51 protein-coding genes, 2 tRNA genes, 5 pseudogenes and 1 other annotated feature are annotated in these 54961 nt (G+C 44.0%); of the genes and pseudogenes, 29 read left to right on the plus strand and 29 right to left on the minus strand.

The window, feature by feature from the left end:
• Positions 1–81: 81 nt before the first annotated feature.
• The 13 genes and pseudogenes from DWX57_RS14825 to DWX57_RS10245 all read right to left on the minus strand — a co-directional run.
• Positions 82–231: pseudogene (locus DWX57_RS14825) on the minus strand (RNA polymerase sigma factor); the annotation flags it as partial.
• Positions 232–560: 329 nt separating this feature from the next.
• On the minus strand, positions 561–845 hold the full coding sequence (locus DWX57_RS10180; RefSeq protein WP_118018414.1) for a topoisomerase C-terminal repeat-containing protein: 285 nt from the start codon (positions 843–845) through the stop codon (positions 561–563).
• 145 nt (positions 846–990) lie between these two features.
• Entirely contained in the window at positions 991–1728 is a 738-nt protein-coding gene (gene erm(B) / locus DWX57_RS10190; protein ID WP_117479738.1) for a 23S rRNA (adenine(2058)-N(6))-methyltransferase Erm(B), read from the minus strand.
• Positions 1729–1852: 124 nt separating this feature from the next.
• Positions 1853–1936 (minus strand): 23S rRNA methyltransferase attenuation leader peptide, encoded by an 84-nt coding sequence (locus DWX57_RS10195; RefSeq protein ID WP_001814874.1) that lies wholly within the window; start codon positions 1934–1936, stop codon positions 1853–1855.
• A 20-nt stretch (positions 1937–1956) separates the two neighbouring features.
• Positions 1957–2799, minus strand: a complete 843-nt coding sequence (locus DWX57_RS10200) for an FtsX-like permease family protein (RefSeq protein WP_003060411.1) — start codon at positions 2797–2799, stop codon at positions 1957–1959.
• Positions 2789–3100 (minus strand): annotated as a pseudogene (locus tag DWX57_RS10205) (ABC transporter ATP-binding protein); the annotation flags it as partial. The pseudogene DWX57_RS10205 and the gene DWX57_RS10200, both read right to left, overlap by 11 nt.
• A gap of 1 nt (position 3101) precedes the next feature.
• Positions 3102–3464 (minus strand): annotated as a pseudogene (locus tag DWX57_RS10210) (CD3337/EF1877 family mobilome membrane protein); the annotation flags it as partial.
• A gap of 48 nt (positions 3465–3512) precedes the next feature.
• Positions 3513–3689, minus strand: a pseudogene (locus DWX57_RS10215) (MobT family relaxase); the annotation flags it as partial.
• Positions 3685–4479 (minus strand): annotated as a pseudogene (locus tag DWX57_RS10220) (ATP-binding protein); the annotation flags it as partial. The pseudogenes DWX57_RS10215 and DWX57_RS10220, both read right to left, overlap by 5 nt.
• A gap of 208 nt (positions 4480–4687) precedes the next feature.
• The gene (locus DWX57_RS10225; RefSeq protein ID WP_003061262.1) at positions 4688–5275 is read right to left on the minus strand and encodes a helix-turn-helix domain-containing protein; all 588 of its coding nucleotides are present in this window, start codon (positions 5273–5275) and stop codon (positions 4688–4690) included.
• A 168-nt stretch (positions 5276–5443) separates the two neighbouring features.
• Complete coding sequence (locus DWX57_RS10230; RefSeq protein WP_003062614.1) at positions 5444–5827, minus strand: YdcP family protein; 384 nt, start codon at positions 5825–5827, stop codon at positions 5444–5446.
• Between the two features lie 15 nt (positions 5828–5842).
• On the minus strand, positions 5843–6169 hold the full coding sequence (locus DWX57_RS10235; RefSeq protein WP_003059926.1) for a YdcP family protein: 327 nt from the start codon (positions 6167–6169) through the stop codon (positions 5843–5845).
• A gap of 235 nt (positions 6170–6404) precedes the next feature.
• On the minus strand, positions 6405–9455 hold the full coding sequence (locus DWX57_RS10245) for an SrtB-anchored collagen-binding adhesin (RefSeq protein WP_003060618.1): 3051 nt from the start codon (positions 9453–9455) through the stop codon (positions 6405–6407).
• A gap of 681 nt (positions 9456–10136) precedes the next feature.
• On the opposite strand from DWX57_RS10245, the gene DWX57_RS10250 reads away from it, so the two are divergent.
• The 4 genes from DWX57_RS10250 (at position 10137) to sstT (ending at position 16921) form a co-directional block, all read left to right on the plus strand.
• Positions 10137–12329: an ABC transporter ATP-binding protein gene (locus tag DWX57_RS10250; protein ID WP_118018412.1), complete on the plus strand. Its 2193-nt coding sequence runs from the start codon at positions 10137–10139 to the stop codon at positions 12327–12329.
• A 3-nt stretch (positions 12330–12332) separates the two neighbouring features.
• A complete protein-coding gene (locus DWX57_RS10255; protein WP_118018410.1) occupies positions 12333–14177 on the plus strand; it encodes an ABC transporter ATP-binding protein in 1845 nt (614 codons plus the stop codon).
• 131 nt (positions 14178–14308) lie between these two features.
• Positions 14309–15424 (plus strand): 5-methyltetrahydropteroyltriglutamate--homocysteine S-methyltransferase, encoded by a 1116-nt coding sequence (locus DWX57_RS10260; protein WP_118649850.1) that lies wholly within the window; start codon positions 14309–14311, stop codon positions 15422–15424.
• Between the two features lie 246 nt (positions 15425–15670).
• Positions 15671–16921 (plus strand): serine/threonine transporter SstT, encoded by a 1251-nt coding sequence (sstT, locus tag DWX57_RS10265; protein WP_118649849.1) that lies wholly within the window; start codon positions 15671–15673, stop codon positions 16919–16921.
• Between the two features lie 64 nt (positions 16922–16985).
• Here the strand turns inward: sstT and DWX57_RS10270 are convergent, their stop codons facing one another.
• Complete coding sequence (locus tag DWX57_RS10270) at positions 16986–17216, minus strand: hypothetical protein (protein WP_118649848.1); 231 nt, start codon at positions 17214–17216, stop codon at positions 16986–16988.
• Between the two features lie 230 nt (positions 17217–17446).
• Here DWX57_RS10270 and DWX57_RS10275 point away from each other — a divergent pair, with 230 nt between their 5' ends.
• From DWX57_RS10275 to DWX57_RS10285, 3 genes are all read left to right on the plus strand, one after another.
• A complete protein-coding gene (locus tag DWX57_RS10275) occupies positions 17447–18394 on the plus strand; it encodes a hypothetical protein (protein ID WP_243017714.1) in 948 nt (315 codons plus the stop codon).
• A 139-nt stretch (positions 18395–18533) separates the two neighbouring features.
• Positions 18534–19301 carry a hypothetical protein gene (locus DWX57_RS10280; protein WP_118649847.1) on the plus strand — a complete coding sequence of 256 codons (768 nt, stop codon included), beginning with the start codon at positions 18534–18536 and terminating at the stop codon, positions 19299–19301.
• A 71-nt stretch (positions 19302–19372) separates the two neighbouring features.
• Positions 19373–19801 (plus strand): hypothetical protein, encoded by a 429-nt coding sequence (locus tag DWX57_RS10285; RefSeq protein WP_055224266.1) that lies wholly within the window; start codon positions 19373–19375, stop codon positions 19799–19801.
• A 125-nt stretch (positions 19802–19926) separates the two neighbouring features.
• Here the strand turns inward: DWX57_RS10285 and DWX57_RS10290 are convergent.
• A tRNA-Arg gene (locus tag DWX57_RS10290) sits at positions 19927–20000 on the minus strand.
• A 124-nt stretch (positions 20001–20124) separates the two neighbouring features.
• Positions 20125–20844, minus strand: a complete 720-nt coding sequence (locus DWX57_RS10295; protein WP_120124021.1) for a GTP pyrophosphokinase — start codon at positions 20842–20844, stop codon at positions 20125–20127.
• Positions 20845–21025: 181 nt separating this feature from the next.
• Here DWX57_RS10295 and DWX57_RS10300 point away from each other — a divergent pair, with 181 nt between their 5' ends.
• The 7 genes from DWX57_RS10300 to DWX57_RS10330 all read left to right on the plus strand — a co-directional run bounded on the left by DWX57_RS10300 (position 21026) and on the right by DWX57_RS10330 (position 28960).
• Complete coding sequence (locus DWX57_RS10300) at positions 21026–21967, plus strand: hypothetical protein (RefSeq protein ID WP_120124023.1); 942 nt, start codon at positions 21026–21028, stop codon at positions 21965–21967.
• 89 nt (positions 21968–22056) lie between these two features.
• Complete coding sequence (locus DWX57_RS10305; RefSeq protein WP_015533439.1) at positions 22057–22575, plus strand: RNA polymerase sigma factor; 519 nt, start codon at positions 22057–22059, stop codon at positions 22573–22575.
• A complete protein-coding gene (locus DWX57_RS10310) occupies positions 22572–23282 on the plus strand; it encodes a hypothetical protein (RefSeq protein WP_120124025.1) in 711 nt (236 codons plus the stop codon). Before DWX57_RS10305 ends, DWX57_RS10310 begins: the two co-directional genes overlap by 4 nt.
• 119 nt (positions 23283–23401) lie before the next feature.
• Positions 23402–25240, plus strand: a complete 1839-nt coding sequence (locus tag DWX57_RS10315; protein ID WP_120124027.1) for a vWA domain-containing protein — start codon at positions 23402–23404, stop codon at positions 25238–25240.
• Between the two features lie 175 nt (positions 25241–25415).
• Entirely contained in the window at positions 25416–27158 is a 1743-nt protein-coding gene (iorA, locus tag DWX57_RS10320) for an indolepyruvate ferredoxin oxidoreductase subunit alpha (protein WP_055147951.1), read from the plus strand.
• A 2-nt stretch (positions 27159–27160) separates the two neighbouring features.
• Positions 27161–27733: an indolepyruvate oxidoreductase subunit beta gene (locus tag DWX57_RS10325; protein WP_015533435.1), complete on the plus strand. Its 573-nt coding sequence runs from the start codon at positions 27161–27163 to the stop codon at positions 27731–27733.
• A gap of 129 nt (positions 27734–27862) precedes the next feature.
• The gene (locus DWX57_RS10330) at positions 27863–28960 is read left to right on the plus strand and encodes a GGDEF domain-containing protein (protein WP_119998627.1); all 1098 of its coding nucleotides are present in this window, start codon (positions 27863–27865) and stop codon (positions 28958–28960) included.
• 74 nt (positions 28961–29034) lie between these two features.
• Here the strand turns inward: DWX57_RS10330 and DWX57_RS10335 are convergent, their stop codons facing one another.
• Positions 29035–29775: an N-acetylmuramoyl-L-alanine amidase family protein gene (locus DWX57_RS10335; protein ID WP_117875353.1), complete on the minus strand. Its 741-nt coding sequence runs from the start codon at positions 29773–29775 to the stop codon at positions 29035–29037.
• A 143-nt stretch (positions 29776–29918) separates the two neighbouring features.
• Between DWX57_RS10335 and DWX57_RS10340 the strand changes: the two genes are divergently transcribed.
• On the plus strand, positions 29919–30770 hold the full coding sequence (locus tag DWX57_RS10340; RefSeq protein WP_055280078.1) for an amidohydrolase family protein: 852 nt from the start codon (positions 29919–29921) through the stop codon (positions 30768–30770).
• A 219-nt stretch (positions 30771–30989) separates the two neighbouring features.
• Here the strand turns inward: DWX57_RS10340 and DWX57_RS10345 are convergent.
• Positions 30990–31062, minus strand: a tRNA-Gln gene (locus DWX57_RS10345).
• Between the two features lie 145 nt (positions 31063–31207).
• Here DWX57_RS10345 and DWX57_RS10350 point away from each other — a divergent pair.
• The 4 genes from DWX57_RS10350 to DWX57_RS10365 are packed head-to-tail and all read left to right on the plus strand — an operon-like array spanning position 31208 to position 34390.
• Positions 31208–31927 carry an acyl-[acyl-carrier-protein] thioesterase gene (locus DWX57_RS10350; RefSeq protein WP_120124029.1) on the plus strand — a complete coding sequence of 240 codons (720 nt, stop codon included), beginning with the start codon at positions 31208–31210 and terminating at the stop codon, positions 31925–31927.
• A 35-nt stretch (positions 31928–31962) separates the two neighbouring features.
• Entirely contained in the window at positions 31963–33012 is a 1050-nt protein-coding gene (locus tag DWX57_RS10355) for a CvfB family protein (protein WP_330514672.1), read from the plus strand.
• A gap of 42 nt (positions 33013–33054) precedes the next feature.
• A complete protein-coding gene (locus tag DWX57_RS10360) occupies positions 33055–33435 on the plus strand; it encodes a RidA family protein (RefSeq protein ID WP_117551308.1) in 381 nt (126 codons plus the stop codon).
• A 4-nt stretch (positions 33436–33439) separates the two neighbouring features.
• Entirely contained in the window at positions 33440–34390 is a 951-nt protein-coding gene (locus tag DWX57_RS10365) for a CPBP family intramembrane glutamic endopeptidase (RefSeq protein ID WP_120124031.1), read from the plus strand.
• Between the two features lie 55 nt (positions 34391–34445).
• On the opposite strand, the gene DWX57_RS10370 is transcribed toward DWX57_RS10365, so the two are convergent.
• Complete coding sequence (locus DWX57_RS10370; RefSeq protein WP_117551312.1) at positions 34446–34643, minus strand: DUF378 domain-containing protein; 198 nt, start codon at positions 34641–34643, stop codon at positions 34446–34448.
• Between the two features lie 191 nt (positions 34644–34834).
• On the opposite strand from DWX57_RS10370, the gene DWX57_RS10375 reads away from it, so the two are divergent.
• On the plus strand, positions 34835–35155 hold the full coding sequence (locus DWX57_RS10375; protein ID WP_117551314.1) for an ArsR/SmtB family transcription factor: 321 nt from the start codon (positions 34835–34837) through the stop codon (positions 35153–35155).
• Between the two features lie 19 nt (positions 35156–35174).
• On the plus strand, positions 35175–35801 hold the full coding sequence (locus DWX57_RS10380) for an HAD family hydrolase (RefSeq protein ID WP_055224256.1): 627 nt from the start codon (positions 35175–35177) through the stop codon (positions 35799–35801).
• A gap of 92 nt (positions 35802–35893) precedes the next feature.
• Here the strand turns inward: DWX57_RS10380 and DWX57_RS10385 are convergent, their stop codons facing one another.
• Positions 35894–37510, minus strand: coding sequence for a CTP synthase (locus DWX57_RS10385; RefSeq protein WP_055224254.1), 1617 nt, complete (start codon positions 37508–37510; stop codon positions 35894–35896).
• 353 nt (positions 37511–37863) lie between these two features.
• Between DWX57_RS10385 and DWX57_RS10390 the strand changes: the two genes are divergently transcribed.
• Positions 37864–39702 (plus strand): metallophosphoesterase family protein, encoded by a 1839-nt coding sequence (locus DWX57_RS10390; RefSeq protein ID WP_120124034.1) that lies wholly within the window; start codon positions 37864–37866, stop codon positions 39700–39702.
• Here the strand turns inward: DWX57_RS10390 and DWX57_RS10395 are convergent.
• From DWX57_RS10395 to DWX57_RS10415, 5 genes are all read right to left on the minus strand, one after another.
• Positions 39697–40644, minus strand: a complete 948-nt coding sequence (locus DWX57_RS10395) for a DMT family transporter (RefSeq protein WP_055224250.1) — start codon at positions 40642–40644, stop codon at positions 39697–39699. The two genes, DWX57_RS10390 and DWX57_RS10395, sit on opposite strands and share 6 nt — an antisense overlap.
• Before the next feature lie 58 nt (positions 40645–40702).
• The gene (locus DWX57_RS10400; RefSeq protein WP_015533421.1) at positions 40703–41326 is read right to left on the minus strand and encodes a manganese catalase family protein; all 624 of its coding nucleotides are present in this window, start codon (positions 41324–41326) and stop codon (positions 40703–40705) included.
• Positions 41326–41589: a spore coat protein CotJB gene (locus DWX57_RS10405; RefSeq protein WP_022216733.1), complete on the minus strand. Its 264-nt coding sequence runs from the start codon at positions 41587–41589 to the stop codon at positions 41326–41328. Before DWX57_RS10405 ends, DWX57_RS10400 begins: the two co-directional genes overlap by 1 nt.
• Before the next feature lie 2 nt (positions 41590–41591).
• A complete protein-coding gene (locus tag DWX57_RS13985) occupies positions 41592–41861 on the minus strand; it encodes a spore coat associated protein CotJA (protein ID WP_133300884.1) in 270 nt (89 codons plus the stop codon).
• A 79-nt stretch (positions 41862–41940) separates the two neighbouring features.
• The gene (locus DWX57_RS10415) at positions 41941–44085 is read right to left on the minus strand and encodes a Tex family protein (RefSeq protein ID WP_118649842.1); all 2145 of its coding nucleotides are present in this window, start codon (positions 44083–44085) and stop codon (positions 41941–41943) included.
• Positions 44086–44252: 167 nt separating this feature from the next.
• Between DWX57_RS10415 and DWX57_RS10420 the strand changes: the two genes are divergently transcribed.
• A complete protein-coding gene (locus tag DWX57_RS10420) occupies positions 44253–44876 on the plus strand; it encodes an HD domain-containing protein (protein ID WP_242992738.1) in 624 nt (207 codons plus the stop codon).
• A 60-nt stretch (positions 44877–44936) separates the two neighbouring features.
• On the opposite strand, the gene DWX57_RS10425 is transcribed toward DWX57_RS10420, so the two are convergent.
• Complete coding sequence (locus tag DWX57_RS10425; protein WP_118649841.1) at positions 44937–45545, minus strand: histidine phosphatase family protein; 609 nt, start codon at positions 45543–45545, stop codon at positions 44937–44939.
• Between the two features lie 18 nt (positions 45546–45563).
• Positions 45564–46238 (minus strand): uracil-DNA glycosylase, encoded by a 675-nt coding sequence (locus tag DWX57_RS10430; RefSeq protein WP_118649840.1) that lies wholly within the window; start codon positions 46236–46238, stop codon positions 45564–45566.
• Between the two features lie 175 nt (positions 46239–46413).
• On the opposite strand from DWX57_RS10430, the gene DWX57_RS14160 reads away from it, so the two are divergent.
• The gene (locus tag DWX57_RS14160; protein ID WP_015533415.1) at positions 46414–46563 is read left to right on the plus strand and encodes a hypothetical protein; all 150 of its coding nucleotides are present in this window, start codon (positions 46414–46416) and stop codon (positions 46561–46563) included.
• A 75-nt stretch (positions 46564–46638) separates the two neighbouring features.
• Positions 46639–46909: a binding site (T-box leader), on the plus strand.
• A gap of 49 nt (positions 46910–46958) precedes the next feature.
• Positions 46959–48623 carry a 2-isopropylmalate synthase gene (locus DWX57_RS10435; RefSeq protein WP_120124036.1) on the plus strand — a complete coding sequence of 555 codons (1665 nt, stop codon included), beginning with the start codon at positions 46959–46961 and terminating at the stop codon, positions 48621–48623.
• 84 nt (positions 48624–48707) lie between these two features.
• Here DWX57_RS10435 and DWX57_RS10440 read toward each other — a convergent pair whose 3' ends face one another.
• On the minus strand, positions 48708–49121 hold the full coding sequence (locus tag DWX57_RS10440; protein WP_118649838.1) for a CBS domain-containing protein: 414 nt from the start codon (positions 49119–49121) through the stop codon (positions 48708–48710).
• Between the two features lie 295 nt (positions 49122–49416).
• On the opposite strand from DWX57_RS10440, the gene DWX57_RS10445 reads away from it, so the two are divergent.
• A complete protein-coding gene (locus tag DWX57_RS10445; RefSeq protein WP_118649837.1) occupies positions 49417–50529 on the plus strand; it encodes a hypothetical protein in 1113 nt (370 codons plus the stop codon).
• Here the strand turns inward: DWX57_RS10445 and yyaC are convergent, their stop codons facing one another.
• Positions 50530–51081, minus strand: a complete 552-nt coding sequence (yyaC, locus tag DWX57_RS10450; RefSeq protein WP_015533411.1) for a spore protease YyaC — start codon at positions 51079–51081, stop codon at positions 50530–50532. It abuts the gene before it with no gap.
• A gap of 249 nt (positions 51082–51330) precedes the next feature.
• Between yyaC and DWX57_RS10455 the strand changes: the two genes are divergently transcribed.
• From DWX57_RS10455 to DWX57_RS10465, 3 genes are read left to right on the plus strand one after another with little or no spacing between them, the layout of a single operon-like run.
• Complete coding sequence (locus DWX57_RS10455) at positions 51331–52629, plus strand: LysM peptidoglycan-binding domain-containing protein (RefSeq protein ID WP_117551330.1); 1299 nt, start codon at positions 51331–51333, stop codon at positions 52627–52629.
• Between the two features lie 57 nt (positions 52630–52686).
• Positions 52687–53976: a DUF5711 family protein gene (locus tag DWX57_RS10460; RefSeq protein WP_120124039.1), complete on the plus strand. Its 1290-nt coding sequence runs from the start codon at positions 52687–52689 to the stop codon at positions 53974–53976.
• Between the two features lie 18 nt (positions 53977–53994).
• The gene (locus DWX57_RS10465; RefSeq protein WP_015533408.1) at positions 53995–54690 is read left to right on the plus strand and encodes a CvpA family protein; all 696 of its coding nucleotides are present in this window, start codon (positions 53995–53997) and stop codon (positions 54688–54690) included.
• Positions 54691–54961: the final 271 nt, after the last annotated feature.

A 54961-nucleotide genomic window follows, 5' to 3' on the forward strand; every position in this document is an offset into this window, starting at 1 on the left:
ATTCTGTTAAAGGTAATGGATTTGTTGATTTTTTCATTCTCGGTTCCTTTGTTGGTCGTCCTTTTTTACTTTCTACCAATCCATTATATCTGGCAATTCGCTGAAAGATATTTCTTTATTCTTACGACGGTTTAATTCCTTGTAATAATCTTTCACGACACTACGGACAACTTTCTTTAAACAACTTTCAAAACGACATTGAACTGTTTTCTGGAAGTCAGACGGTTTCATCAATCTCACCTCCTTTCCTTTATGATTTGAAAAGTGTTTATCCCTCTTTCCGCACCATATAAGGACAGCTAGGTGTGATTTAATGACCTCTTTTGAAAAATTTTTTAAATTTTTTCGGGTATGAAAAAAGCCCGCACAAAACATATAGTCTGTACGAGCCTTTAAAGCTAAAACATAGTAATATTGTATCATTAAGAATCACAAATCACAAGTGATTTGTGATTAATCACTTGTGATTTGTGATAAGTGATTTGTGATTAATCACTTGTGATTTGTGATAAGTGATTTGTGATTAATATATAAAAGCCCTCTTTAAAGGGCTTTTATGTTTATTTTGAAAAAGAGATAAAATCAATATATCCCTTTTCCCCAATTTTTACAACGGCATTGTAGGGCTTTTTCTCTTTGTTTTTGATTCCTTTTACCAGGGTTTCTTTTCCCTCCAGTAATTCTTTTACATTCGTTTTGGTTAGTTTTTTCTTTCTAAAATGTTCAGCTAAAGTAAACTTACATTCAGGATAATTTGAACAACCATAAAACGATTTTTTTAATACAATATTGTTGCCACACTTAGGACATTTTCCTGCAAGGGGTCCCGAGCGCTTAGTGGGAATTTGTACCCCTTATCGATACAAATTCCCCGTAGGCGCTAGGGACCTCTTTAGCTTCTTGGAAGCTGTCAGTAGTATATCTAATAATTTATCTCCATTCCCTTTAGTAACGTGTAACTTTCCAAATTTAAAAAAGCGACTCATAGAATTATTTCCTCCCGTTAAATAATAGATAACTATTAAAAATAGACAATACTTGCTCATAAGTAATGGTACTTAAATTGTTTACTTTGGCGTGTTTCATTGCTTGATGAAACTGATTTTCAGTAAACAGTTGACGATATTCTCGATTGACCCATTTTGAAACAAAGTACGTATATAGCTTCCAATATTTATCTGGAACATCTGTGGTATGGCGGGTAAGTTTTATTAAGACACTGTTTACTTTTGGTTTAGGATGAAAGCATTCCGCTGGCAGCTTAAGCAATTGCTGAATCGAGACTTGAGTGTGCAAGAGCAACCCTAGTGTTCGGTGAATATCCAAGGTACGCTTGTAGAATCCTTCTTCAACAATCAGATAGATGTCAGACGCACGGCTTTCAAAAACCACTTTTTTAATAATTTGTGTGCTTAAATGGTAAGGAATATTCCCAACAATTTTATACCTCTGTTTGTTAGGGAATTGAAACTGTAGAATATCTTGGTGAATTAAAGTGACACGAGTATTCAGTTTTAATTTTTCTGACGATAAGTTGAATAGATGACTGTCTAATTCAATAGACGTTACCTGTTTACTTATTTTAGCCAGTTTCGTCGTTAAATGCCCTTTACCTGTTCCAATTTCGTAAACGGTATCGGTTTCTTTTAAATTCAATTGTTTTATTATTTGGTTGAGTACTTTTTCACTCGTTAAAAAGTTTTGAGAATATTTTATATTTTTGTTCATGTAATCACTCCTGAAGTGATTACATCTGTAAATAAATACAGAAGTTAAACGATTTGTTTGTAATTTTAGTTATCTGTTTAAAAAGTCATAAGATTAGTCACTGGTAGGAATTAATCTAACGTATTTATTTATCTGCGTAATCACTGTTTTTAGTCTGTTTCAAAACAGTAGATGTTTTATCTACATTACGCATTTGGAATACCAACATGACGAATCCCTCCTTCTTAATTACAAATTTTTAGCATCTAATTTAACTTCAATTCCTATTATACAAAATTTTAAGATAACAGTCAAGAACATATCTGCACAAGTTGTAGATATACCATAAATGCTGATAATCAACATGATTACGCTTACCATCAAATAAGTAAGTGTTTCTTGCTTATTAAAATTATCCATAGTACAACGTGAATTCCAGAGAAAAAGAGAAATCGCACCAAGAATAATACTTAAAACAAAAATGACATTTCTTTTTTTACTGTCACGGAACATTTTCTTTTCATTTTGTTTGTCAAAATAAAGAAAATCACGTATCGTCATTTTACTTATTCTTCTTAATAGATTAAGCAAAACCAAAACATAAATAGTTAAAAAATAAATTATCAATAGTCCAATAGAAACGAAATTCAAAGAAATAAAGAGAGTTTTTGGAATACCCAGTAAGTTTACAATTACTAACGACACAAACTGGCTGAATAAAAAGCCAATAGGAATAGCTAATACAAATGCTAAAATTCCCAACAGTATATTTTCAATTACAACTAAGTGGGCAATTTCTTTTTTCTTAATGCCAAGAAGCATATATGTTCCTAATTCTTTACTTCTTTTTTCAAACATAAATTTCGTTGTATAGTTGATCAAAAAGCATATCACAAAAATAATAAGAATATTTACAGCGAACAATGAATTCTTAAATGCATCCATACTGGAACATAACTTTACAATTTCATCAGAATTTGCCACCAAATTAAAAGCAAATATAAGAGAAAAGGATGCAGTAACGGTTATCAGATAAATCAAATAATCTTTAATATTTCTTTTTGTATTTCTATACGCTAACTTACCTAACATTTCCCACTTCACCTCCGAGCAAGGTTAATATATCCAGTATTTCATTGAAGAAATCTTTTCTGCTTTTTTCCCCTCTGAAAATTTCATTGAATATTTTACCGTCTTTCAAGAACAAAATACGTTCACAGAAAGACGCACTAAACGGGTCATGTGTTACCATTAAAATAGTAGCCTGCATTTTCTTGTTGATTTCAGACATTGTTTCCAGTAATAATCTGGAAGCTTTTGAGTCCAAAGCTCCCGTCGGTTCATCAGCTAAAATCAGTTTCGGTTCATTGATTAAGGCTCTAGCACAAGCACAAGTCCAGCTTATAGGCTTCCTGCACCACATAGCCCGTTGCATTACTCAAATACAAACTGATAGTCCAGACAAAGTTGGTAATGCAGTACAGCCCGTATTGTACCGATTTTCCGATACCGTCGAGCCAGTTCCACGGAAGCCACGACCAGCTATTATCGACGAAAAAATCAAGCTGGTAGTTGGAAAGGGGATATTTTGAATAAAGATTTTCTGCGTTTATGGTATCGTCTACAAGCCCCGTCGCATGAGCCACCGTCCCCAAAAGTGAAAGCAGGATAAGGGAGAGTGCCACCACGAACAGAGCCATTTTGAGAAAGTGGAAAATCTTCTTTTTTGTGAACACACCTTTTATCCTTTCTTTCATCACTCCACCTCATTTCTCTGTACGGGCGGTCTGGTATCAAAGGCGTGTAAGGTCGATACGCTTCATCACGCCACCGTCTATGAGTGCGTCCATGAGAAAGTCATACCAACTTCTTTGTTGTGCCAGCAGGTAACTTTCAAACTGTCGGCAACCACGCCCCTTTAACTCTAAAAGGACACCTTTTTCTTCGTCAGCCGACGTATAGATAAAGATGTCCCCTAAGGTCGCTGTTCTTTGGGTCTAAGATATAAAGGACAGCGTTGGTATGCAGTAAGGCTTCAATGAGCGTCAGCAGAAAATAAGTTTTACCGCCACCAGTCCCACCAGCAATCAAAGCGTGAGGGAGTGCGTCATATTCCCACACAAGATTTTTCATCAGCCTAAGACAGCCGTTTTCTGCCCATACTTCATCAATGGTAATGCGGTTTGCTATCATGTCATAAAGCAGGGTGTATTCAATATAGCCGTCATGTAAGGTCTTGTCGGTCAGCTCGCAATACAAGCCACTTTCCAATTTATCCTCTAACCGTAAAAGCTGGTCTTGATATTTTCCTAACGTGATTTCACAGCGGATATGGAGCAATCCCTTTTCCATTTGATAATAAATCTTTGGAAACCAGACGATTTTTTCCCTTGATCTGCTTTGCAGGTCAGTAAAAAAACCGCTGTCTTGTACGGTATCGGCTTCATACCACTTATTTTCCAGTATCATTCGTGCCAGCTTTTGACGGTGCAATAGCTTCTTGAAACTGTCGTAACAGAAGCGGTAATACAGAAAAGCGACCAATGCACAAACACCAGTCGCTATCAGCACAGTTATGAAGTTGTAAGGGGAAAGCGTCAAGCCGTTTTCTAACAAGCTGAAATGTTCCCAGTCGGTACGCATGAGCTGTTTGATGTTCAGTAGCAGAAGAACCGCCATGAATACAAACAGAAGCGTCCCTATGGAAAAGTGGTAGACAAGGTGCTTGTCGCTGGCTCTGATACGGTGTCCTTTGTTCCAAATCATACGCATAAATCAATCCTTTCTAGGTATGAAAAAAGCAGTCAATCCTAAGACTAACTGCTTAATCAACAATAAAGTGTAAATTTTATTGTTTCTTTTCTTCTTTTTTATCTTTTTTATTTTTTCTATCCCACCAAGTACCTGCTAATGAACAACTTCCGCCCATAACTATAAAGCCAATCATAATAAGCCAAAATTCCATGATTTCTCCTCCCTTTTAATTTGTTAAATGCTGGCAAATAAAAATTACAACAAAACATATAATAAGTGCGATTACACCTGCAATGAATGCAAATATGATTTTTTGATAATTTCTTTTTCCTATTTCTTGTTGTGTTTCATCATGCGTTAATTGCTTTCCGTCAATAAATGCCAAAATTTCTTTATAGGTTTGAATGTCATGGCTCTTTTTGAATTTTTCAATCTTACTTGCCGTATAGAGCGTTATTGCAAACAAGCATAACCAAATAATAATTCCTATATTTCCCTTAATACTAAATAAAGGATAGGCACTTATGGCTACGACTATCAATTCAATTAGGAAAACTACACTTATCACATTAAACTTTTTAATAGTTGCTTTTTCTACAATCTCCCTCATCTCCTTTATATCTTCTTTTATAAAATTATCTAAAGACACATTGAAGATATTAGATAAAGTAATTAAACTTTTAACATCTGGACAACTTTTATTTGTTTCCCAGTTAGAAATTGTTTGTCTTGAAACAAATATTTTAAGAGCCAGTTCTTCTTGAGAAATTTTTTGTTGTTCCCTAAATTTTTTGATTTGTAATCCAATATCCATCTTGAATCTTCTCCTTTATTGTATATGAATATAGCTATTTTGTCTGTCAAAAGCCTTTGACATTGCCATTTTCCCTTGTCAAAATAGTTTTACATGGCTTAAAACAGAACTTTTCAACTAATTATATCGGTTCTATATATAAGTTACAAGAAAAATATGGGCTCACATTTATTTTTTCATCTGTCCTTGCGGTACATGGTTCTGTGGATTGCCTGCGTTCTGATTGCCTTTATTCTTCAACACAATATCCTCTGCCTTTACATACCAGTCCACATCTGCACCCGTATAGGTTTTTCGTGATACCGTATCGGCTACTGGATTGACAAGCTCCACAACTGCATTGTACGGAAATTCCCTTACTGGTACTTCTGGCGGTACAGACACGGGGATAATTCCACCATGCAGACTGCACTTCAAATCATAGATACGCTTTTTAAGCTGGGTACTCGGTGTCCCGTCCTCATTCTGCAAGAATACATCACGCACTGCTGTAAATTTTAATTCTCCAAATGTTTTCTCTTTGTCAATAACAAAACCGTTTGATAATCTCATAATATTTTCACTCCTTTACTTTTCTTCAACTGCTACAATATCATCAGCAAGTAACACATAATCGGTATGTCCCATATCCCCAATTGCGTAACCTCTGCCGTATAATTTCGGATTGACAAGTTTTACTTTCTGTTCATACTTGAAATGCTTTTCGCCAGCCTGCACGGGAATTTCCACGACAACATTTTCGCCTTTCTGCACATCAGAATAAAGGTTGTAGCTTCGTCTGGCTAAGACCCTGCGGTTATTTTTATCTCTTTCAAAGATAGGCTCGCTTTCGCCTGCAAATTCAAGTGTTCCAAAAGACTGTGCCATATCTGGCACGACATATTTCATTTCCATATTGTTTTACCTCGTTTCTTTCTATATTTGATAAGTTTTTGATAGTGATTTCTTATTCTGGCGGTTAGGGAAGTACCAGCAAGTCCCCAGATAGTAAAGGGTAAAATAAATGCTTACGCACCCTTGACTATCCGTGTTCTTGCAGGTAAGTAGCAGACAAGCCAGAATAAGCGGAAGTCTGCCGACACGGTATCGGCGGAGAACGTGATTTTTCTTTTCTCATATCGTTACCGCCTTATGATTTCTTCATTTTACGGCGTTTGCAGAAGAAGATACCTGCCAGTCCAGCACCAGAAGTTAGTAATAATGCAAGCAGTCCGTAAAGGTTCGTGTTATCGCCCGTTTTTGGACTGTCTGTTTTATGCGGTGTATCTGGTGTCTGTGGTGTTTTGGGTTTCTCTGGTTCTTCTGGGACTTCGGGTTTTTCCTTAAAGGTAATCGTCTGTCCCTCGTTGTCAATGTCTTTATGCTCGGTAACTTTCTTCGGCTCGTCTGGATTGCTTAAATCGTACAATTCTTCAAAAGTTACAAGCTGTTTGCCGTCAAGAGAAGTAGCGTCAAAGGTAAAGGCAACTTCCGCTTTCATAGTTTCGCTGTCTGCGGTAAAGGTGTAATCACTTTCCACACGTTTTCCATTGATAAGAAGCTCTGCATTTTCTTCTTTCAACATCTGCCAGCCTACAAGTTTGTACTGTGTGCCGACTTCTAAGCCCTCTAAGGTTATGGTATCAATGATTGTTACCTCTTTTCCAGCTTCAAGCTCTTTGTTGCCGTCCTTATCGGTAGCAGTCGTATGAATTTTGATGATACGCTCTGTGATAAGTACCGTCTGTCCGTCGTCCTCAATGTCTTTATGTTCCGCAACTTTTACGGGTTCTTCTGGATTGCTCAAATCGTATAATTCCTCGAATGTTACCAGATTTTTACCGCCAAGCTCGGACGCATTGAATGTATAAGTAATTTCCACTTTCATAGCTTCATCATCAGCGATAAAGGTATAGTCATTTTCTACACGCTTTCCATTGATAAGAAGCTCGGTGTTTTCTTCCTTTAACATCTGCCAGCCTTTGAGCTGATATTTTGTGCCTTTTGTAAGTCCGTCTAATTTGACGGTATCAACGATTGTTACCTCTTTTCCTGCAAGGATTGTCTTTTCGCCGTCCTTACTGGTCGCTGTGGTATGGATAGAGATTTCTTTTTCGTATTCATCAGTCAAAGTACCTAAATCAATCACAAGGTTATTTCTTGATACCACGATTTCAAAAGGTGGGATAAGCTCAAAGCCTTTGTTACTATCGCAACGCATTTCTTCAATGATGTAGGTATCATAAGGCAACGCCCCTTTGCTGTCGTCTGGTTTAGAAGTTCCAAACCATACACCGTCCTCGCTGGTCTTTCCTGCGTTGGTATTATGCTTATGAGAAGCCCAGTCAGAAGAAGTGGAGAATTGCCCGTTATCATCAGTTACCACAACATGACTTTCGCCCGTTGTCTTGCTTGTGATCCTAAAGGGAACATCAGCAAGACGCTTGTGTGTGCCTGCTCCGATTTTTACGCCCTCAATATCTCCACGCTTAATCTGATTGTAGATAGAATGGGCTTCGTCGGTTAAATCAACGATTTTTCCATTCTCTGTGATTGCAAAATCAATCGGTTTTGCACCGTCTGTCAAATATCCGTTTGGAGCTTCACTCTCAACGATACGGAATTTTCCATAAGGTAAAAGGTCAGCAGACGTAGAAGCGACACCCTCAATGTCTGTATGGATTGTCTTTACCACTTCATTTTTCTTGTATAGCTTGCCCTCAACCAGTACCGCATTATCATTTAAGGAAATGATGTCAAAGGCAGTATCTTTCAAAGTGGCACTTCCTTGTGGTTTTGTATCGCCCGTTTCTAAATCTCGTTTCTGAATTTTCACACCGCCACGGATAACCTTGTCTGATACAGAAAACTGGTTACTTCCAGTCAATACGGCAAGGTCGCCGTCCTCGGTAATCTGTGTTACATATAAGCCCTTAATCTGTTCGGACTTATCGCCAGCCTGCATATATGCACCGTCCAGCAAGTAACCGTTTGGAGCTTTTGTTTCTTCTACGGTTAGTGTTCCAAGTGGAAGAACGGCTTTGCCGTCCTGCATATAGAAACTGTCGCCAGATACCTTGTATGCGTCCGCTAATTTTGTAACATAGTGGATTGTACCGTCGCTGTCTGTTTCGGCGATTGTCTTTGTAACCCATGTTCTTGTAGCTTCGGCAGGGAGATTGTCTTTATTGTAGAAGCCAGTATAATACTTCCATGTAAATTCCGCACCTGCTAAAGAAGCGTTCCCCTGCGGATTGTCTTTCTGTGTTTCCATATCAATCTTGAAGAGTTCAATCAAAGTGTCTGTTACCTTTGGTGTATCTGATACGTTCAAGGTCGCTGTCTTTCCAGCTTCAACCTTTAAGGAATATATATTTGTATCAACCTTATATCCTGCTGGTGCGGATAATTCCTTGATATAGACTGTGTCAGCCGTTACCTCTACGACATCTGTATTTCCGTTTTCATCAGTCGTAAGGGTGGCAAGCTGTTTCGTGCAGTCCTTATCAGCAAAGACACCGTATGTCGCACCAGCGATAGAGTAATTCCCGTTACCGTCTGTAATGCTGGTATTACTGGAAGTCTTTTGAAGTTTCGCATTTCCAACATTGAGTTTCGCCCAGAATTGTCCCAATTCCTGCCCCTCGCCAGAGTAGATATAACCGCCACATTCATAGCGTCCTTTATTCTCTTTGACAAAGGCTTTTGCACCAGCGAAAACTTCGTCCTGCGTTGCCTTTGGAATTTCATCATAAGAAGCTCGCACGTTATCGCATTGCCAGCCAAGATGTACGCTTAATCTCTGCCAGACAACAAGCTGTCTTAAAAGGTAGGCGTGGTTTTTGCTTATTCCGTTGTGGCTGTCTGTGTACTGTTTTACATATTCGATAGATAAGGCAACGTCGCTTATCTGGTCGGCACTCATACGGGTGCTTGCGTCAGCTCTGGTCTTGTAGCCATTCTTAAAGTCTGTGTTAATGTCGATACAGTAAGCGTCCTCGCCCTCAACGGTCAAATGTCCCTCATTAAAGGTAGAACCAATCGAACCGTCATTCATTACTTTTTCAACGATACCGACACGCTCTTTTGACTCCGTCCAGTATTGCTTACTTTCTGCATGAACGGGTGTAGTCGGCAAAGCAGTAACGACAGTTGCAAGAGCTAAGAAGCCCGTACACAATCGTTTTAACATCTTTTTCATAAATCTAATGCTCCTTTCATTTTTGGTAATAAAATAACCGTCCATAATGAACGGCTGAAAATAGAAAAGGAACGTCATTTTAGGCGTTCCATAGTCTATGAGTTATTCAATTTTTCTTGTTTCAATACTGATGTGCTGTACCATATCTTTGCATATCTAGGAAAACTTGCGTATCAAGGCTCATTCAATGGTAGTAAATAAGTAGTAAATTGATGTGTTTGTTTCCTTGAAAATGCTGATAGATACTGTGTTTTAGCGGATAATCAGATTTTTATTGTGTTTTTGTCATAAAAATTATTAAATCTTTATAGATATTTAATTGACTGAGAATATATGCAATGATAAACTTTCAAAGATATTTAATTAAAGAAAGAATACGCTTGAAAATGTAAAGGGGAAAACAACGTCAGCTAAAGCATGGCATTTTCTCCGTCAGAAGAAAGCGTAGATATCAGATGAATGTATCCCTGCATAATGTATATTAACGTGTACAACATAACAGCACCTGTACAGGACATTTGAGGCCACCGGTCCTTAGGTGGCATGTAAGTGGCACCTTAGTACCGCTGTAGGCCGAAATGAGCGGGAGCGATCCGGTACAGGTGATGTTATGTTGTGCACATAGAAAGACTAGAGGGGGATACATTCATCTGATTAATAATTGTTCAAGGAGGAAATGACATGCAGATATTCAGAAATCTGAAGCCATATTGGAAGTCGGTCATTATCATAGCCCTTCTTCTTGTTCTGCAGGCATACTGTGATCTGTCACTTCCGGACTACACCTCAAAGCTCATAGATACCGGTATACAGAACTACGGTATAGAGAACTGCAGTCCGAAACAGATCCCAGAGAAAGCCTACAACGTGATAGGCGGATTTATGGATGACGATGAGAAAGCCGTATGGGAGAAATATTATAAAGATGGTTCGGATGGTTATTATTACCTGACAGAAGATGGCGAGGAACACATAGACGAAGTGGATAGTGCCTGTATGAAGGGGCTTATGATGTATTACTATCCATATCAGATGGTGAACTCTGACGAGGACAACGAGATCAAGGCAGGACTCGACAAGATGGGAATCACCCTTGACGAGATGCCGGAGGAGATGTGGGCGCAGATCGGTGAACAGATGAAGCCTGTGGTTGATGGCATGCTCGACAGCATGGGTGAGGATTATATGGAATCCACAGCCATAGCATGTACAAGAATATGCTACGACAGCTTTGGCTACGATTATAAGGCAGGACAGATGTCATATCTGAAGTGGGCAGCGGTGAAGATGCTTGGAATGTCACTTCTCATGGCAGCAGCTGCGGTTCTCATAGGACTTGTGGCGTCAAGGGTTGCGGCAAGCGTTGCCTGCGGACTCAGAGAGAAGGTGTTCAACAAGGTTATCGCATTTTCGGATGCTGAGATCAACAAGTTCTCAACTGCATCTCTTATAACGAGATCTACAAATGATGTCCAGCAGATACAGATGGTTACAGTTATGATGCTCAGAATGGTTCTATATGCACCGATACTTTCTATTGGAGGAATCGTCAAGGTTGTTGAGAACGGAGCCGGAATGGGCTGGGTAATATTCATCGGTATAGCAGCAGTTGTGATCCTCATGGGAACGCTTATGGTCATTGCCATGCCAAAGTTTAAAGTTATGCAGACACTGGTGGACAGAGTAAACCTTGTGTCAAGAGAGATACTTACAGGTATCCCGGTTATCAGGGCATTTGGCAGAGAGGAACGGGAGGAAGAGAGATTCGATGAGGCAAATAAAGACCTGACGAAGAACACCTTGTTCGTCAACAGAGTCATGACATTTGCAATGCCTATACTCATGTTCATCATGTATGCAATAAGCATACTTATAGAGTGGGTGGCAGCCCACAAGATTGATGCGGGTGTCCTTCAGGTAGGATCAATGACTGCATTTATTACATACACAATGCTTATTATCATGTCGTTCCTTATGCTCAGCATGATGTCAGTCATGCTCCCTCGTGCCAGCGTGGCAGCAGACAGAATACAGGAGATCATAAACACTGAAGTGACAGTTCAGGACGCAGCCGGGGCAAAGAAGCTTGAAGCACCAAGGGGTGTCGTAAAGTATGACAATGTCGCATTTGCATATCCGGGCGCAGATGAGAATGTACTTGAGAATATCTCATTTGAGGCCAAGCCTGGACAGACTACGGCGATCATAGGAAGTACCGGTTGTGGTAAGAGTACACTGGTTCAGCTCCTCCCGAGATTCTATGATGTTACGGAGGGTTCGATAACGATAGACGGACAGGATATAAGAGACCTCACTATGGAGAGCGTGAGACAGAATATCGGTTTTGTTCCGCAGAAGGGAATTCTGTTCTCGGGAACGATTGCGTCCAATATAAGATTCGGTGCACCGGATGCATCTGATGAAGATGTCAAGCTTGCAGCTGAGATTTCCCAGGCATCCGACTTCATAGAGGAGAAGGAGCATGGTTACGACAGTGCGGTTGCTCAGGGCGGTGGAAATGTGTCCGGTGGTCAGAAACAGCGTCTTGCTATAGCCAGAGCCATAGCAAGAAAGCCGAAGATCCTGATATTTGACGACAGCTTTTCGGCGCTTGATTTCAAGACGGATGTGGCAGTCAGAAAGGCACTTGGCGAGCACATAAATGACAGCACGGTATTTATCGTTGCACAGCGTGTAAGCACTATACTCTCAGCAGATCAGATACTTGTGCTTGACGAGGGTACGATAGTCGGCAAGGGAACTCACAAGGAACTCATGCAGACCTGTGAGGAGTACAGGCAGATAGCCGAGTCACAGCTTTCTCCATCGGAGATAGCGGCCAGTCTTGGAACTGACTCAGAAAGGCAGGTGTAGGACATGTCAGAACAGAATCAGACAAATAATCAGAGAAGTTTCAGAGGTCCTAGAAGAGGCCACGGTCCTATGATGGGCGGCGATAAAGCCAAGGACTTTAAGGGAACGATAGGAAAGTTATTCAGATATATAGGCAAGTACAAGGCCGCGGTTGTTGTCGTTGCTATATTTGCAATTGGAAGTACGGTATTCAACGTAGTATGTCCGAAGGTACTCGGCAAGGCGACAACAGTCCTGTCCGAGGGAATCATGAACAAGATAACAGGCAACGGCGGAATTGATTTCACGTATATCGGTAAGATATTGCTGTTCTGTCTTGGCCTGTATGTGCTGAGTGTGGCATTTAGCTTTGTACAGGGCTTCATCATGACCGGTATCACACAGAAGGTGTGCTACAGGATGAGACGTGAGGTGTCCGAGAAGATCAACAGGATGCCGATGAGTTACTTTGAGAGCAGAACCTATGGCGAGGTACTTTCAAGGATTACAAATGATATAGATACCATGGGAAATGGTCTGAACCAGAGTATCACACAGCTCATCACATCGGTTAGTACGGTCATCGGTGTAATTGTGATGATGCTCACGATCAGCCCGCTTATGACACTTATATCAGTGCTGATACTTCCGATAAGTATCATGCTCATGATGTTTGTCATCAAGAAATCCCAGAGATTCTTCAAGCAGCAGCAGGAATACGTGGGACACATAAACGGGCAGGTTGAAGAGGTGTATGGCGGACACAATGTCATAAAAGCGTTCAATAAGGAGAACGACGTTAGAAGAGAGTTCCATGAGACAAATGAGACTCTGTACAAGTCAGCATGGAAGTCACAGTTCTTCTCAGGATTGATGCAGCCTATTATGATGTTTGTCGGTAATCTGGGCTATGTGGCAGTTGCCATATCAGGTGCGGCTCTTGCGATCAGAGGAACTATCCAGATAGGTGATATCCAGGCATTTATACAGTACGTGAAGAACCTCACACAGCCAGTTCAGCAGGTTGCCCAGGTCACAAATATGATGCAGCAGATGGCAGCAGCCGCTGAGCGAGTATTTGAACTTCTTGAAGAGAAAGAAGAGGAGCAGATAGTAGAGAATCCTGTATCCACAGAGGGAATCAAGGGTGAGGTAACATTTGAGCATGTAAAGTTCGGATACAACCCGGATCAGATCATCATCAAGGATTTCTCAGCCCATGTAAAACCGGGACAGCAGGTAGCTATAGTCGGACCTACCGGAGCGGGTAAGACCACCATGGTCAAGCTGCTCATGAGATTCTACGACGTGAATGGCGGTGCTATACTACTGGACGGACACAATATTAAGAACTTCAACAGACGTGAGCTCAGGGATGTATTTGGCATGGTGCTTCAGGATACATGGCTGTTCAAGGGCACTATCATGGAGAATATCAGATACGGAAGACTGGATGCCACGGATGAGGAAGTCATCGCAGCGGCAAAGGCAGCTCATGCACATAGATTTATCTCGGCACTTCCGGGTGGATACAACATGGAGCTCAATGAGGAGATAACAAATATCTCCCAGGGACAGAAACAGCTCTTAACTATCGCAAGGGCAATTCTTGCTGACAATCCGGTCCTGATCCTCGATGAGGCTACATCGTCAGTCGATACGAGAACAGAACACAGGATTCAGAGAGCCATGGACAATCTGATGAAGGGTAGGACAAGCTTTGTCATAGCCCACAGACTGTCAACCATCAAGAATGCAGACATAATCCTTGTTATGAAGGACGGTGACATCATAGAGCAGGGTAACCATGATGAGCTCATGGCGCAGAATGGATTCTATGCGGATCTGTATAACTCGCAGTGGAGTTAAAGGATTTATAGATACCCATAGCTTAAAGCTATGGCAAGCCTCAAAATAATAGTATTTTCCATGGACAGCCTATCCTGCTAGAATATCCTCAAGTTAAGAAAACGAGAAAACACTACGGAGGATAAAGACATATGAGCAAATTACAGACACCTTTCAGATACGATTTTGTAGGAAGCTTTCTGAGACCACAGGCACTCAAGGATGCGAAGGCAGCATACAGGGACGGAAAGATCACCAAGGAGGAGTTCGACAAAGTTGTTAATGAGGAGATTACCAAGGTCGTTGCAAAGCAGAAGGAACTTGGATTCCATGCGATCACAGATGGCGAGTTCAGAAGAACATTCTGGCATCTTGACTTTATGTGGGGACTTGATGGAGTTGCCCATGAGAACACTGGAAATGGTGTGAAATTCGATGCAGAGCTTGCGGTTCTTGATGATACGTATCTTGTAGGTAAGATAAAGGCAAAGGCTCATCCATTTGTTGAATATTTCAAGTTCTTAAAGCAGTTCGAGGATGAGAATACAGTTGCAAAGTATACGATACCGGCTCCTGCACAGACATTCCAGCAGATGATAGTACCTGACAATATTGCAAACACAAGGAAGTTCTATCCTACAAATGAGGAGCTTATCCAGGATATCGGAAAGGCTTATCAGGATGTTATTAAGCAGTTCTATGATGCTGGATGCCGAAACCTGCAGCTTGACGATTGTACATGGGGAGCCATAGTGGGGGATGCAGCAAAGCAGAGATATAGGTCGCTTGGAATATCACTTGAGGATGTCAAGAAGGAGCTGCTTGCAGTGAACAATCTTGCCCTTGAAGGAAAGCCGGAGGATATGGTCATCACTTCACATATCTGCAGAGGAAATTACCACTCAACATTCTTCACAAGCGGTCCTTATGACACAGTTGCAGATTATGTATTTGCAAATGAGAATGTAGATGCGCTGTTCCTTGAGTATGACGATGAGAGATCGGGCGGATTTGCACCTCTTGCAAAGGTTTCAGAGAACAAGAAGGTCGTGCTCGGACTTATCACAACAAAATCTCCGGTTCTTGAGGATAAGGAGAAGGTCATTGCAAGGATCTATGAGGCTGCAAAGTATGTACCACTTGACAGATTATGCCTGAGCCCTCAGTGTGGATTTGCATCGTGTGAGATCGGAAACAAGCTGACAGAGGAAGAGCAGTGGGCAAAGCTCAAGCTCGTTAAGGAGATAGCAGAGGAAGTCTGGTCATAAAATAGAGTATTATAGAAGTGAAGTGGCGGCGAACAGAAGCAAGAATCTGTTCGCCGCTTTTTGTGTTATGAAATCTGTTATATACAAGCCTGATCGATATATGATACTATTAAGAAACGCGGAATCCTTGCGGGAGTTATATTCCCAGTGTTTTTGCTCGTGAGGATACTTCTTCTGAGAAAGAAGAATGCTAAAGAAAATGTATGTTAAAAAGCAGAAATATAGATATAGTTAGGAGTTAGATTCATGAAAAAGATTGTAGAGATGTGGAATAGGGTGTCGCTGATCGCGAAGATATTGGTTGGAATAGTGATCGGTGCGGTGCTGGGACTTCTGGTGCCGGGGGCAACGGGAATAGGCCTGATCGGAACCATGTTCGTCAGGGCGCTCAAGGCAATTGCGCCGATACTGGTGTTTGCCCTTGTCATCAGCTCAATTGCAAATGCAGGAAAGGGAAATGGCCAGCAGTTCCGTATGGTGACGATCATGTATATGCTCAGCACGCTATGCGCAGCGGTAGTGGCGGTGAGCGCAAGTTTTATTTTCCCTGTAACCATGACACTGGACCTTGAATCATATCAGGCGGATGTCGTCCCATCGGGAATCATGGAGGTCCTCCAGAATCTTTTGCTCAACATCACCGATAATCCCGTAAATGCGATACTCAACGCAAATTATCTCTGCATACTTGCATGGGCACTTTTGTTTGGACTTGCCATGCGACGGACAAGCAAGTCTATAAAATCTGCACTTGTATCCATATCGGATGCGGTATCAACCGTCGTGAGGTGGATCATCGGGTGCGCACCATTTGGAATCATGGGACTTGTGTTCACGACAGTATCGGAGAGTGGATTGTCGATATTCAAGGAATATGGCAGATTGCTGCTTGTGCTTGTGGGCGCCATGCTTACGGTTGCATTGATCGTAGATCCGCTCCTTGCGACTATCGTCTTAAGGAGAAATGCATATCCACTTGCGTGGAGATGTCTCAGAGAGTCAGGTGTGACGGCGTTCTTCACCAGAAGTTCTGCGGCAAATATCCCAGTGAACATGTCACTTTGCAATAGACTTGGACTTGACCCGGATGTGTATTCGGTATCCATACCGCTTGGCGCGACCATCAATATGGATGGTGCCGCCATCACTATAACTATAATGGCGCTTTCCGTTGCAAATACCATGGGAGTGTCGGTTGACGTTCCGACAGCACTCATGCTCAGTCTTATGGCAACCCTTGGCGCGTGCGGTGCCTCAGGTGTTGCGGGAGGTTCGCTGTTGCTCATTCCTATGGCGTGCTCGCTGTTTGGAATCCCACAGGATATATCCATGCAGGCTGTTGCTGTCGGAATGATCATCGGAGTGGTCCAGGATTCACTTGAGACGGCAATCAACTCATCGGGAGATGTACTCTTTGCCGCTACAGCGGAGTACAGACAGTGGCAAAAGGACGGCAGAGAGTTTAAGATAGGCGCCATCGTAAATCCAGATGAGTAGGATATTCCCATATAAAAAATAATCGGGCATGTTCAGGAAGAAACATACCCGGTTGTTTTTGCCTTTATATTCCCCGTATCCCTGATTCCACAATTCCATTTGAATCTTTAGAGATTCCCTCAAGAACATGCGGAATTACCAACATATCCGTTCCGCATTTAGGACATGCCGCAATTCCCAGCAGTTCGCTGGTGCTTTCCAGACGATATTCAGACTGATAGTCTATACCATCTTTCTGCCACATAAAAATGTGTCCGCATTTGAAACACTTAACTTCCCTGAATGTATTCCCCATAATAAATAATAACCTCCGTTGCAGTTTGTTTGTATTGCCTACAGAAACTTGTCCAGCTCCGCATCGACGTTCTTCCTCTTTTTGATCTTTGGGTGGTCGATGCCTCTTTCAAATATACAATATCCTAAACATGGTTTGCAACAGATGAAGAACTTTTATATAATTGTAGACAGTATGCGGAAGCTAAGATAACATATGGGAACTGAAAGAAAAACAGGAAAATGAACACTATGGGGAATGAGCCATTGTCTGGCAGATCAAAGCCAGAGACAGGTAATAACAAAACAGAATACAAGGCACATTACCATCTGCCCGGACTTTTTGAATTCTACGAGCTGTACAAGGTATTCCTGCCACTATACCGTGAGCACAGGGAATATTTTTACGACTGGTGTGATATCGGCTCGGTGTATGGCGCACCGGGTGACTGCCTCTGGGGTGGCGGCAGAGCAGGATATGGCGACAGCGGTGCCAGAGATGTGCTGGAACTTATGAGCGGGTATGGAATATCGGCGAGGCTGACCTTCAGCAACTCATTGTTAAGACCGGAACATCTTGCGGATAAACGGTGTAATGATTTGTGCAGAGCGTTTGAGAAGGGTGATATTCAAAACGGTGTCATAGTCCATTCGGAGTTGTTGCTTGACTATCTGCAGGAGAACTATCCGGGACTATATATGGTTTCATCTACAACAAAGGTCATTACGGACTTTGACCAGTTTTCGGCAGAGCTTGACCGGGATGAATTCCGATATGTTGTGCCGGATTTCCGGCTGAACAAAGCATTTGACAGGCTGGGGGCGCTTTCGCAAAAGCAGAAAGACAAGGTGGAATTCCTGTGCAACGAATGCTGTTGGTTCTCCTGTCAGGACAGGAAAGCCTGCTATGAGGATGTGAGCCGTATGGCTCTCGGTGAGAAATCAATTCACCACTGTACATCGCCGAACGCAGCAGGTGGCTATCGTTTCTCAAAAGCGATGGAGAATCCCGGATTTATAGGTATAGATGATATAAGGAACATTTACCTGCCGATGGGATTTTCCAATTTCAAGATAGAGGGAAGAGGTCTTGGAAGTGCCATAGTGCTGGAATTTCTGTTATACTATATGACAAAGCCAGAGTACCAGCTGAGGGTAAGAGAAGAGATATATCTTGACAATACGCTGGATCTGTTCTAGGCGTGCGCGGGCAATAGTCAGGGGCTGCGGATAGCATGGGAGGATAATATAGGCAGTCGATATGTATTTGAAATCTGCAGAGTATGTTTCGCAGCTCGTGGAGATAACAGAAAATTCCTGATCGAAGGGGGAAATGTATATGGAGAGAATAAAGAATTTATCCAGGACGCAAAAGGTTCTGATGAGCATTATAGTGGCAATGATCATAGCATTTTCCATAATTTATCCGATTATAATGTCCATAAAGGGAATAGAATTCAGGGGTGACTTTCTGACCCGAAAAGAAGAACAGGGAAATGTGACATATACAGATGGACATACAAGTATCATAGTATATGATGACCAGAGCATAGAATTTAAGTGTTATCATCGATTTACAGGAGATGGGTATAGAGACGTAACATATGGACCATATAGCTGGATGGAGGATCATTCTGCCATACCGGTAGGGACAGAAAACGGCATGTTATCATCTGATGATTATATCGGAGTAAAGATCATGGCGGGTGATAAGGTGTTTTTTAGAGGCGCTGTCTCAAAAGATGGATACATGGTATACAATGCGGACGGCACGATGACCAACGATTTTGATGTGGTTTTAGGAGATTATTATGCAAATCCGCCGGATATTTATGAAATAGTGAAGTTTATTACTGGTCCGCAGACTACAAACAGAGGAAATATAGTATTATATATATTCGGAATCATTATATGCATTATTGCAGTCGTAAGCATGTTGTTTCCAGATGAACTTTTCAGATTGGCCATGTGGCCCAGGGTGAGAAACCTGTATGATGTTGAGCCGTCTGACTGGGAACTTACAGTCCGTGTTATCGAGTGGTATGTGCTTACGATTGGTGCATTTGTGGTATTTGTGATCGGACTTACGATGGGCAGTGTGACGTGACGACTCCGGACGAGTGATAGACAAAAGCGCTTAGCATATAGACAAATAGATGAAAGGATAACTTGAACAATATGGCATACACACCTAATGATATATATGATTATATAATTGAGAATGACAGGGAATCAGAATTCCTGCAGGCGATAACACTCCATAAACAGAACTTTTCCATAGGAGAGATTACAGACAGGCGTTTTCTCGTAAAAGAAGACAAGACGGTAAAGTTTATATCAAAGATGTATAAGATAAATATACAGATCACGGATGACGACATCATAACAGCGGTCATGAATGGCCTCTATGTGAGTGCATTTATCTCAAGACAGGGCGATGCTTATAATGTGCACTTCCTGGTACACGCATACCCGGAAAATATGAAGTCGCAGTTTGACGATGAGATCTTAAAGGAAGTGTTGCGGTACATGATCATGATGACTATTGTACGGCTGAGACTGGATACGCCGGAGAAGGTGGAAGAATATCTGGGGAGCAGGGAGTAGCACTTTATGTAAATAAAGCTTATAGTCGCACCCCCTGGCTTTTTTTATGAATAATATTTGGCTGTTATAAAGTAGTTTTGATGAAACAAAAAAGCTGTCTGAAATAATTCAGACAGCTTCTGTCACGTGCGCAAGAGGATTCGAACCCCCGACACCTTGGTCCGTAGCCAAGTGCTCTATCCAGCTGAGCTATGCACACATGTTGCTTAACAACATCAGTTATACTACAACAGATTTGATAAAATGTCAAATGAAAAGTTGCAAATATTTCAATTTTTTCATTCTACCTGAGGTTGAAAAATATCAGTAATAGATAACTGTAGTTATTCTTCAGGTGATTCTCTCTTAAGTTCAGGAATATATCGCTGACCATAAATGCTGTTCTTGATGGACTGCATCTCAAGGTCTGTTGCGGATATCACATCTGCGCATTTCTTAAGTCTTGCGGAGATCATGTCCACGTTCGGGATATCCTTCTTATATCTGAGCTGGTGATCCAGGCTTGCCCAGAAGTCCATCGCGATTGTTCTGATCTGTACCTCCACACGCATATTCCTTGTGTGGTCTGCGAAGAACACAGGAATCTCGACTATGACATGCAGACTGCGGTAGCCATTTGGCTTTGGATGCAATATGTAGTCTTTTGCTTCGATCAGGGTGATGTCGTCCTGACTTATGAGCTTTTCTGCCACCATATATATGTCGTCGATGAATGGGCAGATGACTCTTATTCCGGCGACATCATCCAGATTGGTCAGTATACTTGCACATGTAACCGGACAGCCCTTGCTTGCAAGCTTTTTGGCAATGCTGACAGGCTTTTTGATCCTTGACTGTATGAATTCTATAGGATTTCTCTTATATCTTACGCTGAAATCATCGTTCAGCACTTCAAATTTTGTCTTCACCTCTCTGATGGCACATGAATACATCATCATGATCTCCTCAAAACTCTGCATCTCCTGCATGAAAGGATTTTCCTCCGGGCGCAGGAGTGAATTGATGTATTTGCTGTTCAGAGCGTTTGTCTGTATTGATTCCATAACTCCTCCAAAATGTAAAAAAACTGGAATGGTGTGTCCTGTTGCACAACTATGTGTATTATACTACATTCCACTTGTGCTTAAAAATAAAATTTTATAAAATACCTGTGAATGATCAATAAATACTGACAGGCATAACCCTTTTGCTTTATTTGTCAGTTCACAGAGTCAGGAGAAGACAATGAGCTATTTTGATGAGATGATCGCCACGGAGCGTATACCGGATTCCTATGTGGGATGGGAACAGTACAGACGTGAGGTGACGGAATATATAGAAAATAACTGCCGGGTAAAAAAAGAATCCGGGCAGGATGCAGATGCAGCGAATTCAAAGCCTGTGCTTGCACTGTGGGGAATAGGGCCGGCCGGCGATATAGATATAGGAAGATTGGCAGATAATTACAGGCTGGTGCTCATAGACAGAGACAGGGAAGCTGTGCTTTCGGCAGTCAGGGAATATGGGCTGAAGGAACAGGATTATATAATAGCGGATATTCCATTCTGGCATGTAGACGATGACCAGTACCGCTTGTATGAGGCGATGCTTGAGGACTGTGAGGACATCGAGCATATACTTGAGTTCCTGACAGGCATAGCGACTGCCAATTCCGGTAAATATATTGGCATAACGGAATCTGGGGATATAGTAAATGACACCGACAGGTATCTTGATATATTTGATTACAGTGTGGCGGTCGGGCTTCACAGCCAGCTAAATTCCAGATTTGCGGCATTGCTTTACCACTACAGGGACAATTATCATGACGAGGATCTTAGACTCATAAGCAGTGCCATCTCGGGGCTGAACGAGGCGGCGGTGGAGAGACTCAATGACTACATGTACCATATGACAAAGGATGTCCTCATATATGGATATGAGGTCGCTGCATGTGAGGATCAGACATGCGCAGAGAAGCTTGCAAATGCATTTGACAGGCGGGATGTGGAGACGATGAAGTCGGTGGAGCACATAGAAGGTGTGGCACAGCTCATGAAGGATATGTCGCTTCATATGAACTATGACGTGGAGCTGGTTGACAGCCGCCATATGGTATGGCCATTTGACACGGCTGGTGGCAGGAAAAATTACGTGATGGGATTTGCCGCCATGCGGAAGATATGATGTTGCAAATAGGCGGAAAAGATTAAAAAGTTAAATGACATTCCATAAAAATCAGTTGATATAACGTATATTATCATGAGGAGGGAGCTATGACAGACAGAGAATTTGAACAGTGCATGTCTGCGATGGCGGCGGGCGACAGGGATAGCCTGCGGCACATATATGATGCGTATCTGAAGCTCATATATGCTGTGGTGTACGACACCATAGGACAGCGCGAGGAGGCTGAGGATGTGACATCGGAATTCTTCATCAAGCTGTATAGCATTGCGGGAAGCTATAAGCCGGGAAATGGACATAAGAAATGGTTGGTCACGATCGCCCGGAATATGGCGGTGGACAGGATCAGGAAGATAGACCGTGAGGCTCTGGTGGATGAGATACCGGAGACCGGGCAGAGTGGCAGCATGGAGGAACAGGTTGTGAACAGCGTGTCACTGAAGGTGGCCATGGAGTCTCTTAAGCCTGATGAGCGGGAGATAGTTGATATGAAGGTGGCTGGAGGATTTACCTTCAGAGAGATATCAGAGATAGTTGGCAAGCCGATGGGAACAGTCACGTGGCTTTACAACAGTGCGATCAAGAGACTTAGGAGGTGCAGACTATGAACAGACATGAAGATGAACTGGAAAAGGAAATAGCTGACAAATATATAGAGAATATGGATGCACCTGATCTCTGGGGAAAAATAGAGGCAGGACTTGATGCGGTGGATGCGCATCGGGTGCAGGATAAGAAATCTGGAGATAAGAAGTTTGGAGTCAAGAAAGACCGTAAAGACAGGAACAGAAGAACCATCCAGATCGTTTCCGGTCTTGTGGCAGCGGCAGTGGTGTGTGTGCTGATCGTAGCCGGACCGTTAAGGAACAGCCGTAAGGGGGCAAGCGATAAGACAGCGCAGGACAACAGTGTGAAGGTGACTTCGGATGAAAGTTATTATGCACAAGAAAGTGACGCGGCTGCGGCAGACGATATTCAAAGCGATGCTGCTGAAATGGCAGAAAACGCCACGGCGAGTTATGATGTACAGAGAAATACTGATGCTCAGAATTCTGTGAATAGTGCTGACTATATCCCCATGATCATGTTGGATGGTGTGCTCTACAGGGACACATACGACATGGTCGATGCTGACAGCGTGGATGAGAGCAAAGCGGCCTACGCTGAGAGCTACACCGATGGCGTGCCGGCAAATGACGGCGAGGTCAACTTTGACATGAACCCATCCAGAAACTCAGCCTACATTGTGTGTGATGATGGCAGCCTTGTAGTGAAGGTTGAGGGCAACTGGTACAGATTTGAGAGGGCAGAATAGCACAAACAAATCAAAAATTAAAAAAATACAGAAATTACCATAAAAAATAATAATCCCTTCGTATATAGAATATAAAGCTTGACCGGTAGCTTGAAATTCATATTACGGAGGGATTTTTTATGATGAAATATAATTCAAAAATATTTGCAAGATCCATATGCGCAGTTATGGTAGGGGTTATGATGGTAGGAGGTCTTACGGGCTGTGGTAACGATGATGCAGTAGATGGCAGGGGAATGCGCCTTGAAAAACAAAATGGGGATAAGACAGAGATAACAGGGATCGCAGAAAAGTACAGGGAAAAAGAAAGTAAGCAAAAAAAGAAGTCGCTGCAGGACAATGGCTTGAGTGGAATATTCAACAGTACGTCGAATGATGTTATGTATGCGGAGGAAGCTTGTGATGTGGCAACAGTCGCGGGAGATACAGCGATGGTGACAGATACTTCAAATTCTATGTATACAGAGATCACCTACGATACGAGAGAGTATGACAGCGTGGCGGAGAATGGATTTGTATCCACAGCAGACAGACCACTCTCCACATTTGCAGCAGACAGGGATACGGCATCCTACAGTAATGTCAGATCATATATAGAGTCCGGCAGTCTTCCTCCTGATGGAGCGGTGAGAATAGAGGAGATGTTGAATTATTTTACCTATGACTACAGAAAGAAGCCTGAGGACGGAGAGAAGTTCTCTATATACACAGAATATTCGGATTGTCCGTGGAACAAGGCCACAAAGCTCATGATGGTTGGGATCAACACGGATGAAATAGATTTTGGAGACAAGAAGCCTTCAAATCTGGTGTTCCTGATCGACACCTCGGGATCCATGTATGAAGATAACAAACTCCCACTCGTGCAGCAGTCATTTGCCATGCTGGCGGAGAATCTGGATGAGAACGACAAGGTGAGCATAGTCACATATGCGGGTGAGGATACTGTGGTGCTCTCGGGCACATCCGGCTCAGAGCAGTACACGATAAATGAGGCGCTTTCAAGTATGACAGCCGAGGGCTGTACCAACGGCGGCGATGCCATCATCACAGCTTACGAGCTGGCGGAGAAGAACTTTATAGAGGGCGGCAACAACCGTGTCATACTTGCAACGGACGGGGATCTGAACGTGGGGCTTACCAGTGAGAGCGACCTTGTGGATCTGATAACCGAGGAGAAGAAGGAAAACAACATTTTTCTCAGCGTGCTTGGGCTTGGAACAGACAATTTGAAGGACAACAAGCTTGAGGCTCTTGCTGATAATGGTGATGGAAGCTATGCGTTTATAGATTCTGCGTATGAGGCGAAGAAGGTGCTGGTGGATGAGATGGGCGGCACGTTGAACACTGTTGCAAAAGATGTGAAGTTCCAGATAGAGTTCAACCCGGCAAATGTCAAGGGTTACAGGCAGATAGGTTATGAGAACCGCGCCCTTGCGGATGCGGACTTTGCAAATGACGCTGTGGACGGCGGCGAGATAGGCGCAGGACATATGGTGACGGTGCTCTATGAGATAGTGCCTGCGGGATCAGGCTTCGATGTGCCTGCAGCCGAGCACAAATACGGACAGGATTCCAATCAGGCAAATACATCGGATACTGCATCACAAGACGTTAAGGATAAGTCTGATAGCGCAGAGGACTATACCGGTGAGCTTGCGACAGTGAACGTAAGATACAAGGAGCCGGATGGGGATAAGAGCAGTCTTGTGAGCCGTGTGGTGAAGACTGACAGCTACAGCAGCGAAATGTCAGTTGACATGAGTGCGGCAAGTGCCGTGGCGGCCTATGGTATGATCCTCAAAAACAGTGAATATGTGGGTTCTGCAGATTTTGATATGGTTATGGCTCTTGTTGGCGGTAAGGTGGACAGTTCAGCCGGCAGTGGCGATATTATCGATATGCAGTGGCAGGGCTTTGCAGACATGGTACGTCAGACGCAGAATATAACTGACTAGGGAAAATGTCGATAAGAGGAGCTGTTCGATATGGCTTTGTAATCACACTTTGTAATCACATTGTATAAAACTCTTTTATTTTATTGATAATTCTTGTATAATAACAAATTAGAGTGTCAATTAAGACGAAAAAATAAAAACAAGAATATCAATATAGACAGGAAGGGTAAGATTCATGGGCGAAAAAAAGATTATGCTTGGTAACGCAGCCATCGCCAGAGGCTGTTATGAAGCGGGTGTCAAGGTATCAGCGGCATATCCTGGAACACCAAGTACAGAGATCAGTGAGAACATGGTGCAGTATAAAGGAGATATCTACTCAGAGTGGTCACCAAATGAGAAGGTAGCCACAGAGGTAGCGATCGGTGCATCATTTGCGGGAGTGAGATCAATAGTGTCGATGAAACATGTAGGTGTGAACGTGGCATCAGATCCGCTGTTCACCGCAGCATACACAGGTGTGAACGGAGGTATGGTACTTGTTGCAGCAGATGATCCAGGAATGTACTCATCACAGAATGAGCAGGATTCAAGACTTGTAGCAAGAACAGCCATGATCCCAGTTGTTGAGCCATCAGACAGCCAGGAGGCAAAGGATTTCACAAAGTATGCATTTGAGCTGAGTGAGAAGTATGATACTCCTGTAATGCTCCGTACAACCACAAGACTCTCACACTCACAGGGCGTTGTAGAGCTCTGTGACAGACAGGAGATTCCTGACAAGCCATATGAGAGAAATATAAAGAAATATGTCATGATGCCTGGTAACGCTATACCACGTCATGTATTTGTAGAGCAGAGACTCAAGGACATGGCAGCAGACGGAGCTGACATGCCGATCAACAGAGTTGAGATGAGAGACAAGAGTGTGGGTGTCATCACCAGCGGTATCCCTTACCAGTATGTCAGAGAGGCTATGCCAAACGCATCAGTCTTAAAGCTTGGCATGGTAAATCCACTCCCAAGAAAGATGATCGAGGACTTCTGTGCACAGGTAGACAAGGTGTATGTCATCGAGGAGCTTGAGCCACATATCGAGACTCAGGTCAGATCATGGGGAATAGATGCAGTCGGCAAGGAGCTGCTTACAGTTCAGGGTGAGTACAGCGCAAATATGCTCAGAGAGAAGCTTCTCGGCGAGAAGGTAGAGACAGTCGAGGCTGCTCAGGTTCCAGCCAGACCACCTATCCTCTGTCCAGGATGTCCACACAGAAGCGTATTCTCAGTCCTCTCAGAGCTGAAGATCCACGCTGCAGGAGATATCGGATGTTACACACTCGGAGCTGTCGCACCGCTCAGTGTTATTGACACAACAGTCTGCATGGGTTCATCCATCTCTACCCTTCATGGAATGGAGAAGGCAAAGGGCAAGGATTATATCAAGAACTGGGTAGCGGTCATAGGTGATTCAACATTCCTTCACACAGGTGTGAACTCACTCATGAACATGGTATACAACCAGAGCACAGGAACAGTCATCATACTTGACAACTCGACAACAGGTATGACAGGACATCAGGATCACGCCGCAACAGGTAAGACACTGATGGGAGATCCTACATATGCCATTGATATTTACAATCTCTGCAAGGCACTGGGAATCCAGAGCGTCCATGAGATAAATGCATTTGATATAGAAGGTCTTAAGAAGCTCATCAAGGAGGAGACAGCAAAGGATGAGGTATCAGTCATCATCACAAAGTCACCTTGTGTACTCTTGAAGACGACTAAGATAACAGGAAGATGCAAGGCAATACCTGAGAAGTGCAAGAAGTGCGGTATGTGCTTAAAGCCTGGATGCCCTGCAGTTATCAGGCAGGAGGATGGAACCATCCGTATAGATGACACACTCTGTACAGGCTGTGGACTGTGCATGAAGCGTTGTAAGTTCGATGCTATAGAAAGGGAGGAGTTCTAATCATGGAGACAAAGAATATTATGATCGTCGGCGTAGGCGGACAGGGAACACTTCTCACAAGCCGTATACTCGGTGGAATCACCACGGCAGCAGGTTATGATGTAAAGCTCTCAGAGGTTCACGGAATGAGCCAGAGAGGTGGAAGTGTTGTTACATATGTAAGATATGGTGAGAAGGTAAATGAGCCTATCGTGGAAGAGGGATGTGCAGATGTCCTCATAGCATTTGAGAGACTTGAGGCGCTCAGATATGCACACTTCCTGAAGAAGGATGGAGTTATCATCGTAAATGACCAGAGAATAGATCCTATCACTGTAGTTACAGGCGCAGCACAGTATCCTGATGGAATCATCGAGGAGCTCAGCGGCAAGTACAAGGTTATCTCAGTTGATGCCATGGACGAGGCCAAGAAGCTTGGCAACAACAAGGTATTCAACACAGTCATCATAGGAATCGCGGCACAGCACATGGATTTCTCACATGATGCATGGGTTGAGGTTATCAAGAACACAGTTCCACCTAAGACAGTGGAGAAGAATCTTGAGGCATTTGAGGTTGGCTACAACCTTAAGTAATTTGATGATTTTTAGTACAAAAGACGGATTTTGACATAAAAAAAGTCCGTCTTTTGTTGATTAATGGTGGTAAAAAGGACCCTCATATGGTAAAATCAACATATATGATGTTTTGCGGGGTGCGTACACATGAATGATATTAACAAGGATGAGATTGACGCAAGATGGCATATGCTGGTATGGCGTATGATGATAGTTATATGCAGTATTTCTTTTGTTATTGCATGGATATTATTTGGAGTATACAGAGTAGATAAGAGCATAGGAGCAGGCGCATATATAGTAAAGTATATCGTGCTGCCGATGATAGTACAGGCTATAGCGATCACAATTTGCTATTTTTATATGAAGCACGATGAGGCGGACATAAAGCACAAGAATTATGTCGTGGCAGGTATGATATATGTATGTGTCGGTGTTATAGCATTTACATATTGCACCATATACCCGCTTATACTTATTCCGTGTGTCACCATAATTGCCACGGCGTTATTTGCAGATCAGGAGCTGACGGTATGGTCGGGAGTTGCGGTGCTTGCACTCATGGTCATCAATGTTGTGAGATTACATTTGAATGTCGGTGAGCTTGCCACACAGATGAACTGGGTTGGAGCACTGCTCATATACATACTGGTAGTATCTGTTATGTGTGCGATGGTTATGGTCGTCAACAAGCACACGAAGGCACTTATGGAATCGATTGCCGGAAGCTACAACAGACAGGTAACACTGATGAGTGAGCTTATGGTTGATCCGATGACAGGCCTGTACAACAGAAGATCATTTGAGGAGAGCCTTGATAAGGAGATCGAGAATGTGGAGCAGACTGGGGCGAAGTCCTATGTCACCATATTTGATATAGATCATTTCAAGGAAGTCAACGATACATATGGCCACAGCAATGGAGATATAGTTATCAAGGCGCTGTGTAAGATGATGAAGGAGAAGTCGAAGGATATGGGACTTGCCTTCAGATACGGCGGTGAGGAGTTCGTGATACTGTTCCATGATGTGGAACTGTCCAAGGTCATGAATGTTGTTGAGGACATAAGAACAGAGTTCAGATGCTACTATTTCCACTTTATGAACAAGGATGGAATAACCTGTAGCTGTGGTGTCGCTGAGTACACCAAGGGAGAGAGTTCCAAGGCATGGTTCAACAGAGCGGATTCAGCACTCTATAAGGCGAAGGAATCAGGAAGAAACAGAACAGTTATAAGTGAATAAAAAATAACACATTGGGCTGTGCTCAATGTGTTATTTTTTTATGGAATTATTCAAATGTTATGATATGTCCGGCGTTACTGGACATAATCGTTCAGCCACTGAACCACACCGTTGGATATTGCCTTGGCGTAGTTCTCAAGATTTTCATTAAAATAGTCCAGATCGTCCTGGTTGGTCATGAAGCCCATCTCAACGATCATGCTTGTCATATCGGTGTCTCTGATGACCGCATAGTCATCATCGCTGTCTCCCTGGGTTCCGATTCGCACCCCTCGGTTGGCGGTTATACCCACTTCCTCGAGATTGCTCAGAATGTCATCTGCGGCCGCATAACTGCGCTCAGATCCTGAGCTGTGTATCCATATCTCAATGCCCTTTGTGGTGTTTGGGTTGGCTGTTGAATTGCGGTGTAGCGAAACGAAGATATCAGCCTTGGCCTTGTTTGCTATCTTTGAACGGGAGCCGAGCTGTGTGTCGCTGTCGTCGGATCTGGTCATTATGACGTTGACGCCGCTCTTTTTCAGGGCTTTGGCAACCTCCTGCGCAAGACGGAGATTGTCGTCCTTCTCGTAGCTTCCGTCAAGTCCCACAGCGCCTACATCGCTTCCTCCATGACCGGCATCCACACACACCGTGTATGTGTCGTTGGCCTTCTGGAGCATGACAGTCTGTCCTTTCCCCTTGGTGATCTGTGCCTTTGCCAGAAAAAATCCCATGACAAGTATGCACAATAATAGTATGATGTTTATGGCGACCAAAAAGACGACGAGGGACCGCATCTGTTTCAGCGTCATTTTCTTTTTTCGTTTGCTCATGTTTCCTCCTTCGTGGAAATATCTTTGATAAAGATACCTCAAAATCCGATGTTTTTCAACTGTGGATATGGAGAACGTGAACAGCATGGCCGCAGCAGAGGTATTCTGCGCTTACGCAGTATAAATGTACAGGAGGAATATTTATGATAATAGATTTTCACACACACACGTATCCCGACAGGATAGCAGCCAAGACGGTAGGGCTTCTGGAGAGCAGATCCGGTACAAGGGCACATTCGGATGGCACACTTGACGGACTGGAGAATGACATGAGGAGCAGACATGTGGATGTGTCTGTGGTACTTCCGGTGGCAACGTCTCCGAAACAATATAAGCATATAAATGAATTCGCAGTTGAGGAGAATGAGCGCTTTTCAGAGACACATGTGTGGTCGTTTGGAGGGATACATCCCGACAATGACAATTACAAAGAGATACTCAGGGATATATGCGACAAAGGTCTGAAGGGGATAAAGATCCATCCTGACTACCAGGGGGCTTTTTTCAACGATATAAGATATAAAAGGATAATCAGCTATGCCACAGAGCTTGGGCTTATCGTGGTGACACATGCGGGAACAGACATAGGACTTCCTGATGTGACTCACTGCACTCCTGCAATGGCGGAGGAGGTGCTGGATGAGGTTGGACCTGACAAGCTTGTGCTTGCCCATATGGGTGGATGGCAGATGTGGGATGATGTGCTGAACAGACTTTGCGGAAGAGATGTGTATTTTGACACGGCATTTTCCTATGGACAGATAGACTGGCGGGAGGGGGCACCGCACAGATGGCAGCTTCTTGATGGTGACATGTTTAAGAAGATAGTGGCAGCTCACGGGTCTGACAAGATCCTGTTCGGAACGGACAGCCCATGGTCTGATCAGGAACAGTCATGTGCGGACATAGAGGCCCTTGATCTGGAAGATGTGGACAAAAACAATATATTTGAGAATAATGCGCGAAAATTGCTTGGATTGAAATTGAATTTTTAGAAAAAATACGCGAAAACCTATTGATAATATTTTAAAAATGTGTTACATTTTTGTTACGCCAATGAAATTTTTCACAGATAGTAATACACGAAAGACATGTCGGAGCCTAACGACATGTCTTTTTTATGTGCTGTGGAGCGGACTGCCCACTGTAAGTATCATTATATGAAGCGGTTTATGAAATAAAAAAGACTTGAGATAAATCTCAAGTCTTAGTAGCTGGGCTACAAGGATTCGAACCTTGAAAATGCTGGAGTCAGAGTCCAGTGCCTTACCATTTGGCGATAGCCCATTGCCTCAACAAATGGTAGTATATACTAAAGCTCAGAATAATGCAAGCACTTTTTTAAAAAAATTCAAAAAAATTTTTCGCCTTGCGATAGCCCTCTAAATAGGGTATAAAATTATAGTAAAATGAGCATCATGGAGGTGGCGTAATGTATTCATATGAAGCGATAGTCAGGTACAGTGAGACTGGTGGAAATAAGATATCCAACATGGCGACCATAGCGAACTATTTCCAGGACTGTGCTATACTGCAGTCGGAGGAGGTTGGCATAGGGCTGGATTATCTGGCAGAACACCACAGAGCATGGTTCCTGGTTTCCTGGCAGATAGAGGTGGTCAGATATCCTGCGATGGGAGAGAAGATCAAGGTCAGGACGTGGGCATATGATTTCAAGGCATCTCTGGGATTCAGAAATATAGATATACTGGACGAGAATGGAGAATGCATAGTTAAGGCGGCATCCATTTGGAGCTATATGGACACCGAGAGGCTGAGACCTGTCAAGATAGACAAAGAGGTGTCAGACGCATATCCGATGGAGCCTGCCATAGACATGGAGTATGCGCCGCGCAAGGTAAAACTGCTGGGCGATGCGGAGACTATAGATACCAGAAAGGTCATGTCTTATCAGATAGACTCCAACAATCATATGAATAATGAAGCGTATATTGCTCTTGCCCAGGAATACGTGGATGATGTTGCGGATATTATTGCAGTCAGAGCGGAATATAAGATGCAATATGTGAAAGATGATGTTATAGTAGTAAAGAGGTTTATTGACGACAGATATGTTCAGATAATCCTGGCAGATGAAGAGGACAGGACAAGGTGTGTTGTCCAGTTTGAACGGAGTAGTAAGGATATATGATATACTGTGTCGACAGAAAAAATTAAGAGGACGGTATGACGATGATAAAGATAGGCGAATGGAATGATCTTATAGTAAAGAGAGAAAAGGAATTTGGTGTGTATCTTGGATGTGCGGATTCTGACAGTGAGGTGCTTCTTCCGAGAAAGCAGGTTCCGAATGGCATAAAGACAGGCGAGCACATCAACGTGTTCATATACAGGGATTCTGACGACAGACTCATTGCAACTGTGAATGTTCCATATATAACTATGGGTAAGATGGCTGTTCTCAGGTGTGTGGGAACTACCAAGATCGGTGCATTCATGGACTGGGGACTTGAAAAGGATATTCTGCTTCCGTTTAAGGAGCAGGTTGGCCCGGTGAGAGAGAACCATGAATATCTGGTCAGAATGTACACTGACAAATCGGACAGACTGTGTGTGTCCATGAAGGTTTATGAGTATCTGAGCAGCAATTCCCCATATAAGCAGGGAGATGCTATATCGGGAATAGTTATAGAGTACAGCTCCGAGTATGGTGCATTTGTCGCTGTGGACAACAAATATTCAGCACTTATCCCGAAGAAGGAGATACACAGTGCCATATATGCCGGCGACCACGTTGAGGGCAGGGTTGCGTCAGTCAGGGAAGACGGCAAGCTGAACCTCACCATGCAGAAGCCGATAAAGATGCAGATCAGGGAGAATGCAGAGATGATATTGAATATCATCGATTCATATAATGGAGTGCTCCCGTTCAATGACAAGGCAGATTCAAAGGTGATAGAGAAGGAATTTGGAATAAGCAAGAGAGCATTTAAGACGGCGGTTGGCAAGCTCCTCAAGGACGGTAAGATAAGGATCACAGAGAAGAACATTGAGATACTGTCCGAGGAAGAGCGGGCAGAGCTTGCGAAAAAAGGAACAACCAAAGCCGATGTTGTGAAGCGTGCAAAGCCTGAGACGAAGAAACCGGTATCCAGACGGTCACCGGAGCCCGTGCCTGACAGAAAAGGCACGGTGAAATTCACCAGAAGCAATGGCGGAAGGCGCAACAACAGAAAGGCTCTCATGGCGGAGCTGAGCGAGAAGGATGAGGAGTAATAGTTCATCATATATAATAGTAAAAAACAGGAGGAACAAAACATGAAGACAATAATAAGTACACCAAAGGCACCAGCGGCAATAGGACCATATTCACAGGCGGTTCTCGTGAATGGAATGCTTTTTACATCAGGAGTTATACCTATCGATCCTGAGACAAATACTCTGGTTGAGGGAGATGCCACTGTACAAGCAAGACAGGCGATCGGCAATCTCAAGAATCTCATAGAGGCATCAGGCTCATCTATGGATAAGGTAGTGAAGACAACAGTATTTATCAAGGATATGAATGATTTTGGCAAGATAAATGATATTTACAAGGACTTCTTCACAAGCGATTTCCCTGCACGTTCATGCGTGGAGGTTGCAAGACTCCCTAAGGATGTGCTTATAGAGATAGAAGCCATCGCTACAGTAGAGTAAGCGTATGAGACAGGACAATGTTCAGAGAAAGGTACACGGAGCGTCATGGTTTTTCCTGTCGCTGATATGTGTGTATCTGTGTGTTGTTATGATCCTGTGGAAGACGAATATCGGCTCACATATAACCATGGTTCAGAATCTGATCCTGAGCCAGAGCATGATATTCGTGCCGACGATCATATATATTCTTATAAGCAAATGTGATCTGCGCGAAACGCTCAGACTGAAGAAGACGCACTGGCTGGCGATAATCATCGTTCCGGCGTTCGTCGTGGCTCTTGAGCCTCTTATGACACTCATAAATGCCATAAGTCTTCTGTGGGTGGAGAGTGCCACTACCGAGCTTGCAACAGGTCTTGTGTCGAATCATAAGCTGTGGGTGTCAACACTTCTCATGGCGGTCACTCCGGGAATCGTGGAGGAGCTTGCCTACAGAGGCGTCATAATGGGAAGCTACAGATATGGCAGCAGACTGGCGGCTATAATCATAGGAGGAATAATGTTCGGAGCCATGCACATGAATTTCAATCAGATGGCATATGCGATGGTTCTGGGAATGATGCTGGGATTTCTTGCCGAGGCGACAGGAAGTATATTTACGACCATGTATGCTCATTTTTGTTTTAATGAGATATCGGTCATCATCAGCTATATAGCATCACATGTCAGCGTGCTCAAGCAGATGGTGGAGAAACAGGCTTCTGAGGGAATAGCAGCAGATCAGCTCAAGCAGACGATATTGATCTATATTCCATTTGCATTTATGGGATTGTGCGCGGCTACAGCGTTGATAGTGCTTCTTGCGTATCTGAATAAAAGACATATGGATATGTTGGCGATGTTCAGGAGAAACAGGAACACTGAGGCCAAGAGACCGAGGATCATATCTGTGCCGCTTGTACTGGCACTGTGCGTATGCATAGGATTTATGATAATAACAGAATTTGTTTTATGATATGTAATACAATGCCTGCACTATTATAGGTGCGGGCATTTGCATATTAATGCTGTTAATCCCTGTCGAGGAACCAGTAGAAGGAGATGGTATACAGTCCGGCAACACCCACCAGAGTATAGATTATTCTGGAAAATGCAGTTCCGGCACCGAAGATGCCATCCACTATGTTGTAGCTGAACAGTCCTATAATGCCCCATACGATAGCACCGATTATGGTCAGTGTGAGACATATGCAATTTAATGTTTTCATTTTTGACCTCCAATATGATCGCGCCAAATGCGGCGTTTCAGTATGATGTAATTGTGTGCAGTTATCATTTGAAATATTCATGAGATTCAGGTGACTTGACACAAAAAAGTAAGTGTAGTAAATTTACATATGAATACTTGTTCAAATGGAACACGTGAGTTGCTTGTTTGGGAGCAGAAAGGACCATAGATATGGCAGAAGATAAAAATATTTTTTTTGACAGTTATGAACTGGAACAGTCGGATCTCGCAGATCTGGCAGACCTGTTCAAGGTGTTTGGCGATGCGACACGTATATCCATCATGTTCGCCCTGCTTAAGAAGGAACTGAGTGTCGGAGACATCGCAGAGCGTCTGGAGATGAATGCATCGGCTATTTCACACCAGCTCAGGGTGCTGAAGCAGGCCAAATTGATAAAAAGCAGAAGAGAGGGCAAGAATATAATATATTCCCTGGCCGATGAGCACGTTGTGACCATCATCAAACAGGGTGTTGACCATATACTTGAATAGAATATACGAGAGGTAGAATATGAAGGTAGAATCACTTATATTTGACATGGATGGAACTCTGTGGGACAGCGCGGCAAATGTAGCTGCGTCCTGGAGTGAAGTCCTCGAAAGACAGGCTGATGTGGACATGAAGGTGACAGAGGCCGATATCAAATCTGTTATGGGTATGCCAATGGATGCCATTGCCGACAAGCTGTTCGGAGCGTATTCGGAGGACAGAATGACTCAGCTTATGGATGCCTGCGGAGACTATGAGAACGAGTATCTCCGTGAACATGGCGGCGTTCTATACGATGGTGTAGAGGATACCATTGCGAAGCTTTCGGGATCACACAGGCTGTTTATAGTCAGCAACTGCCAGAGTGGATATATAGAGGCATTTCTTGATTATTACGGGTTTGGAAAGTATTTTAAGGATATACTCTGCTGGGGAGATACAAAGGTATCAAAGGGCGAGAGTATAAAGATACTCATGGAGAAGAATGGAATAGAGGATGCTGCATATGTCGGCGACATCCAGGGCGACTGCGACAGTGCCAGATTTGCCGGGATAAAGTTCATTCACGCGGCATACGGGTTTGGCAGTGTGAAGGATAAGGATGCGGAGATCCATACATTTGCGGAACTTCTTGACGTGGTGGAGTGATACGGAAGGTCATTTACAGACCTGCTATAAAACATAATAAACAGAAAAACAGGGAGTATATCAGCAGTTGATATACTCCCTGTCTCTATATATTATTTATCCATATGCTCAAGTGCAGCTGCTACAAATCCTTTGAAAAGAGGATGTGGCTTGTTTGGTCTTGATTTGAATTCCGGATGTGCCTGTGTTCCGATGAACCAAGGATGCTCAGGAATCTCAATCATCTCGACGATATGTCCGTCAGGTGACAGTCCGACAAGCTCCATTCCGTTGTCAGTCAGAGCCTGACGATAGTCATTGTTGACCTCGTATCTGTGTCTGTGACGCTCGTGAATATATTCTGTACCGTATAACTGGTATGACTTTGAATCCTTTGCAAGCACACAAGGATATGAACCAAGTCTGAGGGTGCCGCCAAGATCGGTTACATCGTGCTGGTTTGGCATGATGTGGATTACCTGGTGGAATGAGTTTGGATTGAACTCAGAGCTGTGGGCGTCTGAATATCCAAGTACATTTCTTGCAAATTCAACTATTGTGAGCTGCATTCCGAGACACAGTCCAAGGTAAGGAACCTTGTGTGTTCTGGCGTAATTGATAGAAGTGATCATTCCCTCTATACCTCTGTCGCCAAAGCCGCCCGGAACAAGGATTCCGTCTATATCGCCGAGGATCTCAGCGACATTCTCCTCTGTTACAAGCTCGGAGTCGACCCACTTGATCTCAACCTCTGCCTTGTTGGCAACGCCGGCATGCTTCAATGCCTCAACTACTGAGATATAGGCATCGTGAAGTGATACGTACTTTCCAACTAGAGCAACTCTTACATTCTTCTCAGGATGCTTCCATGCATCTATCATGCTTGTCCACTCGAGCCATGCGTGTTCTGCAGGTGGAGGACATTCCATATCCAGGCACTCACATACTACATCGGCAAGGTGCTCCTTCTCCATGGCAAGTGGAACCTCATACAGAACATCCACGTCAAGATTCTGTATAACGTTTCTGCTCGGCACGTTACAGAACAGTGCGATCTTATCCTTGATGCCCTGATCAAGAGGAAGATCGGAACGACATACGAGGATATCGGGCTGAATACCCATTCCCTGAAGATTCTTAACGCTCGCTTGGGTAGGCTTGGTCTTGATCTCACCTGAAGCCTTCAGATAAGGGATAAGAGTTACATGGATCATGATGCAGTTCTTAGGACCGACCTCATGCTGGAACTGTCTGATAGCCTCAAGGAATGGCTGGCTTTCGATATCTCCAACGGTTCCGCCGATCTCGATTATCGCTACCTCAGTATCCTTTGCATCGGGATTTCTGTAGAATCTGTCTTTTATCTCATTGGTGATATGTGGCACTACCTGTACTGTGTGTCCTCCGAAATCACCATGGCGCTCCTTCTGAAGGATGCTCCAGTATACCTTTCCGGTTGTTACATTAGAATTCTTGTTGAGACTTTCGTCTATAAAACGCTCATAGTGACCGAGATCCAGATCTGTTTCGGCGCCGTCGTCAGTGACAAAAACTTCGCCGTGCTGGATAGGGTTCATTGTTCCCGGATCAATATTGATATAAGGGTCGAACTTCTGGCTTGTGACTTTATATCCTCTCATCTTGAGAAGACGTCCAAGAGAAGCAGCAGTAATACCCTTACCGAGTCCAGATACAACACCACCAGTGACAAACACATACTTGACTGCCATAATTATATCCTCCATTAATACTTCAAAAAACTACATTAACATATTATAAGCAAGCCATATCTAAAAGTCAATTGAGAAAAACAAGTTAAAAACAAATTAAACTTGGCAAAATAATGCTCTGGCTGTTGAAATGAACGTTTTAGGGTCAGATGACATGAAATAATGAAGCGCATTGATGCGTGAAGGCTGTCGCACCTGTGCACGACATACATTATGTCGTTGCACTTGCGTGTATCGACATATACTAATATAATTATAAAAGAGTATGTAAATGTGGGGCGTGCGTCATGCTCACACATAACAAATACGGATTATAATGCATTTTCATGCTTGGGATTGGAATATACAGATTGATGAAAAAGATAACGTTTATACATATATCCGATGTGCTGCTCGGCGCGCTGCCTGACAGGGAGTGTGTATGGAGCGGCGAGAGGAAAAACGAAATATACATGACATTTGAGGCTGTGGTGGCACGTGCCGGGGAGCTTGACGTGGATTTTCTTCTGGTTGCAGGCAATCTGTTTGACCATCAGCCATCTGAGGAAGAGCTTGCATGGCTTGATGAGATATTTGGAAGCTTAAAGCATACAGTGGTCATATATGCTGCTGGATTTCAGGATAATCTGGGAAGTGATGCGCCGCTTCTTGACTATGGTTTCAAATCCCGTGTGTGTGTGATCGGAAGCCCTGGAATAAGACAGATTGGAGACAAGCAGACTGGAGACATGGGGTACACAGCGGTCAGGGATGAGCAGGCGACCATGGCACTGGATCATATTCATTTTCCGGACAAGGATGTTGATATATACGGCGTGAGTTATTTTGACAGGAAGATGGATGCCAGGGTGGTGGATGATGCAGAACCGCAGGATGAAGCGGTATGTAATGTGCTGATCGCATGTGGGGGTGACCGGAGACGGATGCCGGTTGACTGGAACAGGCTGCGTGCCAGTGGATTTAATTACATTGCGTTTGGCGGCCGCCAGAAGTATCAGATGAAGATTCCGGGCAAGGCTTATTATTCTGGAAGTCCGGAGGCTGTGTCGAGAGAGTCAACAGGCGCACATGGATATATATATGGGGAAATGTCTGACGGAGTGGTTTCGACTAAGTTTGTGCCTGCTGCGGTCAGAGAATATAAAAGAATTGATTATCCGGTGGATAACGATACAAGGGACGGTGCTCTGACGGAGGCCATTCTGGGTATCCTGGAGCTTGAGGGACGTGACAATATATATTCCATATGCCTGAACCGTATGGCAGGTTGTGAGAAGAACTTTGATATATCATCCATGCTGAAGGATTACAGAATCCTGGCGGTGGAAGGTGAGAGATTTGAACGATCCGACTACAGTGAATACGCCAGAGCCAACAAAAATACAGAATTTGGCAGATTGCTCGATAAACTGAATGTAGCCGATCTTGAAAGCAGAGACGGAATAAAACTTGCGGTCGACATGATGATAGAGGTGTCGGGGCTGTATGCAAGATCGGGCAGAAAAATGGGCAGGGAGCTTTATCACGATACACTGAGACAGGTCAGACAGATACTCAGGATGAAATGTCAGACATACGAGGCGGACGCTGCGGTCAGGGAATATATGAGCCTGCAAAATGACTACGAGGTCAGCTCTGATGTTCTGGGTGAGCTTAACTCGGTATGGGCACAGGAGCGGAAAAGAGAACTTGAGATCACGACGCTCAGACGTCATCTGGAGGAGCTTCCTAAGGAGTACAGACGAAGCTGGATAAGGACTGGAGTAAGGACAGCACTTGTACCGCTCATGGTACTTGGAATATTGTCGATAGTTATAATGTATGCATTGGTCGCACGGGGGGATAATATTCTCCCGGACGGACGACTTGTGTATGCGATGCTCTTCGCTGTCGGAGCTGCGGGACTTGCATACTATATTGGATATGCATTGTCAAAATACTGGGGACTCAGGAAGAAGAGTGGAAGAAAGAGATTGACAGCGGAGCTTGAGGAAAGCAGGGCGGAACTTGATAAGCTCTGTGCACAGCGGGATGAGATACACAGCCGCAGAACCGGGCTGCAAAGCCTTGACGGACGAAGAAGAGATATATACGAAAAACTCACACACCGGGAGAAGCTTCTTGATGAAAAGCTTCAGGAGATCCGGGTTATGAGATGTGCGATAGATGAACTGGATGGACTTTCATCATGACAGATGGGTCTGTTCAGCTTTTACTATGTGTTTTTCATTGTGAAATGTCATTATGGCAACAACCTGTATGGATCCAAGAATCAGGAGAAAACCGATCAGATCCATGCGGGTGAACTGGGTTCCCAGAAAGATCCACGTCAGCAGGGCACTTGACACGGGCTCGACTGTGACAAATAGACTCGCCTTCACGCTTCCGAGGATGCTGATGCCGAGACCATATATTGTAAATGGGATGAGGGAGCCCACAATGGCTACCGCAAGTGAGGCTGCAATTATCCTTCCATCCATGTGAGGCAGTGAGAATGTTTTTGTGACCAGCGCAAGGAAAATGGAGGCTATGAGTGATGACCAGCCTATGATATTTACCAGACCATATTCATTGTAGAGCTTCTGAGGATAAAGGCAGTATATAGTGAAACATACCGCTGAGGTGAGTCCCCATATGAGCGCCGGCCTGGATATGGCAAGGGAATTCAGGCTGCCGTGTGTGGCGATCAGAAAGATACCAGCAAATGCACATACGACTGAGGCGGCTTCATATATATGAGGTCTCTTGTGCATGAATATTGTTGTGTACAACAGCAGCATGATTATGTATGTGAACTGGATCACTGTGCCGGTTGCGGCGTTGGAATGTTCGATGGAAGCGAAGTATGTGAACTGCACGCCCATGACACCTGAGAGTGCAAAGAACAGCATAGATATGACACTTTTAGGCTTTGACCATATGGTCAAAGCCCTTTTATCTCCCTTTACGGCGGCGATGACAAGCAGTACGACACCGGATATAAACTGTCTGATTATGGAAAGCTGTGTGGCATTTACATCTGACGACTGGAACACGTATTGTCCAAGGACTCCGCTTATGCCCCACATGATTCCGCATGACAGAACCAGTATGATTCCGAATCTCTGTGAATGGTTGATCTGTTTTTCTGACATAACACCGCCTCTTCTCTTGTTAAAAGTGACATCATTTTACCACCGATATTTCTAATTTTCAATTATTCTTTAAACAAGGTGCCTTGGTGTCAAATGAAGGGTTGAATGCATAGAAATTCTTGTGATCGAGGGTATCTTTTACAGCCTCAAGGCATTCGCCAAATCTCTGGAAGTGCACGACCTCCCTCTCGCGCAGGAATTTGATAGGCTCATATACGTCCGGGTGATCCTTGCACAGTCTGAGGATGTTGTCGTAGGTCGACCTGGCTTTCTGCTCAGCGGCCATATCCTCAAAAAGATCTGTTATCGCGTCGCCCTTGCACTGGAATTCGCAGGCGTTAAATGGAATTCCTCCTGCCGCCTGGGGCCAGATGCCGATAGTGTGGTCGATATAATATTTGTCAAATCCAGATGCCTTGATCTCCTCGATGCTCAGATCCCTTGTGAGCTGGTAAATGATGGTCGCAACCATCTCGAGATGGGCAAGTTCCTCGGTTCCGATGTCGGTCAGAGCCGCCTTGACCTTCTTGTCAGGCATGGAATATCTCTGCGACAGGTATCTCATGGAGGCGCTCATTTCGCCGTCTGGGCCGCCGTATTGACTGATTATGTCCTGAGCCAGCTTTGCGTTGGTTTCCTTTATATTTATAGGAAATTGTAATCTTTTCTCATAAACCCACATTAGCAGTTACACTCTCCTTCCCATGGCCAAGGGTCATTGACCCAGTTGAAATAGTTGTTGTCAGTGACCTGATATTTGTTCAGCGGCCCATACATGTTCACGTAATCATTTATAGCCTGGGTGCGCATGCTCTGATAGTTGTCATAGCTCGAAAGCGCCTTGGTGCAGTCGGGATGAAGGTCGAGATAGAGCGCAATATCGTCAAGTGCAAAAGAGACCTCTGTGATAAAGCGCAGAAGCTGTTTTTTGTTCATTTTATTCATGCCTATTTCCCCCTTACCCCGCAGAATATCAGATTGAGATCCTTGAACATGGTTCCCTCCACAAGTCCGCACTTTGCATCGTACAGATTTTCAAAGGGCTGTTCAGGGATATAAGCCATTCCAAGGGGCCTGCCTGATCTTGCGGATGGGGCAGTGCCGGATTCACAGGAACGTGGCTTGGAGCCGGATGAGGCGGTATATTTAACAGAGGTTCCTTGGTTATAGTAGCATCGATTCTGGCCGTTACGGCTGCAGTTTCTGTTTTGTTCCACTATAAAAGCCTCCACACATAAGTTTTCTCTGTATAAACTATGCCGGAGGCTTAAATATGTTACTGTATTTTGTTGTGTGTTAGATACCCTTCATGGAGAGCTGTATACGTTTCTTGGCGAGGTCTATGCCGATGACCTTTACCTGGACTATGTCGCCGACGCTCACCACGTCAAGAGGGTGCTTTATGAATTTGTCGGACATCTCTGAGATGTGGACAAGTCCGTCCTGATGAACACCTATATCCACAAATGCGCCGAAGTCGATCACGTTTCTGACGGTTCCCTTGAGTATCATTCCCTCTGTCAGATCCTTCATCTCAAGGACATCTCCTCTGAGGATCGGCTTTGGCATCTCGTCACGGGGATCACGGGCAGGCTTTTCAAGCTCCTTTATGATGTCGTTGAGAGTTATCGTTCCTGTTCCCAGCTCCTCAGCTAGCTTTTTGATGTTGCCGGCGGCTTTTGAAAGATCCTTGAGCCTGCCGGATGCAATGTCATCGGTTGTGTAGCCGATGTGGCTCAGCAGGGCAGTGGCTATATCATAACTCTCTGGATGGACAGATGTGGCGTCCAGAGGATTTGAGCCGCCGTTAATCCTCATGAAACCTGCGCACTGTTCAAATGCCTTAGGTCCGAGCTTGGCAACCTTGAGGAGTTCCTTTCTGGTGTTGAAGCGTCCATTTGCCTCTCTGTAATCCACGATATTCTTGGCAAGAGTCTTGTTAATTCCGGAAATGTGCTCCATGAGTGGGGCAGAAGCGGTGTTGAGGTCGACACCGACTTTATTTACAGAATCCTCTACAACTGCGTCCAGGGCTTCTGTCAGCTTCTTCTGGTTCATATCGTGCTGATACTGACCGACTCCGATGGCCTTTGGATCGATCTTGACCAGCTCTGCCAGAGGATCCTGTACTCTTCTGGCGATGGAAGCAGCACTTCTCTGGCCAACATCAAAATGAGGAAATTCCTCGGTGGCGAGCTTGCTGGCTGAGTATACAGAAGCTCCGGCCTCGTTGGTTATCACGTACTGTACAGGTGTGTCAAGTTCGCTGATGAGCTCTGCGATCACCATCTCTGACTCTCTGGATGCAGTACCGTTTCCTACGGATATGAGAGTTATGCCGTACTTCTTTATAAGAGCCTTCACAGTCTTTTTAGCCTCTGCTACCTTCTTCTGAGGTGCTGTTGGGAATATGACAACGGTGTCGAGAACCTTTCCGGTCGGGTCCACAACGGCGAGCTTACAGCCGGTTCTGAACGCCGGATCCCAGCCGAGCACTGTCTGTCCTGCGATAGGAGGCTGCATGAGAAGCTGCTGCAAATTCGATGCAAATACCTTGATGGCACCGTCCTCAGCGGTCTCTGTGAGGGCGTTTCTGATCTCCCTCTCGATGGCAGGGGCTATGAGCCTGTCGTAGCTGTCTGCGATCACGTCTGAAAGTATCTGTTCGGTCTCAGGATTGTCTCTGACGATGATCTGTTTTTTCAGATATGATATTATGTCGTTGACCGGTGCCTCGATCTTTACTGTGATGAACTTTTCCTTTTCACCGCGGTTAACGGCGAGGGTTCTGTATCCGGTCATCTTGGATACAGGGGTGGAGAAGTCGTAGTACATCTCGTATACGGATTCAGCCTCCGGGTCCTTTGCTGTTGTTCTCAGCACACCGTGTCTGGTGGTGAGATCTCTTATGTGAGTTCTGTAATCGGCAGTGTCAGATATATTTTCAGCGATTATGTCCATTGCGCCCGCAATGGCTTCGCTGGTGTCTGCAACGCCATTCTCCTCAGACACATAAGCTTCAGCTTCCTTGACTATCGGAGTTCTGGTCATTTGCAGCATGATGATGTTTGCGAGTCCCTCCAGCCCTTTGTCCTTGGCGATGGTTGCTCTTGTCTTTCTCTTAGGTCTGTATGGTCTGTAGAGATCGTCAACCAGAACCATGGTCTCGGCCTTCTCAATGTCCGCCCTGAGCTGGTCTGTAAGTTTTCCCTGCTCCTCTATACTTGCAATGACCTGAGCCTTTTTGTCCTCGAGATTTCTAAGGTATACAAGTCTTTCGTGAAGAAGACGAAGCTGTTCGTCGTTGAGGGAGCCGGTGGCTTCCTTTCTATATCTGGCGATGAATGGAATGGTGTTGCCCTCATCGATGAGTTTCACCGCTGCTTCAACCTGGCTGTCACGACAGCCTATCTCCTGAGCAATTTTCTTGATTATGTCCATGTATATACTCCTTTTGTAAAGTGTGATGTGCAAAGTAAAAAATATTTCATTGTATATGTAAAATTTAATAGAAGCACATTTGTTAAGTATATAAAAAATGGATAGATTATTCAAGGCTGCTATGTTATACTTTGTGTAGTTTGGGATGTACTGAAAGGGATAAGAAGATGGCTGACATGACACTGGAAAAAGGCGTTGATGATATGGTTGGACCGGATGTACAGGTTTCAGAACGCATACAGCAGGCTATGGATATGGCAAAAGCATTTCATGAAGGGCAGATGCGCCGTGGGAATGGCGGTATGATGCCTTATTATGATGAACATATACTTGGCGTATACAATATCCTGAGAGAAGAGTGTGGGATAACCGACGAGGATATCCTTATAACTGCACTTCTTCACGACACGGTTGAAGATACAGAATGTACACTTGACGATATAGAGAATGCATTTGGTGCGGACATACGCGAGCAGGTGAGACTTCTGACCAGGATACAGGGGGAGCCGTTTTCCGTATATGCCAGAAGGCTGTTTTCCCAAGGCTCATACCAGACGGTGATCGTGAAGCTTGCGGACAGGCTCCACAATCTCAGGACGATAGTTTACATGCCTGATGTGAGGTGGATACAGAAGAAGATAAAGCAGTCGTATACGGACATTCTCAATCCCCTTCCCGAGGCTATGCGGAGAATAGATGGAAGATATAATGAACAGATATATATGCTCGCAGATAAGATAGAAGAGCAGATACTGGAAGTGCAGAGAGCGCTGAACCTGAAACATTCATGATAGGTTGTATCATGGATGAAGCTGGGACAGCGCTCTTTGTTTTTATGATCTATTTATAATCTAATAGAAAATTTTTGTCTCATCGATGATCGTATATACGTTGTCCGAGTAGTCAAGCATTATCACGTTGCAGTTCTGCTGCAGTCCGCCTGACCAGAACTCCTCGAGCGGATGCTTTTTCACATGCATCATCATCGCCTTGTTTATCGCACCGTGGGCAACGATCATGATCCTTGAATATTTTGAGGAGAGTGGCTCCACATACTCAGTCATGAATCTGGCCGCCCGCTGGCAGAGCTCCTCAAATGATTCGCCGTTTCCAACCGGATGATAGAGCTCAGGATGCTTGAAGAAATACTGGAAATCCTGACTTCCGTCTGCCAGAAGTTCTGACATATTCTGCCCTTCCCAGTCACCAAAGCACATTTCCTTTATGAGGTCATTCTTCACAATTGGAATGTCCCTGCCGCCGACAATGAGGCTGGCTGTCTCGTAAGCCCTCTTAAGCGGGCTGGAAAACACCATATCAAAGTGTGTGTCTCTCAGATTTTCTCCTGTGATCCTGGCGAGCTCTCGTCCTTTGTCGCTGAGCTCAATGTCAGTCCGGCCCTGAAGCAGCTTCTTTTTATTCCATACGGTCTCACCGTGTCTTACAATATAAATCTCCATGTGTACAGTCCTCCAAAATCAAATGTCCTCGATCTGCCAGTCGATAGGCTCGACTCCGTTTGCAACCAGGAAATCGTTGGTCTTGCTGAACGGCTTGCTTCCCCAGAAGCCCCTGTATACAGACAGTGGACTTGGGTGTGCGGACTTCAGGATCAGGTGGTGTGGGTTGTTCAGGAATGCGGCCTTCTTCTGGGCGTATGCACCCCACAGGATGAACACGATAGGTCTGTCCTGCTCGTTCAGGATCCTGATCGCTGCATCGGTAAACTGTTCCCAGCCCTTTCCCTGATGGGAACCGGCTCTGTGAGCCTGAACGGTCAGCACGGCATTGAGCATGAGGACTCCCTGGTCGGCCCACTTCTCAAGATATCCGTTATTGGGGATCTTACATCCCAGATCATCGTGAAGCTCCTGATATATGTTGACGAGCGATGGTGGTATGGTGACACCTGGTTTCACACTGAAACTCAGACCGTGTGCCTGCCCCGGCTCATGATATGGATCCTGACCGATTATCACACATTTTACATGGGATAACGGCGTTGTGTGAAATGCGTTGAATATATCATCGGCTGGTGGGTAGACAGTTTCCGTTGCGTATGCCTGTCCCACAAAATCAAACAGCTTTTTATAGTAAGGTTTCTTATATTCAGGCTTAAGATATTCAGCCCAGTCATTTGTTATTGCTGGCATATTGATACTCCTTTTTGTATACAAATATAATGATCCGAAACACAGTTATTTTATCACGGGCGGGGTGCAAAGTAAAATAAACTAATTCAAGTTTTAAGTTGTAAGAAGCAATATCACATGATATACTTACCATATCTGAGAATTGATAAAGGCTTATAGAAAGGAGCATATGAGTATGGAGAAAGCATATAAGACTATGAAGCAGGTTGGAGCACTCAACATAGCACTTGGGGTTATAACGATAGTTACTGGTCTTGTAGTGGGTATACTGATGCTTACAGCAGGCGGAAGATCTCTCAAGAACAAGAGATTTATTGTCTGGTAGAACTGTTAATATATATATAGGATTATAGCGAAAAGGGGTTGACATCTGACACTTGTATGTGTTAGAGTCAGCCTAGATAATGCGATGAAGAGGAGCAGTAGAATTCTGGAGATGTTCAGAGAACCGCCGGTTGGTGTGAGGTGGTGATCGATAGGATTTGAACTCGCCTTGGAGCAGCCCGCTGAATGGCACGTCAGATGATCGTGTGAAGTAGGAAGGGACGGAGCCTGACCGTTACAGCAGGAGGGTATAAGACGGCGGTAAGTATATCGTTCATCTGTATCTGCGACGAGAGCATACATTATTGTATGAAATAGAGTGGTACCGCGTAACTTACGTCTCTATAGTGATTAGGAGATGTGAGTTTTTTTTTGCTTAAGTAGGAGGTTATATCAATGAAGAATTATCAGAATTACAAGCGTGGCTATTACATGCCACCGGTACAGTGCACAGACTGGGTAAACAAGGAGTATATTGACAAAGCACCTATCTGGTGCAGCGTGGATCTGAGAGACGGTAATCAGGCCCTGATCGTACCTATGAGCCTTGATGAGAAGCTGGAATTTTTCAAGGAGCTTGTCAGGATCGGTTTCAAGGAGATAGAGATCGGATTCCCTGCAGCGTCCGAGACTGAGTACGAGTTCTGCCGAACACTTATAGAGCAGGATCTCATACCTGATGATGTCACGATACAGGTACTTACACAGGCAAGACCACATATCATAGAGAAGACATTTAAGGCTATAGAGGGTGCAAAGAACGTGATCGTACATCTGTACAATTCAACATCATTTGCCCAGAGACAGCAGGTGTTCAGAAAGTCAAAGGAAGAGATACTTAAGATAGCAGTGGATGGAGCAGTGCTGCTCAACAAGATGGCTGATGAGTACGGCGTTCCATATCGTTTTGAGTATTCACCGGAGAGTTTCACCGGAACAGAGGTTGACTATGCACTTGAGGTCTGCAACGCAGTTATCGATGTATGGAAGCCGACACCGGACAGAAAGGTTATAATCAACCTCCCTGCAACAGTCGAGATGTCACTTCCACATGTTTACGCAAGCCAGATAGAGTATATGAGCAAGAACCTCCACGATAGGGAGAATATTATCCTTTCACTTCATCCTCACAATGACAGAGGCTGTGGAGTGGCAGATGCAGAGCTTGGTATCCTCGCCGGCGCAGACAGAATAGAGGGAACATTATTTGGAAATGGTGAGAGAACAGGAAATGTGGACGTGATCACACTCTGCATGAACATGTTCACCCATGGAGTTGACCCTGAGATAGATCTCAGCGATATACCATCACTCACAGAGATGTATGAGAGAGTTACAGGAATGAAGGTTTACGAGCGTTCACCATATACAGGAAAGCTTGTATTTGCCGCATTCTCAGGCTCGCATCAGGATGCCATTGCCAAGGGAATGAAGTTCAGAAAAGAGCAAGGAGACGGAATGTGGACCTGTCCATATCTGCCGCTTAACCCTGAGGATATCGGAAGAAAGTATGATGGCGATGTTATCAGAATAAACAGCCAGTCAGGAAAGGGTGGAATTGGATTCATCCTCCAGACAAAGTACGGCTTTGACCTTCCTGCAAAGTTCAGAGAGGATCTGGGCTACACAGTAAAGGATGTGTCAGATAAGGAGCACAAGGAGCTCAGTCCAAAGGAAGTATTGGATATATTCCAGAATACATATGTCAATATAGATGGACCTGTCAAGATGCTTGAGAATCACTTCGTACAGGGAGATGGAATATCCACAGAGATAACCATACTGAAGAATGGAGTGAAGAAGGTTTACCATGGCAAGGGAAATGGACGTCTGGATGCCGTGAGCAACGCTATAAAGAAGCACTTTGACATACAGTTCAAGGTTGTATGTTACGAGGAGCATTCACTTCAGACAGGATCCAACTCACAGGCCGTTGCCTATGTCGGAGTCGAGACTGCCGATGGTAAGGTTACATGGGGCGCAGGAATAAAGGACGATATCATAGACGCATCTGTACATGCACTCGTGAGCGCCGTCAACAGAACAGGAGATCTCAATTAGATATTAAATTAGGGATTAAGATATATTGAATTACATTAAAATACCCGGATGTGCAGGCAAAATGCTTACATATCCGGGTGTTTTTTATGATTCGCTGGTCTTAAGTTTCTTATAGCAGTAACCGATGATATCCTTTCGTGTAACTATGCCGATGAACTTGTTCTGATCGTCAACCACCGGAACAAAATTCTGGACCATGGCTCTGGCTATGAGATCCTCCATGTTGGAACTGATGGATACGGAGGCGTACTCGAATTTCTTTGGAATATCATTAAGGAAGATGTTCTCTGCGGTTTTGAGCGCGTTCATCGAATTGCGCTTGCAGTACCAGAGAATGTCGCCCTCCGTTATGGTGCCGACATATTCACCGGTGTTGGATAGTATCGGTATTGCAGAATATCTGTGTATCTCCATCTTCTCAAGTATCTGTCTGAGTGAAAAACTGTCCTCAATATATGCTACATCGCTCTTAGGTGTAAGAAAAAATAAAATGTTCATGTCGCTTCTCCTTGTCATATATAATTTGTAATTTTACAGCCCCATTCTGTAAATGATAAATACCATAAATATTGCTTATCGCCCATATGTAATAATTATAAAATATAATCAGTATGAGTTCAATTAAATTACTGTGAAATAATAGTGACCGGGTGCATGATAAGAAAGTATTTTCAGAATATAATCCGAAATGTGTCAGATGTGTCAGAATTTGCAAAATTATGTTGTTAATTAGTAGGCGATTTGATATTATAAACTTGATATGCACTATTATAAGAGACATAAGGAGGACTGTATGGGATCGGAGAATGTTTTCCAGGAGAATCAGGAATATCTTATAAGGGCAAGGGAGCTGGTGGTGGCTATCGATGATGTGCAGGACAACCTTGAACAGGCGAGAACGGCACAGAGAAAGACCAGCAGGAGCATCTCACAGGAGGAAAAGGGCCTTTCTGATGAGATCAGTTCAACCTTGAAAAACAGAAAGAATGAGATAGAGGATGGATATGACCAGCAGCTTTCGGCGAACGGAGCCAAGATAAGGCAGCTTCAGTCGAAAAAGGATAAGAAGAAGACGGAGCGTATGGGCAACCGAATAGAGAGCGAGACGGCCTCTCTGAACGAGAGCAACAGACAGCTCAGACTCAAGGCAAAGGAGCTGTTTAAGCAGAACAATGTATCGGGCTTCTGCAATACGGGCTTCTTCTACTGTATGTTCGCTCCGTGCGGAGCAGGCGACGTGTTTAAGCTTATACTGCTTATACTCCTGTTCTGCGGATGTATACCGGCGATTGTATGCGTGGCGCTTTCATACACCATATACCAGACCGGAGTTCACACTTTGACGTATGTGGTGATCAGTCAGGCGATCGTCATAGCAGAATTTATAATATATTTTATAGTGTTCAATCTTGCCAAGGTAAAGAATCTTGAGATCGTCAATGAGGGCAGGCGGATAAGAAACAAGGTCCGCGCCAACAACAAGCAGATAAGGATCATCAGAAACTCGATAACAAGAGACAAGGATGAGAGTGTATATAATCTTGGCAAATATGATGAAAAGCTCAGCGAGCTTGAGGCGGAGCGCGAGGATATAAGCAATCGCAAGCTTGAGGCGATAAAAGTATTTGAGAATGATACAAAACAGGTTATAACTGATGATATAACAGGAAGACGGCAGCCGAAGATCGACGCACTTAAGGCGGATCTGAAGCAGCTCGAGGAAAAGATCAATGCCATGGAGTCACAGCTTGCTGATATGCAGAGCCATCTGACTGACAGCTATGTCACATTCCTTGGCAAAGATCTGCTCACAGAAGAGAAACTCTCTGATCTTATATCGATCATGGAGGAGGGCACGGCAAGCACAGTGTCAGGCGCCATAGAGGTTTATAAGGGAGAGAGCTAGTCAGTGTGTCGATGATGACAGTATGGCGTCAGAGATGAAGCGTGCCATATTGCTGACGGTATACAGCCTGGTGCTCTGAAGAAGACTCATACCTGGCTTCCCAGACAGATTTACAATCCCGGTGATGGAGATATCTCCTATCGCCGGGAGTTTTTTATTTACACCGATTCCGGGGTACAGGGGGGCGTTAGAGAGCGTGATCATACCTACATCTGAAGGACGTCCAAGGGATGCGTCGACGGCGATGATGGCGGGGGAGACAAAATGGTCGTATATATGGTGTATGGTATCGCGCAGATTGAGGGCGTGAACCGGAGCTTTTAACGTTCCGTACACTTTGAAAGGACAGTTGTGCTCTGTCAGAAAGCTGCCTGTCAGAGGGCCGAGAGCATCACCGGTAGCGCGGTCGGTTCCTATGCATAAAACCACGGTGCTGTCAGAAGGCTGCCCGCTGTCTGCCAGAAAATCCGATATTCTGGTTGAAAGCGCACGGCAGGCAAGAATGTCATTTGGATTAAAATATTCTGTTTGTCGCTGCTTCTTTTTTATCATATCAATACCCTGCCTGTGTTTTATAGTATAGAGTATTTCCAAGATTATCAAAGTTTACACAATAGATTCATAAAGCGCTCATTTACGTGATCCTGTAGATATAGGTCGTAATAGGCTGGAATATAGGGCGCAGTTACACACATCAAATGACATGATTTCCTAAAAAAGCGTCTTGTCAACATGGTATTATTCATGCATCGTTGGCGGAGCTGTAAGGGCTGATGCTTAAGAGTATAGGAGGTCGGGTGAATGATAGAGATAGTATATGATGAAGCAAATGAGATGATGAGGTCAAGCGACAGGGTGAAATATGAGCTGCCCAAGAATATACGACAGGTGGGAAATGCCCCGGGAAATTACAAGATATATGTAGAAGACTATGTAATGACATATCTGAGGAGAATTGCATCGCCGGGCAATATGAACTGCCGTGGAGCCATACTTCTCGGAAAAGTATATGATGAAAATGGCACAAAGGTGATATTTGTCAGCGGCGCAGTGGATGCACAGAATCTTGAATTTGACATATCCATGATAAAATTTGGTGACAGCGAGTGGAGCGGAATATATGCGGAGATAAACAAATACTTCGATGACCTGTCGATCGTGGGATGGTTCCTGTCCAGAATGGGTTTCTCTGCAGAGATAAACGATCAGATGAAAAGGCTGCACCGCGATAATTTCCCGGGTGAGGGAAAGATCCTGTTCCTTATGGATGCACTGGAGTGTGAGGAGGCATTTTATTATTACGATCACGGGACCCTTATGAGGGAAAAGGGATACTATATATATTATGTGAGAAATGAGAAAATGCAGAACTACATAATCAGCAGAAAGCGTGAGACTGCGGAATCTGCGACAGACAGTGTGGTAATAAAGGATAAGACGGTCGTTGAAAACTTCAGAGAGAGGGGGAAACAGACGGAGAACCGGAAGAAGAGGAGCTGGGGTACAACCGCGGCGTGCTTTGTTGCGGTATGTGCGGTGTCATTTGGAGCATTGTGGTACATATCCCCGGATACAGTGGGGCAGATAACGGACAGGCTGACAAAGGCAAAACACTCCGGTGAGGTTCAGGTGTTCATGAACAGTGCAGACACCATGGCCGGTGCTGAGAAAACAGTGGGAGGAGCTGCATCCGGAGATGCCTATACACAAAAAAATACACCGGGATCACAGAACACGGAGGCAACTCAGAATGCGGCAGGGGTGCAGGATACAGAGATGGCACAGAAAGCAAATGGATCGCAGGATATATCAGCGGCGCAAGGCACGGAGAATACAAGTGCTTCGGTGGAGGGAACTTCGTATGGCTCGGAATACACTTCGGACAGTGTTTCAGATGAAGCTGTAACATCAGAGATACCTTCTGTGCCGGAGGATACGGAGAGCATCTATGTGGTTGAACCAGGGGACACTCTTGTGAGTATATCGATAAAGATGTACGGAACGCAGGATGGCGCAGAGAGTATAGCGGCGGTAAATGGCCTGAAGATAGATGAACCTATATATGAGGGCCAGAAATTGGTTATTCCCTATACAGATTAAAAATGCTATAATTACCATGTTTTTTTATAGTGAATAAAGAACAGAAGGAATACGGATATGAAATTTTTAACAAAAAATAAAAAAACTGCGGATAAGGAAATTGCTGCGGGCAGAGACGATGAAAAACAGGAAGTTCAGAATCAGACAGAAGATGATATGGACGAGGAAAGCCTTGCAAATGGCAGGGATAATGTCATTGAAGTAAAACGTACCATGGGCAAAAAAGGCAAAATGCTCCTCGCTATCGCAGCAATTGTGGTTGTGCTAGGACTTGTCACTGCACTTTTGAGATATAATGCGATAAAGACATACACTCAGTATGATGTGGTGTCAGCGACGGAAACATCAGGTGACAATATAGCAGATTACACGGTATTTGCGGGAAATGTGCTGAAGGTGACCAAGGACGGTGCATCTTACATAGATGAAAAAGGCGTGACAAAGTGGGATGTGAGCTATGCGATGAAGATGCCACACGCAGAGGTGTGCGGAAACTACGCGATAGTTGCGGATATGAACGGTAAAGATGTGTATGTGTTTAATGTTGACGGCGAAGTCAGCCGTCAGACTCTCGCTTACGACATCTCAAATGTTGATATTGCAGAGCAGGGAGTGTACACCCTTGTACTTGTGGGAGAAGGCTGCAATTATATCAATGGATACGATAAGGACAGCAACACGATCTATGAGCTCAAGACCACGATAGATAAAAGTGGATACCCTATGGATATAGACATATCGAACGATGGACAGAAGCTGGTCACAAGTTATATGAAGATACAGGGCACAAAGGTACAGTCTGTGATAGCCATGTACAATTTTAGCTCGGTTGGACAGAATGAGAATGCTGATCGTATGATGGGAAGCTATACAGTGGATGATGCACTGTATCCTATCGTGAAATTTACAGATAATGACAATATTGCATGCTTTGGTAATAAAGATATAAGAACATACACTATGACGGAGAAACCGGAGAAGAGAGCTGTTATAGATCTCAGATCCAGGGAGATGCAGGGCGTATTCTATAATTCTTCCTGCGTGGGTTATATTGCTGTCTCGGATTCTGCCTCAAAGGCGAAATACAAAATATATATATATGACAACAAGGGTGCGCTGAAGGCTGAAGTGGACTACGACAATGCATTTGACAAAATATATGCAACTGAAGAGGAGATAATAGTCACGGGAGATATGGACTGCAGTATAATCAGGTTTAATGGAAGTATGAAATTTAATTATTCATTCACCAAGAATCTTGTAAATGTTGTGCCGGACTCAAACGAGGAGGAGTATGTGGTCATATTTGAAAATGAGACGCAGACTATTGCCCTCAAGGGCATGTAAGAGAAAGGAGAAGCGCATATGAATCTGATGTTGCTTGCGTCTGTGGCGGTTATTCTTCTGTGCGCCCTTATCGGATACAGGAGAGGTCTCATCAAAAGTGCGGTAAGTGCAGTGGGCATAGTAGGAGCGGTGATCCTGACAAATGTGCTGAATCCGTATGTAAACCAGTTCCTCTGTCAGCATACACCACTCAGAGACACCGTGAGGCAGAAGGTAGAGCAGAGCATAGGAGTGGAAGATATCAGTGAAAGTGTATCTGTCTATGAGAAAGAAGATTATCTAGAACATACAGAACTGCCGGAGATCGTGAAGAACTACATACGCAGTAACGGCGGAGACAAGATAAATGGAAAGGCGATCGGAGACTATGTGGCATATGTTGTGGATTATCTCACAGATATGGTCATGAACGGACTGTCTTATCTGTTAACCATATTTGTGGTGCTGCTGCTCGTGCTGATAGCTCTTGCGTTATCGCATGTTCTGTCGGGTATCCCCGTGGTCGGTGGACTGGACAAAGCAGGCGGACTTGTTTTTGGCGTTGCACAGGCTGTGTTGTGTATATGGATCGCAATGGTTCTCATAACGTTTTTGTCAGCATTCTCAGTGGCTTCGCAGATGCTGGAAATGGTACACGACAGCAAGGCTCTCACATATCTGTACGATAAAAACATTTTTTTGAAAATAGTTATTGACATATTGGGAGATATTTAGTATAGTTTCACTTGCTGGTTGTGACCGGCATAAGTTAACATCGATTTTCTTCTTCTGTCACTGGAATATGATGACAAAGAAAATGAAAAAAGTTGTTGACATACACACTTCGGTGTGGTAATATTTAGAAGTTGTCGCCGAAGAGGTCAGACATCAGCAATCGAAACGATCTTGAAAAAAGATAAAAAGTTGTTGACAAAGAACTTCAGATGTGATAGCATATAGAAGTTGTCGCTGAGAGGCGAGAGCACAAAGAACCTTGAAAAATTAA

The sequence above is a fragment of the Coprococcus sp. AF19-8AC genome (genome assembly GCF_003603115.1).
GTDB classification, from domain to species: Bacteria; Bacillota; Clostridia; order Lachnospirales; family Lachnospiraceae; genus Coprococcus; species Coprococcus aceti.

Bases quoted from the DNA above. Each gene is read 5' to 3' on its own strand.
- DWX57_RS10295 (WP_120124021.1), bottom strand. From the start codon at position 20,844: ATGGAATCAATACAGACAAACGCTCTGAACAGCAAATACATCAATTCA.
- DWX57_RS10405 (WP_022216733.1), bottom strand. From the start codon at position 41,589: ATGAATAAAATGAACAAAAAACAGCTTCTGCGCTTTATCACAGAGGTC.
- DWX57_RS10415 (WP_118649842.1), bottom strand. From the start codon at position 44,085: ATGGACATAATCAAGAAAATTGCTCAGGAGATAGGCTGTCGTGACAGC.
- DWX57_RS10245 (WP_003060618.1), bottom strand. From the start codon at position 9,455: ATGAAAAAGATGTTAAAACGATTGTGTACGGGCTTCTTAGCTCTTGCA.
- DWX57_RS10300 (WP_120124023.1), top strand. From the start codon at position 21,026: ATGAGCTATTTTGATGAGATGATCGCCACGGAGCGTATACCGGATTCC.
- DWX57_RS10420 (WP_242992738.1), top strand. From the start codon at position 44,253: ATGGCTGACATGACACTGGAAAAAGGCGTTGATGATATGGTTGGACCG.
- DWX57_RS10445 (WP_118649837.1), top strand. From the start codon at position 49,417: ATGGGATCGGAGAATGTTTTCCAGGAGAATCAGGAATATCTTATAAGG.
- DWX57_RS10425 (WP_118649841.1), bottom strand. From the start codon at position 45,545: ATGGAGATTTATATTGTAAGACACGGTGAGACCGTATGGAATAAAAAG.
- DWX57_RS10335 (WP_117875353.1), bottom strand. From the start codon at position 29,775: ATGAGCAAACGAAAAAAGAAAATGACGCTGAAACAGATGCGGTCCCTC.
- DWX57_RS10460 (WP_120124039.1), top strand. From the start codon at position 52,687: ATGAAATTTTTAACAAAAAATAAAAAAACTGCGGATAAGGAAATTGCT.
- DWX57_RS10435 (WP_120124036.1), top strand. From the start codon at position 46,959: ATGAAGAATTATCAGAATTACAAGCGTGGCTATTACATGCCACCGGTA.
- DWX57_RS10390 (WP_120124034.1), top strand. From the start codon at position 37,864: ATGAAAAAGATAACGTTTATACATATATCCGATGTGCTGCTCGGCGCG.
- DWX57_RS10255 (WP_118018410.1), top strand. From the start codon at position 12,333: ATGTCAGAACAGAATCAGACAAATAATCAGAGAAGTTTCAGAGGTCCT.
- DWX57_RS10330 (WP_119998627.1), top strand. From the start codon at position 27,863: ATGAATGATATTAACAAGGATGAGATTGACGCAAGATGGCATATGCTG.
- DWX57_RS10280 (WP_118649847.1), top strand. From the start codon at position 18,534: ATGGAGAGAATAAAGAATTTATCCAGGACGCAAAAGGTTCTGATGAGC.
- DWX57_RS10250 (WP_118018412.1), top strand. From the start codon at position 10,137: ATGCAGATATTCAGAAATCTGAAGCCATATTGGAAGTCGGTCATTATC.
- DWX57_RS10260 (WP_118649850.1), top strand. From the start codon at position 14,309: ATGAGCAAATTACAGACACCTTTCAGATACGATTTTGTAGGAAGCTTT.
- DWX57_RS10440 (WP_118649838.1), bottom strand. From the start codon at position 49,121: ATGAACATTTTATTTTTTCTTACACCTAAGAGCGATGTAGCATATATT.
- DWX57_RS10430 (WP_118649840.1), bottom strand. From the start codon at position 46,238: ATGCCAGCAATAACAAATGACTGGGCTGAATATCTTAAGCCTGAATAT.
- DWX57_RS10310 (WP_120124025.1), top strand. From the start codon at position 22,572: ATGAACAGACATGAAGATGAACTGGAAAAGGAAATAGCTGACAAATAT.
- DWX57_RS10225 (WP_003061262.1), bottom strand. From the start codon at position 5,275: ATGGATATTGGATTACAAATCAAAAAATTTAGGGAACAACAAAAAATT.
- DWX57_RS10315 (WP_120124027.1), top strand. From the start codon at position 23,402: ATGATGAAATATAATTCAAAAATATTTGCAAGATCCATATGCGCAGTT.
- yyaC (WP_015533411.1), bottom strand. From the start codon at position 51,081: ATGATAAAAAAGAAGCAGCGACAAACAGAATATTTTAATCCAAATGAC.
- DWX57_RS10200 (WP_003060411.1), bottom strand. From the start codon at position 2,799: ATGTTAGGTAAGTTAGCGTATAGAAATACAAAAAGAAATATTAAAGAT.
- DWX57_RS10355 (WP_330514672.1), top strand. From the start codon at position 31,963: ATGACGATGATAAAGATAGGCGAATGGAATGATCTTATAGTAAAGAGA.
- iorA (WP_055147951.1), top strand. From the start codon at position 25,416: ATGGGCGAAAAAAAGATTATGCTTGGTAACGCAGCCATCGCCAGAGGC.
- DWX57_RS10195 (WP_001814874.1), bottom strand. From the start codon at position 1,936: ATGTTGGTATTCCAAATGCGTAATGTAGATAAAACATCTACTGTTTTG.
- DWX57_RS10400 (WP_015533421.1), bottom strand. From the start codon at position 41,326: ATGTGGGTTTATGAGAAAAGATTACAATTTCCTATAAATATAAAGGAA.
- DWX57_RS10380 (WP_055224256.1), top strand. From the start codon at position 35,175: ATGAAGGTAGAATCACTTATATTTGACATGGATGGAACTCTGTGGGAC.
- DWX57_RS10385 (WP_055224254.1), bottom strand. From the start codon at position 37,510: ATGGCAGTCAAGTATGTGTTTGTCACTGGTGGTGTTGTATCTGGACTC.
- DWX57_RS10285 (WP_055224266.1), top strand. From the start codon at position 19,373: ATGGCATACACACCTAATGATATATATGATTATATAATTGAGAATGAC.
- DWX57_RS10325 (WP_015533435.1), top strand. From the start codon at position 27,161: ATGGAGACAAAGAATATTATGATCGTCGGCGTAGGCGGACAGGGAACA.
- DWX57_RS10305 (WP_015533439.1), top strand. From the start codon at position 22,057: ATGACAGACAGAGAATTTGAACAGTGCATGTCTGCGATGGCGGCGGGC.
- DWX57_RS14160 (WP_015533415.1), top strand. From the start codon at position 46,414: ATGGAGAAAGCATATAAGACTATGAAGCAGGTTGGAGCACTCAACATA.
- DWX57_RS10375 (WP_117551314.1), top strand. From the start codon at position 34,835: ATGGCAGAAGATAAAAATATTTTTTTTGACAGTTATGAACTGGAACAG.
- DWX57_RS10455 (WP_117551330.1), top strand. From the start codon at position 51,331: ATGATAGAGATAGTATATGATGAAGCAAATGAGATGATGAGGTCAAGC.
- DWX57_RS10360 (WP_117551308.1), top strand. From the start codon at position 33,055: ATGAAGACAATAATAAGTACACCAAAGGCACCAGCGGCAATAGGACCA.
- DWX57_RS10275 (WP_243017714.1), top strand. From the start codon at position 17,447: ATGGGGAATGAGCCATTGTCTGGCAGATCAAAGCCAGAGACAGGTAAT.
- sstT (WP_118649849.1), top strand. From the start codon at position 15,671: ATGAAAAAGATTGTAGAGATGTGGAATAGGGTGTCGCTGATCGCGAAG.
- DWX57_RS10395 (WP_055224250.1), bottom strand. From the start codon at position 40,644: ATGTCAGAAAAACAGATCAACCATTCACAGAGATTCGGAATCATACTG.
- DWX57_RS10270 (WP_118649848.1), bottom strand. From the start codon at position 17,216: ATGGGGAATACATTCAGGGAAGTTAAGTGTTTCAAATGCGGACACATT.
- DWX57_RS10465 (WP_015533408.1), top strand. From the start codon at position 53,995: ATGAATCTGATGTTGCTTGCGTCTGTGGCGGTTATTCTTCTGTGCGCC.
- DWX57_RS10365 (WP_120124031.1), top strand. From the start codon at position 33,440: ATGAGACAGGACAATGTTCAGAGAAAGGTACACGGAGCGTCATGGTTT.
- DWX57_RS10235 (WP_003059926.1), bottom strand. From the start codon at position 6,169: ATGGAAATGAAATATGTCGTGCCAGATATGGCACAGTCTTTTGGAACA.
- DWX57_RS10230 (WP_003062614.1), bottom strand. From the start codon at position 5,827: ATGAGATTATCAAACGGTTTTGTTATTGACAAAGAGAAAACATTTGGA.
- DWX57_RS10350 (WP_120124029.1), top strand. From the start codon at position 31,208: ATGTATTCATATGAAGCGATAGTCAGGTACAGTGAGACTGGTGGAAAT.
- DWX57_RS10370 (WP_117551312.1), bottom strand. From the start codon at position 34,643: ATGAAAACATTAAATTGCATATGTCTCACACTGACCATAATCGGTGCT.
- DWX57_RS10340 (WP_055280078.1), top strand. From the start codon at position 29,919: ATGATAATAGATTTTCACACACACACGTATCCCGACAGGATAGCAGCC.